Consider the following 57671-nt stretch of genomic DNA (forward strand, 5'->3'; position numbering starts at 1 on the left):
TGAGTAACCGGTACAGCAATGATAATGAAATCAGCGTCCCTTACTCCCTCTTCCAATGAAGAAGTTGCTTCATCCACCACTTTCAGCGACTTTGCCAGTTTCAGCTGTTCCTCGTTCACATCGAACCCAATGATGGTGGTCTGGGGATATTCCGCTTTGATGGCAAGTGCAAGTGATCCGCCAATTAAACCTAAGCCGATGACAAAAACGCTCTTTTCCAATTTGGGCACCTCAAATCTTAAACACCATATGTTTTGATTTTTTCACATAGATGAAAAATAGGAAAGGAGGGTGTCCCAAAACCATGAAAAGACCGTTGGCTTCAGAACACCCCATGAATGAATCTTCATGAAGAATGCAATAAAAACACAAATCTCCACGCCCATTCCTTTTATCCCACTCTAACGGGCAGTAAGACTCCACTTCAAGCTGCGCTGAGCAGGAGATAAAACTGCCCATAAGAGCCCGATTTGTTCAACTAACTCTCGATTCGTTGGGAATAAATCCTCCAAGGAGGATAAAGATTCCCGATTGAGTTTCGCTTTATTGGATATACTGCTCAAGCAATGAAATAATTTTTTCATTTTGTTGTTTTGATCCTACTGTAATGCGTACAGAAGTCGGGAAGCCAAGCGCATTTCCAGAGCGTACGATAACGCCTCTTTCTAATAAATATTGAAACACTTCATCTCCCGGACGGTTAAAATCGATTAAAATAAAATTGGTTTCAGAAGGATAATAACTCAATTGATGCTGCTGGCAAAATTCATAAAACTGCTGCAACCCTTCATTGTTCAGCTGCTTGCAGCTTTTAATAAACTCTTGATCTCCTAAAGCCGCATAGGCAGCTGCTTGTGCAATTCTATTTGTATTAAACGGCTCTCTTGCAGGTTCGATTTGCTGTAAAAACTCTTCATTGGCAATGCCGTATCCGACACGCAGCGAAGCTAAGCCGTACGCTTTTGAGAACGTTCTTAAAATCATTAAGTTTGGATACTTCTCCAACAATGGGACACTTTCCGGAAAATCAGGAGCACTCACATACTCATAATACGCCTCATCTAACACGACAAGAACAGAGGTTGGGACTTTATCTAAAAACGATATTAATGTGTCTTCATTGACATATGTACCAGTCGGATTATTCGGGGTACATACCCACACGACACGAGTGTTCTCATCTATTGCTCCCAACATCCCTTGTAAGTCATGATCGCCATCGATAAGCGGCACCTCACGAATTTCCGCTCCTTCAATAATTGCATTATGGCGATATTGCGAAAATGTAGGAGTTGCCATTACCGTGTTTGTGTCAGGAGATAATAGAGCACGACAAATAACTTGAATGACCTCGTCCGATCCATTTCCGAAAATCAGTTGCTTCTCGTTTACCTGAAGATGTTTGGCTAGTTTTTCGCGCAAAACAGCAGCATAGCCGTCCGGATATAATGCCATATTTTCCAATTCCGCTTCGATTGCAGCCTTCACGTTCGGTGAGCAACCATATGGGTTTTCGTTCGATGCCAATTTAATGACTTCACGCAAGCCATACTCTTTCTTGACTTCTTCGATTGGCTTCCCCGGCTTATACGGAGATAATGTGAGTAACTGTTCTTTTACCTTCAACTATCTTACACCTCGCATGTGATAATAGGCGAAATGATAGAAGTTACGTATTCCTGAAAATCTTGGAGCGACCGTTCCCTCGTTTCCTCCTCGAGAAGGGACGTTTCTAAACTAGCAATCTTATGAACAATCGCGCTTCCGATGACAATACCGTCACATTCACCTTTGAGCAGCTCTACTTGATTCGCCGCCGAAATGCCGAATCCAACGGCTATCGGAATGTTCGTTGAAGATTTTACCTCTTGAAGAAAAGTGGAAATCCCTTCAGGCAGCTCCGATCTCATACCTGTGACTCCCAAAGATGACACGCAATACAAAAACCCTTCTGCACTTTTTGCAATTTTGTGAATGCGATCTTTAGACGTCGGAGCCACCATTGATACATATACAACATTATGTTCTTTTGCGAGCCTGCGGACTTCTTCACTTTCTTCATACGGCAAGTCGGGAATAAGCACTCCATCCATCTCATTTTCTTGCAGTAAAGTGAAAAAGTGTTCTAATCCTAATTGTAACACAGGATTAAAATAGGTAAAGAGGATGACCGGAATTTGCAGTCCTTTTTTTCTCATCCTCGGCACAAGCTCCATCGCTTTCTTAATGGACATTCCATTGCTTAATGCTCGTTTGGATGCTTCTTGAATGACGGGGCCGTCCGCAAGCGGGTCCGAGTACGGCACCCCCAATTCCAATATGGAAGCTCCCGCTTTTTGCAATGTGACCGCTAAATCGACCGTTACATCAGGATGCGGATCACCCGCTGTAATAAACGGAATAAATAAGTTATTTTTCTGCGGTAAGCGCTTCTGAAACGTTGTTGTCATTTTTCGTCTCCCCCTCAAGTAATGAAATTAAGGAATGTACATCTTTATCACCGCGGCCGGATAAGCACACTAAAATGGATTGCCCATTCGTTAAAGTCGGGGCCAATTGAAATGCCTTCGCAAGAGCATGAGCCGACTCAATCGCCGGAATGATGCCTTCTTCTTTTGTGAGAAACTGAAGTGCCTCGATTGCTTCTTCGTCTGTCACACTCTCATAGCTCACCCGGTCGATGCTTGATAAATATGAGTGTTCAGGACCAATTCCCGGATAATCCAGTCCGGCAGAAATCGAATACGGTTCGGTAATTTGGCCGTTTTCATCCTGAAGCAAATAAGTCAGCGTGCCATGAATGACCCCTTTTGTCCCTTGCGCCATTTTAGCTGCGTGCAAATTCGTATTCAGCCCCTTCCCCCCGGCTTCGACCCCGATCAATTTCACATCTTCTTGAATGAAATCATAAAACATACCAATTGCGTTGCTCCCGCCGCCGACACAAGCCACAACAACTGACGGCAGTGTTCCTTCCACTTTTAAAAATTGCTGTTTTGCCTCTTCCCCAATCACTTTTTGAAAATTACGCACCATTTTCGGATACGGATGAGGACCGATAGCGGATCCAATCAAATAGAAATGGTCTTCACAATGCTGTACCCAGTAGCGGATCGCTTCGTTTGTGGCATCCTTCAGTGTCTTCGTTCCCGAATAAACAGGAATGACTTCAGCCCCTAAAAGTTTCATGCGAAACACATTCAGTGCCTGGCGTTCAATGTCTTCAGCTCCCATGAACACTTTGCACTCCATGCCGAACTTAGCGGCGACTGTAGCCGTTGCAACCCCATGCTGTCCCGCACCCGTCTCTGCGATCAGCTTTGTCTTGCCCATACGTTTGGCCAGCAGCGCCTGGCCAATCGCGTTGTTGATTTTATGAGCCCCCGTATGGTTTAAATCTTCACGCTTCAAATAGATTTTTGCGCCCCCCAATTTTTTGGTTACATTTCCGGCGTATGTCAGTGCAGTCGGTCTGCCTGAATATTCCTTCAGCAGGTGGATGTATTCATTCAAAAACTCCGGGTCAGCCATCGCTTTATCCAACGCTGTTTCTACTTCTTCTAACGGGTACATGAGTGTTTCCGGTACATACTTTCCTCCAAACTCTCCAAATCTCCCGAATTCATCTGGAACTTGATATGTCATGAGGTATCTCCCTTTCTATTTTTTGTATTTTTTCGCCATCTTTCCGCCCATTTGTTTCGATTCCGCTTGATACATCTATTCCGTCTATGCCATAAGAAGATAACTGCACCATATTGTCAGCATCAATTCCTCCCGCTATGATGCAAGGGATTCCTGCCGTTTTAGCAAATCTTTGGTAAACAGGGACAAATCCCCAATTGAATGCCTGTCCTGTTCCGCCGAATTGTCCCTTTACTTTACTGTCAATCAAAAAGGCATCGACCACATCAGCGTATTCCTGCATTTTCTCAATCGTTTGATCAGAATGAGGGATGGCCTTCCAAACTTCAGCCGCCCCTTGCGTTTTCAATCCCCGGACGTCTTCTATCGTTTCAGCACCATGAAGCTGAATGACATCAAGAGGCACCTGTAAGGCTGTGTTCCACACTTGCTCCATCGATTCATTGACAAATACTCCAACAAGCTTTTTTTGGCCCTTGCCGAATTTCGTCACCCATCGCCTTACCTCTTCTGGTTCTACATATCGCTTGCTTTCTTTTGCGAAAATGAAACCGATATGAGTAGCTTTGCTCGTTAACACGAGCTGATAGTCCTCTTCACATGTCATACCGCAATATTTAAGAATCTGCATAAGTGCTCTCTCCAAACAACTCAAATACAGCTTCGACTTGATTTTCTTTTCTCATGAGCGATTCGCCTACAAGAATCGCTCCAGCCCCTGCTTCTTTCACTCTCACAATATCGCGGTGATGATTGATTCCGCTCTCGCTCACGAGCAAGCTGCCGCTTGGAATGGACTTGGCAATGTCGATTGTTTGCTGAATGGTTGTCTGAAACGTATGCAAATCCCGGTTGTTCACTCCAACGATGTTCGGCTGGAATAAGCGCAAAATCCCCTCAAGTGTTTTGGTACTATGAACTTCAACTAAACAATCCATCCCCTTTTCTTGCGCTTCTTCATAAAATTCTTGAAGCTGTGTGGGCTCCAAAGCTTCTCCGATCAAAAGAATGGCATCGGCGCCGATTCTCACGCTTTCTTCTATTTGACGTGAATCAATAATAAAATCTTTGCGCAATACAGGACGTTCAATATTCTTTTTGATTAGGGTTAGGTAGTCAGTGCTGCCTTGGAAATATTGTTCATCCGTCAGAACAGAAATGGCATCGGCCCCTGCCTTGTCGTACTGTGAGGCAACTTGGAGCGGATGAAAGTTTGGCTGGATTACTCCTTTTGAAGGAGAAGCCTTTTTGACCTCGGCAATAAGAGCCACTTCCCGACGAGGTGCAGCAAGCGCTTTATAGAAAGATTTTTTAGGTACGTTTTGTATCTCTGGAAGAACTAGTTTTTTTACTTCCTCTTTTTTCGTTTCAATAATTTGTTTAAGCATGTTGAACCACCTCATCATTCCGTAATGCTAAAAGCTGACGATACGCTGTCCCGCTGTCAAGCGAGTAACGGGCCAAATGAACGCCTTGCAGCAAAGAATCCGCTTTTCCGGCTACGTAAAGCGCCGCTGCCGCATTCAACAACACGGCATTTGTCGCACTTTTATTTCCTTTGTTTTGCAATACATCTATAATCATTTCAGCGCTTTCCTCCGCATTTTGGACGACCATATGCGCCATATCGCCTCTTCTTAAATTGAAATCTTCTGGCTTGATGACATATTGAGATATTTTCCCGTTTTTTACCTCCACAACATCGGTCTCAGCAGTGGCACTTATCTCATCCAAACCATCTCTTCCCACCACCAGCATGACATGCCGGGCCTCCAGCTTTACTAACGTTTCCGCCAGCTTCTTGGCCAAAGGCAAAGAGTACACCCCTATTACCTGTCTTTTGCAGCGAGCCGGATTGGCGAGAGGGCCAAGGGCATTAAACACGGTACGGAATCCAAGTTCTTTGCGGGGCTGTGCCGCGTGCTTCATTGCCGGGTGATACATCGGCGCAAATAAAAACGTCATCCCTGTCTGTTCAAGAGAGCGGATGGCCTGTTCTTCTGTTGCTTGGATCGGAATCCCAAGACGTTCCAATACATCTGCGCTCCCGCTTTTGGATGAAACGGCGCGATTGCCATGCTTCGTGATTTTCACCCCGAGGGAAGAAGCCACGATGGCACTTGCAGTTGAAATATTGAATGTTGAGGCGCCATCCCCTCCTGTCCCGCATGTATCTACAACATCATCTGTGTTTACGTTAATCGGAATCATTTTCTTTCTCATCCCGCGGACAAATCCTGTAATCTCTTCTACTGTTTCACCCCGGTATGTCAGCAATGTAAGCAAGCTGGCGATTTGTACAGGCGTTGTTTCCCCCTCCATAATTTCATCCATGAGCTTCTCCGCTTCATAAGCCGTTAGCGTTTCACCTTTCACACATTTTTTAAGCAAATCTTGAAACATAAAGATCCCCCTTCTCTTCGTACAATTGATTAGCAAGTTGAATTGTCCGGATTAAAGCGCTGGCTTTATTGCGGGTTTCTTTCCACTCAAGCTCAGGGATGGAATCAGCGACAATACCGGCTCCTGCTTGAACATAGGCACGCTCATCCTTCAACATAATCGTACGGATGGCAATGCATGAATCGATGTTTCCGTCGAAATCCAAATAAGCCACCGTTCCTGCATATACATTTCTTGCTGTCGGCTCAAGCTCGCTCAAAATTTGCATCGCGCGTATTTTAGGAGCACCGGAAACTGTACCGGCAGGAAATGCTGAAAACAGCGCATCAACAGGGTGAACATTTTCCGCTAAACGGCCTGTGACTTTGGAGATGAGATGCATCACATGAGAGAATGTGACAAGCTCCATTAAAACAGGTGTCTGTACCGAACCATATTGGGCAACTCTTCCAATATCGTTTCTTGCCAGGTCCACAAGCATATAATGCTCCGCTTGTTCCTTTTGGTCATGCAGCAAATCTTGTTGGAGTTTTTGTTCTTCTTCTTTTGTTCTCCCTCGCCGTCTTGTCCCGGCAATCGGATGAATTTCAAGGTGCCCGTTTTCGATTTGGATCAACCTTTCAGGTGAACTCCCGACTAACTCCGCTCCCTCCACTTTAATGTAAAACAAATAAGGAGAAGGATTGACAAGGCGCAATACACGATAAATTTGAAAACCGGATACATTTACCGGCATCTCGAACCGTTGCGATAACACGGCCTGAAAAATGTCGCCGCTCCGAATGTATTCTTTGATTGTGTCAACATCCTGTAAAAACTTTTCTTTTTCATATGTCGATTGAACGGCTGTAAAATCTACTTCTCCTTGATTCGACTCAAACACCAGCGGTGCCGCTTTTACTGTTGAGTCACTTAGCTGTTTAATATAGTCATTCATTTTTCCGATGGCCTTTTCATAAATGGATCTTTTCTCTTGCTCCGTTTCCTGCCCGTTTAAACGCACATAATGAATCATTGTCAGCTCTTTTTGTTGATGATGATAGGCCAAAATTGTTTCGCAATAGACAAAGTAAAAACGTTTCATGGCAAGGTCGTTATTGGCTGGAAGAGAAATGTTCTCCACCATGGAAACTGCATCATACCCCATGTAACCGACTGCTCCCCCTTTAAACGGGAGAGGAATATCCACCTGCTTTAACTTTAAGATTTTTAACGATTCGTCAAAGATTTCTTTAAAACTTCCTTTTTCGCAAAAAGGCTGATGGTTGGCATCGCTTAAGCGAAACGTTCCCTTTTCCTCTTCCAAGTATAAGAAGGGATTCAAGCCGATAAAGGAATAATTGCCCCATGGGGAACTAGAATCATTGCTTTCGAGCAAATACACGGCTTCTTCCTGTAAGCGTTGAAACATCTCAACCGGCGTTAAGGCATCTAAATACATTTTTCTTGCAATGGGAATTGTTAAATGATGGAAAGAATCTTCTAAAAACGTGGAAACATTTTGTGACTGATTCATTTTACTCACTCCTCCATATCCATTAAGGACGGAGAATGAGAAAAGAATGAGGTTTTAGGTATAAATTGTCTTTATCAATTGAGGATATAAAAACAAAGACACAAAAACCCAAAGACAGTAATATGCCTTTGGGTAAATGGACAAATTAAAAAACAAACTCAGCTAACCTCTTCTCAACTCTCTCATTCTCATCTACCCTAAACTCAACTATATATCATTAAACTAAAAATTAATCTCAACTGTTTTCATTCTATTACGAATTTTCATCCCTTGTCAAGGAAAAATCTGGTCTTAGCGAAACAGCCTCTCTTAAATAAATATGTTTGACTTCCTTTTGAGGAATGTCTACATTAACCGTCATCATGACACGAATGCATTTAGGAAGTGAATCAGGCACAGGAATTTCTCGCATACACATTACCGGAACGTGCGCCCACCCCTCAATGGTGCGCAACGCTTTTGCCGGAAAGGCCGCATTTAGATCGTCTGTGACAGATAGAAGGACAGAAGCCACTTGCTCAGGCACAAGCTGGTTGGCCTCGATCATTTGAAGAACCAATTTCTCCGTTTCTGCTATTATTTCATCCCCATCATTTCTGTGTACGGTTGTCGCTCCTCGAATTCCTCGAATCAACGATTCAGCCTCCTTTTATTTCATCTTCCAATAAAGTGAGTAATAGCTCGTTCTCCACTTCATTTACAGTCGGCACACCTACTTGCTTTAGCAATACCATCCGAATTGAGCTTCCCTCATTTTTCTTATCTGCCTTCATTTTATCCAACAGGATGGCCGGTGATAAAGAAGCCGGTATGGACGTCTCATAGCCCAATTGCTCAAGCCATTGGCAAAAGCCTTGAAGGTCAAACTCCAGCTGATGAACTTTCCGGCTTAGCTTGAGAGCGAATACCATTCCAATGACAACCGCTTCTCCATGTGTCACTTTTCCGTATCCTAAAGCTGCTTCAATAGCATGGCCGAGTGTGTGGCCAAAGTTTAAAAATGCACGTATCCCTTTTTCCGCCTCATCTTCCGCTACGATGCCCGCTTTGACCAAAATCCCTTTTTCAATGACATAGGACAAATGCTCACCTTTTAAATCGGTCATACGATGTATATGTGTCGTCAGCCAATCATAGAAGTTATATTCACTGATCAGGGCATGCTTGATGACCTCAGCAAAACCTGAAAGCCATTCTTTTGGTGGAAGAGACTGCAGGAAATCCATATCATAAAACACCGCTTCAGGCTGATAAAAAGCCCCGATCATATTTTTCCCCAATTCATGGTTGATGGCCACTTTACCGCCGACCGCACTATCATGAGCCAGCAAAGTCGTGGGGACTTGAATAAACGGGATGCCTCTCATATAAGTGGCGGCAACAAAACCAGCCAAATCACCGACTACTCCCCCCCCGAAAGCAATAATAATGGAATGGCGGTCCAGTTGCTGTTCAAGGGCATATGTATGACATTGATAAAACTGTTCAAACGATTTAGCTTGCTCTCCGCTCGGTATGACATATAAGCATGTCGGAAAAGCTTGCGATAAAACATCCATCATTTTTGATCCATAATGACGATGTACCGCTTCATCTGTAATGACCATTACTTTGGTTACATTCGGCTTGATGTCCAACACTATGCGTGGCAGTTCCCCCAACATGGAGGCACCAAGGAATAGTGGATATGTTTTAGAAGACGTATGGATATTGATCGTTTTCATTAAAATTCCCTCGCATATGCACGCATCTTCTCAACATTGTCGGCAATCAAGTCTAGACGATCCTGCCCGAATTGTTCAACGATCGCATTGGCCACTTCCCATGCCACGACCGCTTCGGCGACAACGCTTGCGGCCGGAACAGCGCAGCTGTCTGAACGCTCGATACTCGCTTCAAACTCTTCTTTTGTTTCAATATCCACGCTCTTTAATGGCTTGTATAGAGTCGGAATCGGCTTCATGACACCTCGCACGACAATCGGCATTCCATTTGTCATTCCGCCTTCAAAGCCGCCCAAGTTGTTCGTTTTCCTTGTATATCCTTCTTGTTCATTCCATAAAATCTCATCATGCACCTGGCTTCCCGGCAATCTTGCCGCTTCAAAGCCAATTCCAAATTCTACACCTTTGAAAGCATTGATGCTAATCATCGCAGCTGCGATTTTAGCATCCAATTTGCGATCATATTGCACATAACTGCCAACTCCAACGGGCATACCTTCTACGATCACTTCTACGACTCCGCCAATGGAATCACCGTTTTGCTTGGCATCATCAATCGCTTGCATCATTTTCGGTTCTGCTTCTTTATCAAAGCATCTGACAGGTGACTCTTCTGTAACAGCTGCCAATTGCTCAAGTGATTCATATATTGGAGAAGCCGCTTCAATTCCGCCAATTTCCAAAACGTGACCGACCACTTTAATTCCGAGCTGCTCTAACAACTTTTTCGCTACCGCTCCAGCCGCTACCCTTACTGTCGTTTCGCGTGCCGAGGAACGCTCTAGCACGTTGCGCATATCACGATGACCGTATTTGATGGCCCCGTTTAAATCGGCATGCCCCGGTCTTGGGCGAGAAATCTTGCGTTTTACTTCTTCCATCTCGTCTGCCGCAATCGGTTCAATCCCCATAATTTTGGTCCAATGTTTCCAGTCGTTGTTTTCCACTACAAGTGTGATAGGAGAGCCTAACGTATAACCATGGCGAACACCACTCAAAATTTGGACTTTATCTTTTTCAATTTGCATTCGTCTGCCGCGTCCGTGCCCTTTTTGCCTTCTCGCTAAATCTTCATTGATATCTTCCGCAGTTAAAGGCAGTCCTGCCGGAATTCCTTCTAAAATGGTTGTGAGTTGAGGGCCGTGTGATTCCCCTGCCGTTAAGTATCTCATTTGTTATCCTCCGTTCATTATGCACTCGATAAAATCTGAATGTTTTTACTTTTATGTATGAATATAGCACATTTTTTTTCTTCATGGTACTTTCTTTTCAGCATCCTGAACAAAAATATAAAGAAAACTCGCCAATTGACGAGCTATAAAGGTGAAGACAGGGGCGTAGTTGCGCTTATACTTCACACTTCAAATGGGCTGCTTCCTCGCATCGGCTTCAGTGTTGACCCTTTATCCTTTCTGAACGTACAAAAAGAACCCACCCTGTCGATGAATTCTTTTATACTTTTCCCCTATTATATTCACAATGTGATTTTTTTCTCAAGTATCACATTTTCCGATAAAAAAAGGGATCCTCTGTTTCGAGTCCATATGTTGAAGGATTAAAGATTTGTTCCGTGCTCCCAATAAAGAAAATTCCTGTTTTCGTTAATGCTTTACTAAACTTTTGATAGAGTAAATGTTTTGCTTCTTCCGTAAAGTATATCAAAACATTTCGGCACACAATAAGATCAAAATTCTGATCAAACGGATCTGAAAGAAGATTATGTTTTCTAAATGTCACCGTGCGTTTAATCTCGTCGGACACTTTATAAAACATGCCTTCTTTCGTAAAATATTTTTCTTTTATATACGGTGGAACTTCCTGCATCGCTCTTTCATTATAAAATCCGATCTTTGCTCTTTGAATGACATTGTCATCAATATCTGTTGCTAATATATGTATTTGGGACAGAGGATAAAAAGAAGATAGAATCATGGCCAGCGTATACGGTTCTTCTCCCGTTGAACATGCTGCACTCCACACTTTCAACTTTCGTTTATCACGAACCATATTGGGTAAAATCTTTTTTTCAAGCACTTCCCATCGCTTTGCATTTCGATAAAATTCCGACACATTGATTGTCATTCGATCCAAAAACTCAGCAAACAAGTCCGTGTCCCGATTCATAGCATCGAAAAATGAAGAAAATGACTGATATCCTTTTTTTTCGTAAAGGGATATCAACCTCCTTTTCATCTGTGCTTCTTTGTAGAGCGATAAATCTATTCCTGTTTTTCGCTTTATTTTTCCAACGAAGTCTTGATAATCATTCGACATTGTCCATACTCCCCGCACATGATAAAATCCAAAATTAAGGTTTATTAGTATATCGCCCGCCTAATACAAAAGTTTAGCCTGTTTCTATAAAAAATCTGCCCCGGCAAAATCCGGGGCAGATTTTTTAATAAATGCAGCTATTAACTGCTTTTTCGTAGCTTACAAGCTCTTCCTCTTTAAAGAAAAGACCGATTTCACGCGCGGCACTTTCAGGAGCATCCGATCCGTGAATAATATTTTTATCTACGACTAAACCATAGTCTCCACGAATAGTACCTGGTAATGCTTCTTTCGGATTTGTTTTTCCCATCATTTGACGTGCTGTTGCAATGACATCGTCTCCTTGCCATACCATTGCAAACACAGGACCTGAAGTGATGAAGCTAACAAGATTATCGAAAAACGGCTTTTCTTTATGCTCGCCGTAATGCTGCTGGGCTAACTCTGGTGAAATTTGCATTAATTTAGCCCCGACTAATTGAAAGCCCTTTCTTTCGAAACGGGAAACGATTTCCCCGATAATATTTCGTTGAACTCCATCTGGTTTGACCATAAGAAATGTTCTTTCCATTTAATTCTCCACCCCCGAAGTATGTATATTGGAAGCGTAATCACATCCAACAAAAATATTAACATTCTTTTTGTATTTTGACAACGTCCCGTCCTTAAAATTTACGGTTTCCAATAAATTCGGCAATTTTGTGTAGTGTACTCTTCGCTTTATTGGATGGGAGTTCTTCCAACAGGACTAACGCTTTTTGCAAATAGCGTTGGCTCATCTTAAATGATTGCTGAATGGAACCGGAAGATTTTATATGTGAAATCACTTCGTCGATATGATATTCAGGGTGATCGGATTCGAACAATTGCTCAATTTTTTTGCGCATTTCAGGATCCTGAATGGCATATAAAACAGGTAGTGTAATATTTCCTTGCAGCAAATCGCTTCCAGCCGGTTTGCCGAGTTGTTCAGCAGACGCAGTAAAATCAAGAATGTCATCCGTAATTTGAAAGGCCATTCCCACATTATAGCCAAACCAGAATAAACGCTTATGTACCGCTTCAGGTGCCCCCGCAGCAATTGCTCCTAATTGACAGCTGGCGGCAATCAAAAGTGCCGTTTTTCGTTTAATACGACGTAAATAAGTGCGAAGGTTCTGATTTAAATCATATTTATCTTTAATTTGTTCAATTTCACCCAAGCATACTTCTACAATGGTTTTAGACAAAATCTCATGTGCCCTCACATCTTGAATATTGGCCATTAATTCTAAAGAACGCGCGAAAACATAATCGCCTGTATACATTGCGATACGATTATCCCATTTTGCCTTAATGGTCGGCTTCCCTCTTCTTGTGTCCGCATCATCTATGACATCGTCATGAACGAGCGAGGCCATATGAATTAGCTCGAGCGCAATAGCTACATTTTTAATAATCTCGATATCATAATGGCCAAACTTTCCCGATAACAACACAAACACAGGACGAATTCGCTTTCCCCCTGCTTGTAAATAGTGAAGAGAAGTTTCACTGATCAATGCATAATCGGTTTGGATTGCCTGCTCCAACTCTTTCTCAATGAGCGCAATATCTGAATTTAAAAAGCCGTACATCATTTTCAATTTCATTACATTCACCTTGTTATTTATATTCGCTCTCCGCTATTGGCACCAATGACTGCCAATTAAATATAACTCCATCAGCAAAGGGTTTTCTTGATCTCCCGCTAGTGACCCGTTGAACCGATTAGGCTCTAATGGGCGGGATAAAAAGATGAAAGGTCGCAATAAGAAACATGACCTTTCATAACAAATAAACTATGTTGAATTTTGAGAAAACATGCGAAATAGGGATTTTGAATTAGACAACGTTAGGCTCCCTACAACCTAGAAATAATTGGTTATTTATATCCTAAATGCATCGCCGCTACCCCGCCGGTATATGATTTTACTTCTATTTGTTTAAAGCCTGCTTGACGGAACATATCAGCTAACTCTTTTCTTCCTGGGAAATCACGAGCTGACTCTTGAAGCCATGAATATTCACCATAGCTTTTGGCCAGCAATCTTCCAAGCAGCGGCATGAAATATTTAAAATATAACAAATAAAGCTGGCGATAACCGATTAAAGTAGGCTGTGAAGTCTCAAGACAAACGACCTTACCGCCCGGCTTCACCACTCGGTACATTTCACGCAATACTTGCATGTAATCAGGAACATTTCGCAACCCAAATCCGATTGTTACATAATCAAATGAATTATCTTCAAAAGGCAACTCCATGGCATTCCCATGCACCAGCTTTACATTTGATAACTTGTGCGCCTCTACTTTTTGATGACCAATCTTCAGCATATTTTGACTAAAATCAAGCCCAGTCACATGACCGTCTTTCCCGACCGCATCAGCAAGAGCGATCGTCCAATCCGCCGTACCACAGCAAACATCAAGGGCTTTTGCCCCTTTTTGAACGTTCATTCGCTTCATGGTATCTTTTCTCCACGCTACGTGACGCTGAAAACTGATCACCGAATTCATTTTATCGTAGTTTTCGTAAATTTTCTCAAAAACTCCATGAACTCGTTCTTCTTTTGATTGCTGCATCATTTTTCCTTCTTCCACAACTATTTTTTTCAGTGGTTTGACGTACTCATTATTAATTGATTTAGATTCATTTTTAATTGTTCATTAAAATGAAGGGAGCTATTCAAATCATCAATGATTTTTCTCGATTTGCTAATATAATGCTCTACGATCTCCAGTATATCTTGATGGTCGTCTTTATGTATAGACAAATAGCTTCTTAACCAATCGAATAATCTAGAGGTCCCATGATTTATATAAACCATCTTCTCATGAATGAGTCTTTTGATAAATAGGGCATGAGCCAATAGCCGCTTCCACTCTTCATTGTGAAAATAAGAACAGACGCTTTGAATCAAGGCTGTTTCAATGGTGAATAGGCTGTTCATCATATCGTCAACAGATTGAAACTCCTGCTTATAGTATTTCATCTTCTCTACATTGATCATCTTAATAGCAGATGCAGTCTCACTCATAAATTGAAGAAAACCGTTTTTGGAAAGATAATTATAGTATAGACTACTGTAGTGAACACCAGCTAATACCGTCAGCTGCCTCTCTTGCAGAAGATGTTGGTCATTCATTACAGGTTCAGTGGAGACTAAATCATGGGTATCAAGTGCAATTTGAACGAGCATGACCGAAATGACATAAACTTTCAATTGCTCCTCTTTCACTGAAGCTTGTTGCATGAAGGAACATAAGTATAGTAATTTGTCTTCATCTATGATTGGATGATGAATAAACTTTTTTACATATGGATGATTTAATTCACTTTGCAGCCGCTCTTTAATCTCAGCTACGATATCAATGATGTTTTGCACAATCATCACCCTTGTCTCCCTTTCATCTTACAATGCACCCATTTGCTGCAAACAAATAGACAATGTCAATTATAACATAACTGCCTTTTAAAAAAACTATTATTTTCTCTATTCTAGCCTTGCCTTTTAAAATTTTATACTTTTTCCAAATCATTCATTTTGGAACAGGGAAGGGTGTTAATTTGAAAGGGCAAAAAAGGTTTTGTTCGAACTTTTGACATTTTCATCCCAACGGGACCGCTCACATCCAACAAAGGCATCAGCTAGGACAGCGAATCACATGACAATCTTTCCGCTGTCCCCGCCACTTTATTTTTTAGATTCTGATTCCACTTCTCCATGAGAAGTTTGAATGAGCGCTTTTCCTCTTACTTTAATGGCAGAAGTATGCTCCGTGAATTGCGCAATCATTACTTCACCTTTGTCCAATTTCTCGGAATGATGAAATCTTGTATCAGATCCTCTGGTTAAACCAATAACGTTCACGCCATCTTCTACAGCTTTGATTACAATAAAATCACTCGATTGGTTTGATGACATTACGATGCCCCCCTATTATGATTTGATGAAAGAAAGTACTTCAGCACGCGCTGCTGCATCTGTCTCTAGCACGCCTCTTACAGCAGACGTAACCGTCATAGCGCCAGGCTTTTTCACGCCGCGCATCGTCATGCACATGTGTTCGGCTTCCACGACAACCATTACACCATGCGGTTCTAACGTTTCGACAATGGAATCAGCAATTGTTGAAGTGATGCGCTCTTGAAGCTGTGGTCTGCGGGCAACAGCTTCTACTGCACGAGCAAGTTTGCTTAATCCTGTCACTTTTCCGCCTTTTGGAATATAGGCAACATGAGCTTTTCCGTAAAACGGCACTAAATGATGCTCACACATGGAGTAAAAAGGGATGTCTTTTACAAGGACAAGCTCTTCGTGATCTTCGCCAAATACCGTTTTGAAATGCTCTTTTGGGTCTTCATTTAACCCAGCAAACACTTCTTCATACATTTTGGCAACACGTTTTGGTGTATCTAATAATCCTTCGCGATTTGGGTCTTCACCGATTGCTTCCAGGATCAATCTTACCGCCTGTTCGATTTGTTCTTTATTCACAGATGACATAGTAGCGTCCCCCAGTTCATAACCTTATGTTAAATAACTCAAAGAAATTCTAGCATAAGCCGTATATAAAGGCAAAAAAGAAAGGCCGCTGAATGCGCGACCTTTCTCCTCTCTTTTTAATAATTGGTTTTAACCAATTTATTCTATGTAGAGATTATTTTACAGCGTCTTTTAATGCTTTACCTGGTTTGAAAGCAGGAACTTTGCTTGCTGGGATTTCAATTTCATCACCAGTTTGTGGATTACGTCCTTTGCGAGCAGCACGTTCGCGTACTTCGAAGTTACCAAAACCGATAAGCTGCACCTTATCACCATCTTTTAAAGCATCTAAAATTGTATCAAAAACAGCATCAACTGCTTTTGTAGCGTCCTTTTTAGAAAGTTCACTTGCTTCAGCAACTGCATTGATTAAGTCTGTTTTGTTCATGCCATTCACCTCCTCCCAAAGAGAAATCGTATTATAATAGCTAGAAACCTTTTTGTAAAGGGAATCTAGTAATTCTTCGTATTTTCATTTCTTCACAAATTATGTCATTCTTATACATTAAAACAAGCGTTTTTTGTTAATATGCCTTATCATAAACGATTCTGAACGAGAATTCAACGGTTTTCCGGGGAAAACCTATCCAGATATGGAAAAACTATTAATATCAATGAATTTCTGATAAAAGATTAACATAACCATAAGCCCATATCAAGTTAAATCTATGTGAAAATGCCCTTTTTACGCTCTTTTTTCCCTTTTCTTTCACTTCATCGACTTTACATTTTCAAAAACCGAATGTTATAATCTGTAAAATTCCTAGTGAAACTGACAAACTAACCATGTATAAAAGATCTCGGCATTACTATTACGCTAAAAAAAGACCCCTTATAAAAGGAGTCTTCCTATAAAATGATGGCGATTAATCCGCCGGATCCTTCATTGATGATGCGCTCTAATGTTTCCTTCAACTTATAGCGCGCATTTTCCGGCATAAGAGATAATTTCCCCTGTATCCCCTCCCTTACAATGGAGCTCAACGAACGTCCAAAGATATCTGAGTTCCAAATGGACAGCGGATCATCTTCAAAATCTTGCATTAAATAACGGACAAGCTCCTCACTTTGTTTTTCTGTTCCGATAATTGGCGCAAATTCGGATTCGACATCCACTTTAATCATATGAATAGAAGGAGCAACCGCTTTGAGACGAACACCAAATCGAGAACCTTGGCGAATGATTTCCGGTTCTTCCAAGCTCATGTCAGCAAGGGAAGGAGCAGCTACACCATATCCCGTCTGCTTCACCATCCTAAGCGCATCGGATACCTGGTCGTATTCCGCCTTTGCATGTGCAAAGTCCTGCATAAGCTGAAGCAAATGATCGCGTCCCCGGATTTCCACACCAACTACTTCTTTTAAAATTCGATCGTATAGATCATCTGGTGCATAAAGGTCAATTTCCGCTACTCCCTGCCCCATAATCATGCCCGCTAACCTGGCACTATCAATAAACTCATATTCCCCGAATTGTTCTACCACACGGTCGACATCACGCAAACGCTTAATATCTTTCACTGTTTCCTGAACAGCTTCTTGGTAGCTTTCTCTCAACCAATGCTGATCTTTTAATACCATTACCCAGCTTGGTAGATTGACATTCACTTCAAGTACAGGGAATTCAAATAACGCTTCTCTTAAAACATTATACACATCGCTTTCGCGCATGCTTTCCACACTCATCGCAAGCACTGGGATATCATACTTTTCCACTAGCTCCGCACGTAATTTTTCCGTTTCCGGATTATGGGGGTGCACAGAGTTTACGATCATAATAAACGGCTTACCCACTTCTTTTAACTCGGCAATGACCCTTTCTTCTGCCTCTACATAGTCCTGGCGTGGAATTTCTCCGATGGATCCATCTGTCGTGATGACCACGCCGATGGTAGAGTGCTCTTGGATGACCTTTCTTGTACCGATTTCAGCTGCTTCATGAAACGGTATTGGCTCTTCGTACCAAGGTGTATTGATCATTCTTGGTCCATTTTCATCTTCATATCCTTTCGCTCCCGGAACCGTATAACCTACACAGTCGACCAAACGGATATTAACTTGCAGTCCATCTTCGACTTGAACGTTCACCGCTTGGTTTGGAACAAATTTCGGTTCCGTCGTCATAATGGTTCGTCCTGCTGCACTTTGCGGCAATTCATCTTGGGTTCTTGTACGGTCTGCCTCATTTTCAATATTCGGTAATACCACAAGTTCCACAAACTTTTTTATAAAGGTAGATTTTCCTGTTCGTACGGCACCTACCACACCTAAATATATGTCTCCTCCAGTTCGTTCTGCAATATCTTTAAAAATATCGACTTTTTCCACGAGATTCCCTCCGATCTAAGAGTTCATGGGATTATAGTATCCATTGCCATGATAGATTAGGACACTATATGTGTATGACGTTGTCCTATTAAAATATGACTTCTGGAATAAATTTTAATGATTTATGGTTTTGGCCCTTAAATTGCATAATAAAAACCCCTTCTCTCTGATTGTATTTCAGCGCGAAGGGGTTCATGACTTATTTTTTAAAGAAAACCAGCCCGTTAGCCAGTCTGTAAAAACCAAGTCAGGGGCACAATCGCCCTTATATTTTTGACTTAAAACTGGCAGCTTCATCGGCCCGGCACTTCGTTTTTAGTTTATACTTTCTTAATGTACTAAAAAGACAGGTTCATTCTTTTTTGAATCAATCGTATATGGAAGCGAGTATGCCGGAACAAAATCCGAATCTTGCACGAGTAAAGGAAGAATATCCTCCCCTGGCTTATACGTACGTTTGTATTTTTGCAGACGATCATATAAATCCATTGAATAATCAACAAATACTTCTCCCTTATGATTAATCACAAGAGGCAAGTTTTTCCCGCTGAATGGGCTTATAACATATGGTTCCTCTTCATACCCGATTTTTTTGTAATCGATCGTAAAGATGCCTTTGGCGATCATCTCTTTAAACGGGGGATACTTGTAAGCTTTCATTCTTATTTTGATATCGCGAATTTGTTCCGCTATTCTTAAATCAATTAACTTAACGGTTGGATTCGTTTCTACGTCCACCAACACATATGAAAAGACTCCTCCATTTTCAAAAGCTGTTCCCGGAGGTTCTTGCATATATTTCGGGACTAGCTTATTGAAATCAATTGGATACTTTTGATAGATAGGCGTATTCATATCGCGCGTTTTGATTGGCAATAGTCCCTCGCTGTCTGTACGATATTGATTAACTGCCGTTTGTACAGCTGCCAGTTGATCTTTGTAAGCCACCTGATTTTTTACCAGTTTTTCGTTAGGATACAAGCAGCCTGATAATAGAACGATCATCAAGGAACTGACAAGCAGCATGAACGATTTTTTCATATTTTTGACTCCTACCTTATGCAAATTACTGTTGAACAGGTCCGCTGAATACAACGAAAATAATAATAATTCCAGCAACAATCATACACGAATAAGCAATAAGAGCGGTTAAAAACTTAAAGAAGCCTTTTAATTTAAAACGGCTCAAATAAATAAAGATAACTGCAAGAAACATCAATCCCATAGACCCAAAAGAAATCCACATTTTCATTAATGCCGGCGACATGTTCTCAACTCCTTTTCCGACACTCATTATAACATAGGAAAGTTATTTGTAAGCGCTAAAATTATCTGAATCTACATAAATAAACGGACATGAACAAAAAGCATTCATGCCCAATTATTTCAACCTATCTACGATGTTAGAACAGAAGGATCGCGAATAGCATAAGACAGAAGAACTCGCGTTGAAAGATGAAGTTGGATTTATATAAAAAGACAATTCATAGTTTACTACATTATGACCACGAAAAAACTGAAGCAAAGGGGGCTTCTTTGCTTCAGCATCAACTAAACATCCCATACACCAACAGTTCGACTCATGTTGTCGTACATTGTATCGTATGCACTTCTTCTCCTTTTTGTATCACCAATTCACCAAATTCTTTCCTATCTGTCCTTTTTTCTAACCATGATAAAAAAAGAAAGACAAGCAGTCGAGAACTGCCTGCCCCCTGTTAACACATACGGTCTCCCAAAATATCCACCAAATCTTCCATTTCATACGTTTTTCCACGTGACATCAGTTTATCGACCGCATCCTTTGGATGAATGCCATTAAACAAAACATCGTATAAAGCAGAGGTAATCGGCATTTTCACCTGCAGCTTTTGGGCAAGTTGATAGGCAGCCTTTGTGGTTCCTACTCCTTCTACTACCATTCCCATGTTTGCCAAAACTTCATCCAGTTTATGACCCTTTCCAAGTAAATGGCCGGCCCGCCAATTTCGCGAGTGAACACTTGTGCATGTTACAACTAAATCACCAATTCCCGTTAAACCAGAAAACGTTAATGGATTGGCCCCCATCGCGCTCCCCACTCGGGCCATCTCGGCCAAGCCTCTTGTAATCAAAGCAGCTTTCGCGTTATCACCATATCCTAATCCGTCCGTAATACCGGCAGCCAATGCGATAATATTTTTCAAAGCCCCGCCTATTTCTACTCCTACAAGGTCCGGATTAGTATAGACGCGAAAATATTGTTGGTTGATAAACAAATCTTGGACCTTTTCTGCCGCCTTCATATTCCGGGACGAAACCGTCACCGTTGTCGGTTGACGACGGCTTACTTCTTCTGCATGACTAGGTCCTGATAAAACGACCACATCTTTCAATACGGAAGAAGATATTTCTTCTTCGATCATTTCGGAAATACGCATAAGAGTGTCCGGCTCAATTCCTTTGCTAACGTGAACGATGGTATAAGGGTGTTTGCCTACTTTACTGATTTGATGACATACTTCACGAACAGCCTTCGTGGGAACGGCAAGTACGATGATTTCCACACCTTCAATTGCCTCCTCCAGTAATCCATATCCTTTGATGCCGTCCGGGAGTTGGACATCTGGTAAATATTTCGAGTTTGTATGTCGTTCATTTATTTCTTGAACCACTTCATTTCGGTGGCCCCAAATTCGCACATCATGGCCGTTATCCGCCAATACAAATGCCAGGGCGGTTCCCCAACTGCCGGCACCGAGCACAGCTATACGTTCCATCTTGTCTCACATCCCTATTCTTATTTTCGAGGTCGAGCAAAAATCTTGATTGGTGTCCCCTCAAATCCGAATGCATCACGGAGTCTATTTTCCAAGAAACGTTCGTATGAGAAGTGCAATAATTCTGGATCATTAACGAACACAACAAATGTCGGCGGCTTAACTGCCACTTGAGTTGCATAATAAATTTTCAAACGGTTGCCCTTATGAGTTGGTGTCGGATTCATCGCTACAGCATCCATAATTACATCGTTAATGACGTTCGTCGGCACACGCATTGCATGGTTTTCACTTGCCATATTGATCATTGGCAGCAAGGTGTGAATGCGTTTTTTTGTTTTAGCCGACAAAAACACAACCGGTGCATAATCAAGGAACAAGAAATGGTCACGAATGCTTTGCTCGAAGTCTTTCATTGTTTTTTCATCTTTTTCAATAGCATCCCATTTGTTTACGACAATCACTACCGCTTTTCCCGCTTCATGAGCATACCCTGCAATGCGCTTATCTTGTTCGATAATCCCTTCTTCTGCGTTTAATACGACAAGGACGACATCAGAGCGCTCAATCGCTTTTAAAGCACGCAGTACACTATATTTTTCGGTACTCTCATACACTTTCCCTTTTTTTCGCATACCCGCCGTGTCGATGATAACATAATCTTGTCCATCTTTTGTAAAGGTGGAATCAATGGCATCCCTTGTCGTACCGGCAATATCACTGACAATAACACGTTCTTCGCCTAACATCGCGTTTACAAGCGATGATTTTCCAACGTTCGGGCGTCCAATTAAACAAAATCTAATGGTCTCTTCATCATATTCATCGTCTTCTTGCTTAGGAAAGTGAGCAGCGGCCGCATCCAGCATATCTCCAATCCCAAGACCATGGGAACCTGAAACTGGAATTGGTTCTCCGAAACCTAATGCATAAAAGTCATAAATCATATCCCGCATTTCTGGATTATCAATTTTATTTACCGCTAATACGACCGGTTTTTTAGAACGGTATAAGATTTTGGCTACTTCCTCATCAGCAGATGTTACACCTTCTCTTCCGCTGACAAGAAAAATAATGACATCCGCTTCATCAATGGCAATTTCCGCCTGCTGGCGTATTTGCTCCAAAAATGGCTCATCACCAATATCGATTCCACCCGTATCAATAATGTTAAAATCGTGTGTTAACCATTCGCCTGAACTGTAAATGCGGTCACGGGTAACACCAGGCAAGTCCTCAACTATGGAAACTCTTTCTCCAACAATACGATTGAAGATTGTAGATTTTCCAACATTCGGTCGACCTACAATCGCTATAACAGGTTTTGGCATAATAACCGTCTCTCCTTTTTATCTAACCGTTTTATGTAAACCATATTCCCATTCTTCATCCATCGACTGTCTACCAGCTCCGGCACACGGGATGTGCCGGGAAAACCATTCTCGCAGAGCAGCAGCATTGCTTACAGGATATAAGTATCTTTAGCCATAACTCGGATATTACTTCATTAGTCTCCGATACTTATGCTTGAGTTAATCGGGTTCTTACGGGCGGGATAAATAAAAACCCTTCTTTCTAATAAAAAGAGAGGGTCCATTAACCTTACCATCTTATCAAAAAACATGATTGGTAACAATGTCTTTCTCTGGGAAAGATCATCAGCAAGCGATCTTTGAGCCGTTTTATCGGTTGGACAATTCATATTTTTACTTTCTGCATTTTACACCCTCATTTTACTTGCCTTATTTTTTGCATATTTCAATAAATAAGAATCAAAATAAAGGGCAAGCTGAACAAATAACGCCCATACCAAAATCAGCATACATGAAATGGCTACAATATCAAGGAAAGCCAAAGAGCCAATCGTATAGTACATGTGGGAGTCATGTAAAATATAGGAAAATAAGAAATCTCCATAACAAATTCCAATGATTAAACAAACAATACGCTCCTGAACAGATTTAACGAGCATGCAAATAAGATAAAGCATGAGAAAACCCATTGCCCACCTTCGATCAATGAAGATCCATACAGGATCAAATAGCTCGAATAAACAAAAACCAGCATACGCCATCATCGTAATAAAACTCGCCAGCAGCAAATATCCTGAAAACAGCTGTTTATACAGAGCAATATAAACAGAACTAAACAAAAGAAAACAAAAAAAAGTACCGCTGAATGTATAAGACCCGATATGTAAACTAGTTGTCGAAAACATGATACAAACCAATAATGCAGATGCGTAGAAACTGCGCATGGATTGTTTGCTCATCAAAAAAGTCGAGGCTATCCACCCCATCCAGGCAAACCAATAAAAAAAGATTCCTTCCATATTTTTACCTCCTATTACCTTCATTATGTATCAAACGCATATAAAATAGTCTTTCTTCTGCATAAATCTACATTTAATGCGTGAACCTATAAGGTGAAGCCAGGTATAAAAAAGGAGGGTTTGAAATGGGGAAAGACCGTCAGGAGAAAAAATTGAAAAAATCGGGACGAGTGGAGTCTGATCGTGATCATGGACTTCATTACCCGGGAGCTACAAGACTTCAAAGTCCGGAGGATGCGCGGGAAATTAAGCGCTAGACTCAAAACAGAGGGCGATTCAAAGGCATGTTTTTATACCTTTGAGTCGCCCTCTTGTAAGTGAACCGTCATAGCAAGCCTCTCAAAATGAAATTTTTGATGACGGTCCAGGTAATCTGTTAACAAATCAATAATTAGTTTAGATACGTACCATTTCTCCTGCTGTACCTTGTCGTATCAATACCTCTCTCATGCAGCCAGTGATGCGTTTCCCCCCGAATGACAACAGGCACACATTTTAAATCTTCCATGTTTTTTGCTCCAAGCGCGGCCATGATCACCGTCAATTCCTCATGGATCATTCTTATCTCCTCAATGAGCGCTTCTTGGTCTTTTTTCATTAAAACCGACAATAATCGCCCAGCCATCGCTACTGCAGAAGCCCCTAAAGCAATAGATTTGGCAACATCCATTGATGTTTGGATGCCGCCCGAGCCAATCACATATAAATCTGAATGACGGGTGCACACCTCTCCAAGCGATGCAGCGGTCGTGATTCCCCACTCATTGAAAAAGGAAAGCTGACTTTGTCTTCGCTCATTTTCGATCATAGAAAAATTGGTACCTCCATATCCACCTGCATCGACTATAGAGACCCCTACATTTTTTAATTGCATCACCGTTTCATGGCTCATACCGAATCCCACTTCTTTGACAATGACAGGAACAGGCAAGCGCCGAACGATTTGCTCGATATGTTTTAATGCTCCTGTAAAGTCACGATCTCCTTCCGGCATGACCAATTCCTGAATGACATTTAAATGGATTTGCATGGCGTCAGCTTCCAGCATGTCAACTGCTTGCTCTGCCTGCTCAACCGTTGCTTCGCTTCCTAGATTGGCAAATACGATACCTTTCGGATTTTCTTTCCTCACCACTTTATAAGAGGAGGCTTCCAGCGGATCTCTAAGAGCCGCCATTTGTGAACCTACCGCCATAGCAATTTGACATTCATTGGCTGCCTGTGCTAGTAAACGGTTAATTTTTTCTGTCTTCTGACCGCCGCCGCCCGTCATTGCATTGATAAAAATCGGCGAACTTAATGTAAGCTCGCCGATTTTTGTTTGCAAATCAACATCATTCACCGCACAATTCGGAAGACTATTATGAACAAATATAATGTCGTCGAATCCGTGTAAACGATGTTGACCTGTTTGGATGGCGTGATGGATGTGATCAATTTTACGTTGTGCTCTACTCACGAATCATCACCATTATTTTAATTTTTTTAATTTGTCACCAATCATTTCGCCAAGTTGAAATCCGCCGGAATCCTCTTGCTTTTGATACTCGCTGTAATCTACTTCAGGTTCTTGTTCTTCAAGTTCACGCATACTCAATGACATGCGCTGTTCTGCCTCATTCACATCTAATACTTTTACTTTAACCTTATCCCCTTCTGCTAATACTTCATGAGGAGTTCCAATATGTTTATTGGCAATGTGGGAGATATGAACAAGACCTTCAACGCCCGGTGCTACCTCAACGAATGCACCGAAAGACACAAGACGTTTTACTGTACCTTCTACAATATCTCCTTTTTTCACTGTAGAAGAAATATTAGACCAGGGACCTTCAAGCGTATCTTTGATTGAAAGTGAAACACGGCTGTTTTCTTTGTCTACAGATAACACTTTCACTTTTACCTGTTGACCTTCTTCTACAACGTCTGAAGGTTTGTTTACATGTGAATAAGATAATTGAGAAATATGGACTAATCCATCTACTCCCCCGATATCTACAAATACACCGAAATCCGTTAAGCGCTGAACGGTACCGTCAAGCACTTGACCAGCCTCTAAAGATTCGAGAACCTGCTGTTTTTTGTTCGCCGCTTCTTCTTCCACAACAGCACGATGCGATAAGATAACGCGATTCTTTTCACGATCAAGTTCTACCACTTTGACAGTTAACGTTTTTCCTTTATAATCTGTAAAATCTTCTACATAATGAGCTTCTACAAGTGATGCTGGAATGAAACCGCGCACCCCAATATCTACTACAAGACCACCTTTTACGATATCCTTTACTTCGGCTTCAAATACTGTGCCAGAGTCAAGCTTTCGCTCTAATTCTTCCCATGCTTTTTCTGCATCTACGGCACGCTTTGATAAAATAAGTGCTTCATCTTCTACTTTAATTACTTTCGCCTCTACTTGCGCGCCCTCTTCGATTACATCGCTTGCTTTTTCGATATGTAAACTAGATAGTTCACTGATTGGCAAAATACCGTCTAATTTACTTCCTTGTAACTCTACAAGCACCTGTTTTTCTTCTACTTTTGTCACGACGCCGCTCACAACATCTCCTACTTGCAGCGTCTTTACTTCCACTTGATTCATATCTTCTACCATTGTCTGATCCTCCTTCTTTAGCCCCTACAATATGTATATATAAAGCATGAATTCATGCCCTTTGCTACTGGCTCTTTGTATCCATCCAAGGAGTGAATGTAAAAAACTTCTTTTTATTAACTTCTAATAAATAACCCCTTGTTGTCAAGTGAAAAAGTGTGAAACTATTGATATTTTTTTATTAATTCCGCAATTTGATTCATAATAATGGCTGTCGCTTCTTCCGCTGATACTTTTTCTTGTCGGTATTTTTCCATATCCAGCGGCTTTCCATATACAACCTTTAATTTACCAAATGGCTTATATGGACCAATGACGGCACAAGGCACCACAACAGCATTGGATCGGAGAGCAAAAAAACCTGCTCCTGCCATTCCCTTCCCAAGTTTTCCATCTTTGCTTCTTGTCCCCTCCGGAAAGAGACCGAGCACTTCTCCTTCTTTTAAAACAGCAAGTGCCTTCCGAAGAGCATCCCGGTCGCTCATTCCGCGTTTAACGGGAAATGCCTTTAAATGCGGCAAGATATGTTTGATAATAGGCGCCGAAAATAATTCTTCTTTTGCCATGAACGCAACCGGTCTTGGAAACATCATACCCACAATAGGTGGATCCAGATTGCTGATATGGTTGGAGCAAAGAAGCACTGCCCCTTCTTTTGGCACATTTTCACGACCATGTACTTCCACACGATAAAGCGGCCCAAGGATAGCCCGGCACAAATTTTTTCCAACATTATAGAGATCAGCCATTTTAATTAAACCCTCTCATCTACTAATGAAATGATTTTATCCACCACTTGCTCAATGGTCAGCGAAGTTGTATCAATTTCTACAGCATCATCGGCTTTTTTTAACGGTGCAATTTCACGCTCGGAATCAAGTTTGTCTCTTGCAGCAATTTCTTGTTTTAGCGTTTCCAGATCGGAATCGAAACCCTTTGCAAGGTTTTCTTCATGACGACGTTTCGCTCTCTCATCCACGGAAGCTCGCAAAAATACTTTTACTTCTGCATCAGGCAGCACATGTGTACCGATATCCCGCCCATCCATCACAACTCCTCCGTTCACGGCAAAACGGCGCTGTCGGGCTACCATTTCTTTTCTTACGGTTCTATGCTTAGCTGCAACGGATACAGAATTGGTGACTTCACTGGAACGGATAGCCTCCGTCACATCCTTTCCATCCACCAACACAAGCTGCCCTTTTTCTGAAGGGCGCAGCTCGATATTAGTCTTTTGAAGAAGCTGCAATAAAGCCTCTTCATTTTGTAAATCTATGTGGTTTTTTTTTGCTTTATACGTCAGGGCACGATACATCGCTCCTGTATCTACATAAATATAAGAAAGTTTTTCCGCAATGATTTTGGCAACGGTGCTTTTTCCCGCAGCCGCCGGTCCATCAATGGCAATAGAAATTGGCTTGTTCATAAATCCTCCTTGTAATATATGACAATCAAAAAAATTTAGCATTGACGAAAAAAAGAGCAGGTTTCATCCTGCCTCTTTCCTCCTAAAAATATAGTTAACTTTATTTTAGCATACGTCTTTTTACTGGTCGAATGTTTCAATGATTTTACTGAAATTATTTTTTGTAACGCCCTCATATTGAATAATCTTAGAAAAATAGGAGCCATAGTCACTGTATAAAAGCACAATCTGTGCAATGAGCAAAAAGATAAACTGGATAATCGCTAATTTTATTAAAATTCTTTCAATACTCTTCATAAAACCTCACCCTTCATTTACTAAACAGTATGCTTATAAAAAGTGGGTTTTATTCTATAGCTTGGCTAAAGAGCCATGTGAACTTTTACTATTTTGAACTCATTCACGCGGCATCTCCATTTCATATGAACAAATCCAAAATTAGCGTAAATTCTCCACATAACTCAACTCATTGGAAAATAACTCCTACAATAACCCTTTTCGTTTTAATTCAAATTGCTGTTCAAAAACAAAGCGAATGATTCTGTCTTGATCACGCTCATCCATGTCTAAAAACTGCAAAGATAGTTTTCCTAATTTATTCTCACTCTTTTGATCCAATCTAACGACCCTCGCCTGCAACTGAAGATAATTCATTTCATTGGAATGCATAGGAAGCGTCAGCCATACATTCACTTTAACATTTGAAGGTATATGGACAGGGTGATTCACAATAGCAGCAATTCCCCCCGCACTTATATCTTCCGTAACCGTGACAAAGGGCTCAAAGTTGTACTCTAAAGGGTGAATGGCAATACTTATAGAAGCTGGAACCCTTACATACTGGCGCCTTTGTATACGTATGACTCTCTTATCGCCGGGATATCGCAAGGCAAGGACCGGAAACGTTTTTTTGGCCCGTCCGATAACCTCTGATTGGAACGAATATATGACATTGTCTTTTCCAATAAACGAAACTTTTAATTGAGTGCCATCCAACATAAACGTTGTTTTTCCTGTTTCTTCATTAACCGGGTAACTGATAAACAATCGATCGTCTTCCCTCTCAACCACTTTACTATTAAACTTATCATCTATATCTTCCGCAAAAGGCTCAAGTCTTAACAGCAACCCCTCTTTGATCATTTTGTTCCCTCTTCCCTTTAACCTTCTATGTAGATTTATCAAAATTGAACATTGTCTAATCTTTTATTACTAGACCTTTTTTCTTAATCACTATTTTATCGTAATTTCTTCAAGAAAAAAAGGCTCGGTTCATAAACATGAAAATGAAAGATGTTGAACCATAAGCCCTAAAAATCCGCTATGTTTTTAAATTGAAGTGAAGCATTAAGGAAATCGAGGATGACAATTATTTATTTTTCTGGGATGAACCGTCACTGAAACCGTTGATTTTCTTGGATTTTGATGACAGTTCATCACGTTATACCTGGTCGTATACTTGCTCTGCATTTTGCAGCTTTTCTACTTTTTCTTCGTAGCCATTTTGGGCATTGATGAAAATGCGGTACGTATCATTACCGATAACCCCTAAAAATTCATAACATAATACTTCTTCTTTTAAATCGTTTGTAATGATGGCCAGTCGGTCTTCCATGATTTTTACCTTGCGATTGATTTTATTTTTTGCTTGGTCTTTGGAAAGAATCGGTTTTGGTATCTTCCGCATCTTGTGGGCCATGAGAAAATCGCGGGCAGAAAATCCAATGACTTTACCATCCTCAAGCGATATTTTCATTCTGACGGAATCGGGGTAAATACGGACTCCATCTTGTGTACCCACAAACGTAAACACCCCAGTGTTGTCGTATTGAGTACTCTCATACAGTTCCAAGCTCTCAAACCGATGTTTTTTAAGGAATTTCTTTGCATTCAACATTGCTTCATTTAAACTGATGTTTTGCTTTTTGATTTCTTTATTTTGGATAACCCAGATTGGATAACCGCCCTTTTCGGTCACATCCATGTATGTTTTTTGCTTGGTCTTTGGATCTGTGATGGTTAAACTGTAAAATCCATAATCAGACCCATCTCCACTTTTAGTCACCCGAATGTTTTCATTTCCTTTTAGGCTTAAGAATGACTTTGCTACCTCTTTGGCAACTTGTTCATTGACTTTTCTTCCCTTTAACTGCGAGAAATCACGGTCCTGTTTTTCAGCACTTGTAAAGCTTGGGCCGAAATCGGTTTCTGCATAGCCTTCTACATTTTTCTCTACTGTTTTAAAACCGTCGATAATCGTGTTATCCGCTTGTTTTTCACCTGTAGCAAGCGCCAGCTCTACATCCATCCAGCGCAAATTGTTTTGGATAACCAAATGCTGTACTTTTCTCAATTCATTTTGAATATCACCAGATGTTTTGTAAAGTGCCTTTAATGTATTATACTCCTGGTCATTCAACGGCTCTTTGCTTAAATCACGAATTGCCGTACGATAACTGAAATTTCCGATATTAGACAAAAACTCTTCTGTTTTATTAAATGGAAGCAGCGTTAAAGGCAGCTGCCCTACGTTAGTGTGAGCTTCTGAAGTGAGTCTCCAAACTTCAGCAAGAGCAGGTGACAACTGGTCACGCGAATTCATGGCAAGTGTCGTACCAATCTTATCGTTCAATAAATCCACTTCGTATGTTAAATCATGAAACGCTCGCTGATAGTTATTTTCCGCATGCTGTAGCACTGCATTTTTTTCTTGATGCTCTTGATAACCCCAGTATCCCAATCCTGCCCCTGCGACTACTAGGACAGCGATTAATATTGTTCGCAACATTCTTCTTCACCCCTCTTTATTTACAGAAAATATGCTTCCCAATTTGTTTAATTTGCGGTCTTGACCAAATCCATGCGCTCGTCGCGGTGTTTGGATTAAAATAATACAAAGCATTTCCCGTTGGATCCCAGCCGTTTAATGCATCCAATACGGCTTTTTTCGATGTTTCATTTGGAGTAAGCCAAATCTGTCCGTCAGCTACCGCCGTAAAGGCTCCCGGTTCAAAAATCACTCCTGCTGCTGTGTTAGGAAACGAAGGGCTGTTTATGCGGTTGATAATAACAGCAGCTACCGCCACTTGTCCTATATATGGTTCTCCGCGTGACTCCCCGTGAACCGCATTAGCCATAATTTTCAAATCGTTTTGCGAAAAACCGTTTGGCACATTTACTGAGGTTGGCTTTTGAGGTATTCTGGCTGCACGGTTGTTTCCTCTGGCCGTTGGTTTTTTAGCAGGGGCTGCAGGGGCCCCGCCTCTTGCTGGTTGTTGTGCGGTTCCTTGTTTTTTGCTTTCCTTGGCTTGCTGATTTAGCGGAGTGCCGCCATAATGAGTGAACTTATTTCCTTTATTAATCTGCCTTTTTACAAATCCTTCATTGTATTTTGTCTTAGCGACAAGCTTTCTTTTCATTTCTGCTCCTACTAGCCCGTCGATGTCCATGCCAAATTCATATTGGAAATTTCGGACTGCCCAGTAAGTACTCCAACCGAATACACCGTCGATCGGACCATTGTAAAACCCAATGTATTGAAGCCGAGATTGCAATTCGATAACATCGTCCCCTACTGCTCCATGTTGAATGACTTGATTTGTAAAAGCATGGGCACAATGTCTTTCGCCGTGAACTGAAAAGAAAAGTGCTATACTTGCAGCAAAGCTGCATACTGCATAGAGAAATTTTTTGCTTTTAAACCATCGCATATAAGTACCCCCTATATCACGCATAAGTTATGATAAGAGTATTTTTTGTAAAGAATGTTATTTTATACAACGAGGTTGGATTAATAGAGGAAAAACTCCTTTTAACCCAACCTCATGCAATGAACCTTTCCTTTAAACAGCATAAAATCAATGATTTGGATAAACATCAAACAACAAGTATTAATCATCTGAAGACCAAAATAAAAAATCGCCGTTCCCCCTGCTTTTTAATAGGGAAACAACGATTTTTCCGCTTTCTAAATCGATAGTTTTTTCGCTTGTTTTACTTTCCGCAAACCCAGCCACCATAAGTACACCATAAATGGAATGATTAAAAACGTCCAGTTATCAATTGTCATTAAAATGTAATCATACATACCATGCAAGAGCACAGGAACAGCCAAAGAATATCCAATCCATTTCTTTTTTTGGTTATTGCTCGAAAACTTTCCTTTTCCTAAATAATACCCCATAATGACGCCAAACAATGCATGGCTCGAAACAGGAAGCACAGCTCTGCCAAAGGCGGTATGAAGACCATTTGCGAACAGGTAGAAAATATTTTCGACCGTTGCAAATCCAAGCGATACAGCTGCTCCGTATACAATTCCATCGTAATGCTCATCAAACTCAACATGTGAATAAATGGTAAAAAACAAAATAAACCATTTAAAAAACTCTTCCAATAAGCCCGTTGCCAAAAACGCCTGTACAAACGGAGACATGAGTACATGCTCTTCTGTTAATACATATTGAATAAACATAATCGGAAGCACTAGCATGGCACCGAAAATGAATGTTTTCAAGACTATAGAAATTGGCTCTGTTTCATATTCATCTTTTAGATAAAAGTAACTCAACAGCGCAAGACTGGGGGCAATTCCCGCAGAAATGATTGCCAACATAATCGCGCCTCATTTCCTCTTTTTTTCTAATCGTATCAGTTATTGCTATATAAATCCACATAAATCATTTGACGTGGATAAAAAACATCCACGCAAATGATTTACGCATAAGCGGCTGCCAATCGACATTAAGGGTTCTTGTCAGCCGCTTATACGAGAACCTTTGTAAGCTTGTTCAAGATGAAAAAACAGAAAGACGCAAATAGAAGAAGGACCGGTAACAAAGGTTTAAAAATTAAGTTGGATTTATAGAGAAGAATCGTTTCTATGAACTTATAAATAGTTTAAAAGGAATGGGACATGACCCAAAAAACCGATCATGTCCCATTCCTTATATATAAAGGTTGATTAAACGGCCTGGCAGCCCTCGGGCAAACCCTTATACAAAAATCTCTTTAATATCGCAAATATCAGATGATAAAGCAACAGCCAACTTTATTCTTGCCTTTTTTGAATCATAGTCGCTTCCCAGTATTACACCTTTATTATAAAGGTCATAAGCACTTCCTTTATAATCATATGTAGTATAAACTGCACCTTCCTCAGCGCTTGTAGTAATGACTACTTTAATGCCATCTTCTAATGCCTTTTCAATTTCATCCATCATTTTAGGAGCAACTTGCCCCCGACCGACTCCTTCGAGAACAATCCCCCTCACTCCACTTTCACGAGCTGCTTTAATAAATTTACCATCAGCTTCAACATAACATTTAATTATATCCACCGAAGGCAGGGATTTTACTAATTCGTAATGTTCCCTTCTTATCGGTTTTTGATAAACATATACCTCATCATTATCAATGATACCTAAATAACCAAAACCGAAAGCGTTAAAACCCTGAATATTAGAAGCGTGTTCTTTTTTTACATACTTTGCAGGAAAAATCCTCTCGTTAAATACAACAACAGTTCCCGCGCCCCTTAATTTTTTTGCACAAGCTGTATAAATCGCATGCCTTATATTGATGTAAACGTCACTCCCCAAATCCCCTGGAGAACGTTGTGAGCCCGTAATAACCACTGTTCGTTCATCTTCTATAGTTAAATCTAAAAAATAAGCCGTTTCCTCTAGTGTATCAGTGCCATGAGTAACAACTATACCATCGATACTTTCATCTTGAAAATAGTGGTCAATCTTATCCTTTAATTTAACTAAATCCTCAAAAGTCAAATGAATACTTGGCTTTTGAAATGCCGATTCAACAATTACTTCAATGTCCTCAGGCAAATTACACATTGATGCCAATTCTTCTCCAGATATTGCTCCAGATGCAAGACGCCCTGACTCTTTATTGGGTTTACTTGCAATAGTTCCCCCGGTTGTTAATAAGACTACTTTGCGCATTCTTCTCACCCATCTATACTTATAGTGATTAATTAATCTTACTCATATATCTGCCATTATAACAAAAAAAAGCTGATGAAGTCATCAGCTCATTAAAAATTAGGGAACAGACCATTCTCTTCCCTAAAAGATTTTTATCCCGCATTAACGGGCAGTAAGACCTCCACTGATGGAAGTTTCCTTTATAATATGGAGGAGCGTTTTTTTACCTCTGTCCTGTTCACAAGTTTGAATCATTCATCAATTGCTGAATTCGATTTGCGATCATCCCACCGTGAAAGCGGCCGTTTTCAATAAAAATCTCGTTTGCATTGTTGCCGGCTGCGATAACCCCCGCAATAAAAATTCCGTCTACATTCGTTTCCATCGTCTCCGGATTATATAAAGGTCTTCCTGTTTCTTCGTCAATTCCGATACCCATTTTAATAAGAAACTGGTGATCTGGATGATAGCCTGTCATCGCAAAGACAAAATCATTTTGAATCGTTCTCTCCTTGCCGTCTTTTATATATGTCACAGCATTTTCTGTAATTTCTTTGAGAACCGCACCAAACTCCATTATAATGACGCCATGTCGTACAAGCGCTTCAAATTCAGGCAAAATCCATGGTTTGACGCTTGGCGAATATTCATTGCCTCGATATAACACAGTAACACGTGCACTTGCTTTAACAAGCTCAAGTGCTGCATCCACACTTGAATTTTTCCCGCCGATTACGACTACATCTTTGTCAAAATATGGATGTGCCTCTTTAAAGTAATGGGAAACTTTAGGCAAATCTTCCCCCGGTACATTCATATAATTCGGGTTATCATAATACCCGGTTGCAATAATGACATAGCCTGCTCTATATGTGTCCTTTGATGTTTGCACCACAAATATTCCGTCTTCTTGTTTTTCTACACTATTTACTCTTTCAAACGCTTGAATGCGAAGATTTTTCCTTTTCACCACTTCACGATAATACGACAATGCCTGATTGCGTACCGGCTTACGATTTTCTGTTATAAAAGCAACATCCCCGATTTCTAATTTTTCACTAGAACTAAAAAACGTTTGGTGAGTCGGATAATGATAAATGGCGTTGACGATATTTCCTTTTTCGATAACCAGCGCATCAATTCCTATATCCTGCAAAGCGATGGCAGCCGCTAATCCGCACGGCCCTCCGCCCACAATAACAACTTGTTCTTCCTTCACTTATTATGTCACTCCTTTAAAACGCACAACACACTTTCTTTATTAGTGTAACACTCACTTTATATATTATATCGAAAGAAGGAGAACATGTAAGTTACTTTGCTTGAAGTGAAGATAAGAAAAGCGGAGAAAGTCCGCTTAAACCGAGTGCAACTTATACTTTCATATACATTGAAAAAAGGGATGTTTCAAGGCTTTCCCCTTCAAACATCCCTTTTTTGACTCTTATATTAAATCCACCCTCTGAATCTGGACGCTTCGGCCATTTTGCGTACCCCTACCATGTAAGCGGCTAAACGCATATCCACTTTACGTGTTTGAGCGGTCTCATAAATATTCGTAAAAGATTTAACCATTACTTTTTCCAGCTTCTCTTCTACTTCTTCCTCAGTCCAATAGTAACCCTGATTGTTTTGTACCCACTCAAAGTAAGATACGGTTACACCGCCTGCACTTGCCAGAACATCAGGCACAAGCAAAATGCCGCGTTCTGTTAAAATTCGCGTGGCTTCTAGCGTTGTTGGACCATTTGCAGCTTCCACAACAATGCTTGCGTGAATATGGTGAGCATTTTCTTCCGTAATCTGATTTTCGATGGCAGCAGGTACTAAAATGTCACAATCCAGTTCCAGTAATTCTTTGTTAGTGATCGTGTTGTTAAATAATTTAGTGACTGTACCGAAGCTGTCGCGGCGATCTAATAAATAGTCGATATCCAAACCGGCCGGATCATAAAGTGCACCATATGCGTCGGAAATACCAATTACCTTCGCTCCTGCATCATGCATAAATTTCGCTAAAAAACTACCTGCGTTTCCAAAGCCTTGAATAACGACACGAGCTCCTTTCAATTCGATCCCGCGTCGTTTTGCAGCTTCACGAATGCATATTGTCACGCCTTTCGCCGTTGCTGTTTCCCGGCCGTGTGAACCGCCTAATACAAGCGGTTTACCTGTAATAAATCCTGGTGAGTTGAACTCATCGATTCGGCTGTATTCATCCATCATCCAGGCCATAATTTGCGAATTTGTAAATACGTCCGGAGCCGGAATATCTTTCGTTGGTCCTACGATTTGGCTAATAGCTCTTACATACCCGCGGCTTAAACGCTCTAACTCGCCAAACGACATATTACGCGGATCACATATGATTCCACCTTTACCGCCGCCGTATGGTAAATCTACAATTCCACATTTTAAACTCATCCATATTGAAAGCGCTTTAACTTCACGTTCAGTTACATGAGGGTGAAAGCGAATTCCGCCTTTTGTTGGTCCTACAGCATCATTATGCTGAGCGCGATAACCAGTAAAGATCTTAACAGACCCATCATCCATGCGAACAGGTATTTTAACTGTCATCATGCGAATCGGCTCTTTTAGCAACTCATAAACTTCCTCAGGATAGCCTAGTTTTTCTAAAGCTCTATGTATAACAGTTTGTGTTGATTTTAAAACATCGTGTTTTTCTTCTTCTTGTATGTTCTGCTGATTTTGAGTATTGTCGGCTACCATCTGTGAACCTCCTAGAATCGTTCAAATTATATGTTGAATGGTGCTTCTTTCATGACATAGTATACACCTTTCCATAATTTATGCAAAGAAAAAAATTAAGTTTTCTTATTTTCCAATATGCTTTTGTAAACGCTTCCAATATTATAAAAAAAATCGTAAATATACAAGAAAAGCACAGAAAGCCCGCTTAAACCGATAGGGCATTGGAACTTCTGAGAAGGAGTCGCTTTTTGACTCCGCAGGAAGAAGGGAAATGACCGTACGGTTTGGCTTTCGGAACTGGAAAACTCCAACGCGCAATCCAACTTTTTTTATAAGTTAAAAAATTAACATGGGCCAAACCCTTTCACACATATGCTTTCATTTCTTCTTATAAGTTTTAAGGCGTATTTATTTATATTTTCTTATTAGCAAAAAATATAAGGCCAGCCGAAAAATCAATCTTCGTTTCTCGGCCGGCTTTATTTATTAGCTGATTTAATATCAGGATTGTTCTTTAACAAAGCCATTTTATAAAGAAAATGTTTGTTTAATATACAGTAAAGCATCATAATCAATTAAAATTTTGCCATACTCATGAACGCGATATTTGGTAATGGTTGAAGGGCTTCCATATTCCGCTAGTATCGCAATCAAATCTTCCGTATTTCCAAAAGCATACGTATCAAAATCCATTAATAAGTAGAAGCGATCATTAAAGGAATACACTGTGCCTCCGTCCACGTTTAGCGGGGAGAGTCTATGAGCTAATTGAATGAGATCCTCAAAGGAATGAAACTCAAAGAAAACGTCTGTGCTTTCATCTAATGTAACCTGCATTTCAATAAAATCATCCATGTATTCTTCGTCAAATTCCTCAACAGCCTCATTCTTAGTGGTTAATATCACAACCATTCCTTGTGCTTGCAAGGAGAACACTTCAACAGATAAAGAGTGAGTCGGCTCAAATCCAAGTTCATCGGATGCTTGTTCAATCATCTCTCGAAAAAGTTGCTGAACTTTGAATGAGTTTCTCCACAAATCTTCTTTCGTCAATCCTCGTTCTGTTAAATCATCGAACGTTAAAAAGATTTTGATTTTGTTATAATTTAAACGTTCAAGCCTCATTTTTCACCCTCCCTGCTTACACCAATCAGCGCTGACCTAGACAATGTAGTATATGAAAAAAATGCAATAAGGTTCTTCTATTTTATTACGAGTTTACCTGTTTATTTTTGAAAAGACAACTATCCGTTTTCAAGCTCCGCTAATTTACTATTTAGCCATTCGTTCCATTTTTCCTTCGTATCCCCGAGCAAAAATGGTTCCATCGCTTCTTTCTCTTTTGCTGGTACATATGAAAAAGCCGCACCTCCCAGGCCGATTTTTACCGACGGGTGCAACTGTGCTACATGTTGAGCGATTTTTACCGTTTTTTCCACGTTTTCCCGCATAGAACAAGACATAAATAGAAACCCTGGGTTCACTTCTTCTACAATCAACTGAATATCCCCCTCTGCGATACTTGTCCCTAAGTAGATTACTTCAAAGCCTTTTCTTCTCAAAAATAAAGTGAAAATGAGAAGGCCGCCTTCATGATGTTCATTAGGTCCACATACTGCAATAGCTTTTGGAAGCAATTCGTTTGATGGCAGCGAATGCATAATTATACTAATGCGCGTTCGTAAAAGTTGACTGGTATAGTGTTCATGTGCCGTTGTGATTTTTCCTTTTTCCCATAGATCACCGATAGTTACAAGCAATGATCCTAAAATATCAATCACCACTTTTTCGACAGAATACAAGCTGAATGCCTGATTCATCAGCTCCTGAGCCTTACCTTCTTGAAACGTTAGTAATAAGCGCAGCAGTTCATCCCTTATTTTCTTCGGAGAATCGGCATTATCTTCCTTTATATCGCCCTGGATGCCTGTTGTTTCACTTTCAAGCAATGCGACTGCCTGGCTGATTGTAAAGCCTTGGTCTACTTTTTCCACTAACCATTTTAGCACTTTTAAGTCTTGTTCTGTATATAAGCGATGCCCCGATTCATTTCGAACAGGGCTCAGTATTTGATAACGTCTTTCCCAGGCCCTAAGGGTCCCGGGCTGAATGCCCACCAAATTAGAGATTGCTTTAATATTGTATTTGCCTTCTTTAGAAGCCATGTGTAACCTCCAACTGCACCATATTGTTCATTATATGAATTATAGGACAATACCATTTTTATGTAAAATTTGTATATGTTTTGTTAAAAGATTGAAGGCCAAATTTGCGACGAAACGTCAAAAGGACCCAAGGCTAAAACCGTAACGCCCTGTTGCAATGCCTTCGCTTGTACGTCCCGAGCTTCATTGGGAGTTATTTCTCGCCTGTTATGACGATCACATGTGCTTCGGCTGGCACACCAAGACGGAAAGGGACCCCTGTTGTACCGTAACCATTGCTTACAAATAAGGTAGTATGTTCTAATGATTTGATTCCACCCTTTTCATAAGGTCCGAACCCAAATAGGCGAATTTGCCCTCCATGTGTATGACCGCTTAGCATCAATGCGATGCCGTCTTCTTTCTTCACCTTTTTATGTACGGATGGATTATGGGAGATGAGGATTTTAAAGCTTCCTGGCTGACTGTCTGCCAGAGCCAAATGAAGATGTGCCCGGTTTTTTGAGACATCGTCCACACCGAGAAGTTCGAGCATTTCTCCTTCTTCTGACTCAAATAAAGCAGATGTATTATCCAATATTTTTACGTTTTCCTCTAATAAAAGGGCATCCAATTGATGAAAATCGACCTCATAATCGTTGTTGCCCCAAACAAAATAAAGGGGACCCAGCTTTTTCAGCGTTCGCAAATTTTCCCGCACTCTTTCAAAAGGTACCCCTTTTTCTATTATATCCCCGCCCATAACCACAAAATCAACTTTCCGTTTTACTTGCTCTAAAAGCTTTTTGGAAACATGGCGGCGGTGAATATCTGAAATAAAAAAAATACGAACTTCCCCAAAGGTAGAAGGAAACTCTTTAAATGCTAAATGATGCTCTACTACTTTGTTGCGTTTCGCTTGCGCAAACATATAAAATATAAGCCCTATCAAGAAAAAAAACAATAAAACAAAAAATTCCATACTGCCTCCTAATAATGTGTATCAACAACCTGGTTCCTTCTTAAATCTACTGAAATCATACCATAAACGATAGAAAAACATAATATGAGGATGGTTTGCCACTGCCCTGCCTGCCATAAAAACCAAAAACTGCAGGCGGCCCCGTAGCAAATAACCGCCTCTCCCCAGCGCACCTGCCTCCCTTTCATAAACGAGTACGTTTCTTCTACTACGGACTTTATCAATATAGAGTGAGATAGAAAAGCGAGAAAAAAGGCGACCATCGCGACAAAATAATGAAGCGGATCCATAACCAAAGCAAGGATGATGTGTGCCAGGGAGATTGGTTTAGGTACAGGAAGCCATTGTATAAACAAATAACTGCTTGCCGTAGCCACTGCTAGTAACATCAGTTTTCTTAGCATGATAAAAAACCCCTTTCTTTATAAAGTTTTATGAAAAGAAAGGGGATTTCATGTATTTTGTTATCATTTACTTATTTTCATAATACAGATTCACGTCAAATTCCTTTTTCATCATGCTGAAGACATGCTTCCGCTCTCCCCACTTTTCGTCCCCTCTCCATAAATCAGAGCTTTTTTGGATGATTTCACAGCGGAGATCATGAAACTCCTTTTCAACCTTCTCGCTTTTTTTTCGAACTTGCAGCAAATAATAGTATAGAGAAAAAACAATCAATATCATGAATAAATGATAAAAGCTTGAAAGTACAAATGAAATCACTGAACGATAAGTAATGAGTGACAGTTGTTGAAAAGAGAAAAATAAATAGATGCATATAAGACCTAAACAACCGAGCAATAACCATCGAATTCGTCTTTCTTTTTCATTCACCTTATCGAATTTCCGTTTTTTATCGACAACACTTTGCAGCATCTGTTTCGCCACTTCATCCGTTAAGTGGTTTAACTGTTTGATTTGATCATCCATACCCCTCACCTCCGTACTTACAGTACAGCATATGAGGTTGTCTCATAATTTATTAAAATTAATTCGAAGATCCACTTTCTTTAATTGGGATACTTAACACTTGTCCTTGCCTAAGTTTTCCGTTTTCCAATTTATTCCATTTGCGGATGAGCTTTGTCCCTTTCACATCATTATAATACTTCATGGCGATACTAAATAACGTTTCATTGCCTTGAACAGTATGTTTAATAATTTTGTATGAAGATTTTTGCTCCTCTCCACCCTCTGTTTTCTCCTCTTGCTGTTCTTTAGGAAAAACAGTTTCGCTTTGCCTTGCCTGCTCCTTTAAAGGAGCCGATTGATTTTGTTTGATTTCAGGAGCCGGTTTTTCCTTTTCTTTTTGGGGTATGACGGTTACATCAGATGGTTCCGCAAAATCAACGACCTCATACCCGGTTTCATCCTCTTCTTGCGAAAAAGATAACAACACAGCCTGGTTTGCAGCATAATTCTTATAAACAAAGTAGGCAACGATGGGCAAAGAAATGAAGAAGATAGATAATACAGTAATAAGAGGATATTTCAGTTTAAACTTGCTCTTCTTCTTTTTTTCACGGCGAACTTTACTTCTTGGCGGGAGCGTCTGTCCCGCTTCTTCTCTCCGTTCTTTTTCGGAGTTTCTTTGATATTGCTCTCTTTCAGGCCGATCCACCCGATGTTCCACCATCATCACCTCTGATGTTTTGATTCTGTTTGGTTTGACGTTTAATATTTAATGCTAATAAAAAATCGATAAGAAAGTGGGTCACGATTGTGACGCATAAATTGTGCGTCCACCAGAAAAGAATACCAAGAAAAAAACTTAAGATCATTACGGAAACGAGTAAAAACAGCTTTGATAAATAGCGCAAATGTACCAGCGCAAAAATCAGGCTGGCCCAAAATAATCCGAAATGGGCTTGAAGCACTCCCCGGAATAGAATTTCTTCTGTAAGAGAGATGAGCAGACATAAGATAAACAGATGAAACGTAGAACGATATTGAAAAATCCGTTCATTAATGCCTCCATCATCATACCAGTCCTTTGGAAGAATCTTCATGAGAAACAAATCGATGATGACAACCAATATACCGCTTATTCCTCCGATAACGAACAATTCAAATACATCCCATTGCCAAATCGCCAAAAAAGAGGAAAAATGATCGTATTGCCATATTCCGATGACAATAGCGATAAAAAGCAACAGGGCTTGGGTGATGTATAAATTTAATAGCAGCTCTCGATCAGTCAAGTTTTTTATCATATCTTTTCGATTGTTAAACATACGTACTTATTCACTTTGACGAAGAAGTGAAGCAAGCTCCTCCTTCCATCCTTTAAACTCCCATTGATTTTGTTTTTGTTCGTTTCTGGTTGTTTCATAATGAAGAAACTCTATCCCACATCGATCACAGCAATTCGCCGGTTTTCTCTGGAGCTGCTGACCAAAATAATGCAAAAGAAACTCTCGACGGCAATCCGTATTGACAACCATTTGTTTTACTGCCCGAAATTTTGCATACTTGTGATCCATTCTTTCAGCCACTACCCTGGCAATGACCCATGTTAATTTCTCAACATTAAAATCTGTTTTGACAATACGATGGTGAATCACGCCGTTTTTCTCTAAATGATAACGGATAAAACGCCAATGCACCTCATGGATATGAGCTATTTGTAAAAGATGCTGCTCCAGCAAAGATAAATCTACTCTTTCATACGATGAGCGCTGAAAAGTTTTAATATATAATAATACTTCCTTAATTACATCCGGATGAGGAAGTTCCATTTCCATGAGGGAATAAGCCAATTCATCGTCTTTCTCACTGTGCAGCAAAACTGCAAGACTGTCACTCCCATCACGGCCTGCCCGTCCAATCTCTTGTAAGTAAGCTTCCATTTGTATAGGTAAATGAAAATGAATGACGAAGCGGATGTTGGGCTTATTAATCCCCATTCCAAATGCACTTGTACAGCAAATAACATTTAATTGATTTTGAAGAAACTGGTGCTGGATCAGCATGCGCTGGTCTTGTTCCATTCCCCCGTGGTAAAATGCGACATTCTTTATGCCGTGATCCTTTAAAAACAACGCCAGCGTTTCTGTCCACATCCTGCTGGAACAATAAACGATTCCGGGTGATTTTAATTTTCGCACGTATTGCAACAACAGTTCCTTTTTATGTTCGAAATCTTCTGCACGCTGTACCTGTAAAGCAATGTTAGGACGGTCCACCGAGTAGATGAGCCTTTTGACATCCGCAAGCTTTAATTGGGTCATAATATCATCAATGACAGCTGGTGTAGCTGTAGCTGTAAGAGCCAGACAAGTCGGCCGTCCCAAGGATTCCGACACATCCCCCAGTTGTAAATAATCCAAGCGAAAATCATGTCCCCATTGTGAAATACAATGAGCTTCATCTACGACAAATAACCCGATGTTCACCTTTTTTAGCGCTTCAATAATAAAAGGATTTTGCAAAATTTCCGGTGATACATAAATGAATCGATAAGTAGATAACCGCTCTAGTGCTTGCTGTTTTTCGCTTTTAGATAAGAAGCTATTCAATGCGATAACCCGTTTTTCCCCTTTTGCCTTTAATTGCTGTACTTGGTCTTCCATAAGCGAAAGAAGAGGAGAGACGATTAGGACGGGCTGCTGTAAGATATAAGCGGGCAGTTGATAACATAAAGATTTCCCCGTTCCCGTGGGCAAAACTGCAATCACATGTTCTCCGTCCAAAACCGTCTCTATCACTTCACGCTGACCTAAGCGAAACTGACTATGACCAAATCTCTGTTTTAACACTTCATCGATGTTCAACCTATCACCGCTTTTCCAAATATTACTCATCTTTTTCTTTCATTATACTTCCAAAGACATGGAATGAGTAGAATTGAAAATGAACCGCCATGAAAAATTGGCGAAATCCAATGGTTCCTTGACGTTTCATTTTGGTTTAAAACTTGATTGCCGTCTTTTTCAGCACTTATAGTACCTCCCTAGCCAAAATACCTTGCCAATACCATTCTAATTTGAAAATACGTTGCCTCTTCACGAAGTGCTTCTTTAATATCTTTTAATTTATTTGTTTGTGCCTGTTCAATCACTGTCATAATCTTTTTCTGCAACTGATCCGATACATATGGCGCAATTGAAAAATCTGGAACAAATAGAGCAAGTTCAACGAGGTGATCTTCAATGGTACTTTGTTTTAATCGACGAATAGCTGTGATATCCTCTATCGTTTTCCCTTGCTTTAATAACTCAAGGGTTTTCATGGTCGAGATGGTAAGCGGAACGGATGAGGCGGCTTCCGGAATGAGTGAAGCAAGAATCGGAAAAGCCTTTTCATCTTCCATTATTTTTTGCAAACAAAAATGCAGTACACTCACTTGTAAATAATGAACCCGATGTTCATCCATTCCATATAAGTCGGCTATTTGCTTTTTTGTAAGACCAGCTCTTTTAAAACCTGAAAACTGGAGAACGAAAAGATCAGCTTCTGTTGAATGGCGTCTCTCCAGGCAAACGGATAACTCATAAAACAGTTGCCTTGCTAAATCCGATCTGGACAGTCTTTGTCGTTTCAGAAAACCTTTTGTCCAATTTAGCACCTTCATATCATGGGTAACAGGCAAAAAGTACGTTTCATGATACACTAAGTGAGAAAGGGTTTGAATCAAGAGTGTAAGCCGTGATAAAAACAATAAACTTACATTCATATAACGCCATCCGTCTAAATAGGGAGATAGCGGAAATCGATCCAGCTGTTCCTGTAAATATCCTTGTCCCTCTTGTGTCAGTATCCATTTTGCCTGCTCTCTTTCTACTATGTACCCTTTACCTTCTAACCGTTTGACATATTGAGCAAAAGTTTCTTTTTTTAAATAAGGAAAGCTTTGAAATAATTGAGAAATTCGATATAATTTCCCGTCCTGGATGGTTTGGGCTGACTTTTTCCCTGTCAACAAATGGTAGATTCCAAATACCGTCCTTTCCCCTTTAAACTCATTCAAACAATATAAGATAATAGTGGACAAAAAATTCAATTGACTTCTCACCCTTTCCTCTTTATTGTACCAAAAGAACCACTTCACATGTTTTTCCATGTTTACTTCTTTTCATTTACGGGCATCAATATACGGGAAAGTCCTTGTCTGATAAGTATTCTCAATGACTTTACTATTGAAAAGTTATCAAAACAGTTTTAAAATAAAAACGAAGATTAAAATAAGCAAACCTCAAAAGAGGTAGAAATTAGCATTATACGTGAGAGATTATAGGAGGTCTTGTTATGCCAAAGTATACAATTGTTGACAAAGAAACTTGCATTGCATGCGGTGCGTGTGGAGCAGCTGCACCAGACATTTACGATTACGACGATGAAGGCATCGCATTTGTAACATTAGATGACAACCAGGGAATCATTGAAGTTCCTGATGTATTATTAGATGACATGATGGATGCAGCAGAAGGCTGTCCTACCGACTCTATTAAAGTTGCTGATGAGCCATTTGAAGGCGACGCAACTAAATTCGAATAATTCTTCAATTTAAAAGCGACTCCTATAGAAGAGTCGCTTTTTTATATTAGTATGCTGTTTGTTCATCAAACCATCTCTCGAAAAGAGGATAGGTTCAAAAAACATGCCCGAAGATAGACCATATGCTATTGTCATGGTCCATTATAACTTATCTCGAATTAAAAGTAAATAACGAACCTCTCACTTCTTTGAGCGCTATAAAGGCAAAACAGAAATCAGCACTCGGAAACACCTGCAAGCTACCGCTAAATGAATTGAAGAGTGTAAAGAACTCCAAGAACAAAATGGTAAGTATCAAATGAAAAAATTGTCCTTTTATAAGAAGAGATTTCTTTATTTGAGAATATTATAAATTATAATTTACTTTACTAAACTGCCTCCGCGCCTTAAAATCCGAGTATAACAATCGGTAAAACTGAACATTCTTAAAAAAACGAGATATAATGTTCGTGAAAATAAGATTTCTTTTATTGGTAACGGTTACATTATGAACATTTGCCAAAACCAATTGACGGAATTTTTATATTATGTTAAATTATCAAATATTTAAGTCCATAAAGGGAGAGATTACGATGTATCGCATTCTTGTCGCTGATGCTATCAGCAGTGAGGGCTTGGCTCCATTACTAAAGGCGGAGAATATTGAGGTAATACAGAAAAAAGTAGGGGAAGTAGAAGATTCGTTACATATTTATGACGCTCTTCTTGTCCGAAGCGCAACACAAGTCACAGAGGAATTATTAACTAAAATGACTAACTTAAAAATTGTTGGGCGCGCGGGTGTTGGCGTTGACAACATTGATGCTGATGCAGCTACAAAACGTGGAATCGTCGTCATTAACGCACCAAACGGTAACACCATTTCTACAGCGGAACATACTTTTGCCATGATGGCAAGCTTAGTTCGTCATATTCCACAAGCAAATATCTCTGTTAAATCAAGAGAATGGAATCGCTCTGCTTTTGTCGGGACAGAGCTATACAACAAGCAACTTGGAATCATAGGATTTGGCCGTATCGGCTCAGAAATTGCGAAACGGGCAAAAGCGTTTGGAATGAAGGTCTGTGTTTTTGACCCATTCTTAACCGCAACAAGAGCGGAAAAACTAGGCGTTAACTCAGTATCGCTAGATTCATTATTAGCGGCAGCAGATATCATCACCGTCCACACTCCTCTTACAAAAGAAACAAAAGGGCTACTAAATCGTGAAACACTTGCCAAAACAAAGAAAGGTGTTTATTTATTGAACTGTGCGAGAGGCGGCATCATTGATGAAGAAGCACTCATTCATTATTTAGAAATCGGGCATGTAAAAGGAGCGGCACTTGATGTATTTGAAGTAGAACCTCCTATTGACAATAAATTGCTTGATTTTGCCCAAGTGATTACAACTCCTCATCTTGGCGCATCTACAAAAGAAGCACAGCTTAACGTTGCGGAAGATGTGGCTTTTGAAGTGCTGCAATTTCTTGAAGGAAAGCCTGTCAGCTCTTCTATTAATTTGCCTGCCATATCAAAAGAAGTATTTGAAAAGATATACCCATACACAACATTAACAAAACAAATGGGGTCTATTATTTCACAATGTATGAGAGAACCGGTTCAAGAAATTTCCGTAACGTATGCCGGAACAGTCGCTGATTTAGAAACCAACTATATCACAAGAGGCGTATTAGCCGGGTTTTTAAAACCTCGTGTTGATCACCCGGTTAACGAAGTCAATGCCTCTATGGTTGCCAAACAACAAGGGATTACTTTTGGAGAAAAAGTATCTGATGACACACAAGGTTACTCCAATATTGTTCAAGTAACGGTTAAAGGAGATCATAACTCATTTACGATTACGGGAACCTATATTCAAGACTATGGTCCTCGGATTGTTAACATTCAAGCATTTGATATCGACTTTGCGCCGGAAGGACACTTAGTGTATATTCAGCACACCGATAAGCCGGGTGTAATCGGGAATGTAGGTAAAGTGCTCGGTGATCACAATGTCAATATCGCGACGATGCAAGTAGGACGTAAACAAAAGGGCGGAGAGGCAATCATGATGCTCTCCTTTGATAAACAACTGGATGACAATATACTTGCAACTCTACAAAGTGTCAGTGAAATCGTATCTATTCATAAAATTGAGCTATAATAAAAAAGAGGCTGTCCCATAAGTCTCTAATCCATGACAAAAGTTGGCCTTTAAAAGGACCCGTCACGGAATCTTCTGGTTTTGCTGGATTTTCATGACAGGTCCTTTCAGGAGGATGATTCAAAAGGTATGTCTTTTTATACCTTTTGAATCATCCTCTTCTTTTTAAGAATTGGACTGTACGGTAGCGGCATAAATAACTATTGTTTGTCCAATATAAATCGAATCTGATTTTAAAGTGTTCCATTTTTTGATTTGTCCGATAGTGGTGTTATATTTATTGGCCAATTCCCAAAGCGTGTCCCCTTGTTGAACGGTCTCTTCTATTTTATGATTCGATTCTACCTCTGTTGTTTGTTTAAACACCTCTTTACTTGTATAGCGGTCATCTAAATATGCATACAAACGCTTTTGGTCTAATACTAAAAGGGGATTTAAAGCATTTGATTTCTCGTTATTCCAAGAACCTTTATGTACTTCAAAATGCAAATGGGCTCCCGATGATCTACCTGTGTTCCCTACTTCTCCAATTTTTTGACGGGCTTGTACCACATTGCCCTCAAAAACAAACCGTTTATGCAAATGTGCATAAACAGTTTCGTAACCATTTTCCTGCTGGACAAAGATGACATGTCCATATGTATCGGAAAAATAAGAACGGGAAACAATCCCCTTACTTACGGACATGACATCTGTTCCAACCGGGGCGGCGATATCGATTCCGTGATGCTGCGCATCACGAGAACCGAACACATCCGAAATTTTTCCTTCAACCGGCCATTGCCAGCTCCCATTTTCTTCCGCTTTTGCCATTTTCCCGCCCACAAACAGAAGGCCAATACATAGTGCCATAATGACCACGACTAAAATGCGCCTAACAAAATCAAGCATTCTGATCCTCCTATGTATATTTTGTACATACATATACTTTACGCATTTCCATTATTTTATAGACCTAAAAAATGAAAAAGAGGATAACTCAAAATCATCCCTTTTGAGTTATCCTCCTGAAAGGGCCCGTCAAGAAAATCCAGCAATAGCAAGAGATTTTATGACGGGTCCCTTTCAGTAAAAATCGATTCTTGTAATATACTCGAAGCTTATGAGACAGCTTCTGTTCTGCCGTTGAAAGCTGACTTTCGGTTGCCTCAATAGCCTTCTGTTACCTCTCTTCATTCTTTGGAGTAATAACATTTGGAGCTGCCGGAACTGTGTAGCGTTCCTGTAAACGGATGTCACCAACTTTATCGATGGTGCCCCCCTCGAATTTGATGGACTTATAGCCAAAGTCGCGGGCGGTGAGCATGATGGCATGCAGCATATAAACATATTGCTCCTCGTTCCGCAGTTTCGTATCATTGGAAAATCTTATTATTAGATGGGTTTCATCACTCTTAATCTTTTCAATTTTCACATCATCTGGAATAGAAGCATGGAGCTTATCTAATTCATCATCTTTCTTCATGGCTTCCATCGCTTCACCAAACGTTTTGTATGATTCATGTGTTGGAGCTAACAACTTCGGATGGTCTTTGTCCAGTTGATAAATTAAATAGGCTTTTCGTAAGATGGGATGTATCGGAAGTGTCTTCAATTCACCTGTGTTCCCTAACCTAATCCCTTTACGGCCATCTGTCTCAAACTCTACTTCATCATATGGAAGCCAGCGAAAAGTTTCTTCAAGTGAATCTATAAACATCGTCTCCGCGGTCGATCCGATTCCATAAGGATGATTTGCTTCCACCGTTACTTTTACTAAATGTTGGCTTTCCATAAGGTTTAGATCCTGAATGATATTTTTGGACAAACCAAGCTTCTCTTCATCCAATTCACCAGCCTTCTTCTTTATGGATTGAACAATCGCGTCGCCCTCATCCTTGACCATATAAGTAAGAGGAACCACAAACTGAATACTTTGATCAGGCGCAGCAACCGTAATGTAGTTTTTCCCTTCCGGTTTTAAAAGAGAAGGCTTCACCATAATTCCTTGCCCGTTTTGCTTTTGAACTTCAACGGCAGGTTGCCCTCCTTTTTCCATTCCAGCCTGATTTTGAGCGGAAGATGGCTCTAGCTTCTCCTCTGGCGGAAAAAGCGGAAGAGCCAATACTACTAAAAGCAACGCAACAGCTGCTGATGCTAAGCCTGACAAAATCCACATCCTTTGCGGCTTTCTTTCCATCTTTTTTTGGATGCTTTGATAAACCTCTTGTAAAGACCGGTCATCATTCGGCTTTGGCATGCGGGTCAGTAATTCCTCAATTTGTTTTTCGTTCCACTGTCCCATCTTCACACTTGCTCCCTCCCCTTGATGAAAGCACCATCATTTTTTTCCTTAACACCTGAAGCGCACGATGCTGAGTCGTTTTCACTTTGCTCTCTGTCCATCCAAGCACTTGTGCAGTTTCGGAAATGGATAGTGATTGCATATATCGTAGAATGATAACAGATCGTTGATCTACTGTACACTTTTCCAGACATTGATACATCATTTGAATTTCCTCATTTTTCACAGCCAACTCTTCTGGTAAAGGCGTGTTGTCCACTAAGGAGTTTTTATTCCAATCAAAAACATCCAACACTTTTTGCTTCCAGCTTTTTTGCTTTCGAAAGTGATCAATAGCAACATTTCTGGCAATCGAAAATAACCACGTTTTCTCATGGCTTTTGCCTTCAAACCGCTCGTACGATTTTAAAACACGAATGTAGACCTCTTGTACGAGATCTTCAGCCATTTCACGGCTGCGAACCATATACATTAAAAATTGAAAGAGATCTTGATGATATTTTTCGTAAAGCTGTTGAAAGACCGCGTTCACCGTTCTTCCCTCCCGCTCTCATTATTTTAGTCGTTTTCTCTCTTTAAAAAGTTACAAGTCATTTTCTATATCTCCGGATAAATAAGATGGAAAATATTGGCGCACCTGCAAGAGCCGTGATAACCCCTATCGGCAATTCACGCGGTGTGATAATAGTCCTGGCGATCAAATCGGCCAGCACTAAAAATGCACCTCCGTTTAATAATGATAACGGCAACAGATGACGGTAATTAGAACCGATATACAGACGGGTGACATGCGGGATAACCAGCCCTACAAATCCAATTGTTCCTGAAACGGCAACAGCCCCCCCTGTTAATAAAGAAGAAGCAAATAAAAGGAGGATTTTGGATCTCCCCACATTCACCCCGAGTGATTGGGCGACTTCATCGCCAAACGTTAGCGCATTTAAGTCTCTTAAACATAATAACATGATTAATAAACCGGTCGTGAAGAAAGGAAGAAACAACTGGATATATGCCCAGCCGCGCATGGATACACTCCCTAATAACCACGTCATAATTTGGCGCAACTCTTCCCCGGATAAAGCAATGAGCAGGGAAATAACCGCACTCAAAAAAGAACTCAAGATAATGCCTATTAAAATGATCGACTCAATTGTTAGTCTTTTTAGTAAGACTGTGGAGGTGAAAATAATAAAGGCCAATGCCAGCAGAGCGGTCATGACACTAACCAAAGGCAATGTATACCCTTTTAGCAAAGGAAGCTGAAGATGAAAAAATAAAACGGCCACCGCTCCTAACGAGGCTCCTGATGAAACCCCCAGTGTATAAGGATCAGCCAGTGGATTTTTCAGTAGTCCCTGCAATGCTGCCCCTGAGACAGCAAGAGCCGCTCCAATCAAAAAGCTTAAAATCACGCGGGGAAGACGAATGGATGTAATAAGGGGCGTCATTTGTTCCTGCTGCTCAATAGGAATGGGCAGCTGGAACAAAAAACCCGCCAAAATTTTACCGATCATCGAAATGGGGATATGAATAGAGCCAATGCTAATTCCCATTAATGCCGTAATGATCACAAAACCTATACTGGACATATATACCATGAATAAACGATGAGTTTCTCTATTATTTTTCAAACTGCTTAACTCCTTTTATCCCTGTTATGTATTAAAAAAAGCGGGGCTGGCTCGTGCAGCTGGACAATCAAGAAAAGCGAAACGAGCCCGCTTAGCCCCATAGGGAATTGGAGCTTCTGAGAAGGAACCGCTTTTTGGTTCCGCAGGAAGAAGCGAAATTACCGTGGGGGCTGGCTCGTGCAGCTGGATAATTTCAACGTGCACCTTATACTTTCTTGTCGAGCAAAAAACGTAAGGGTGTTCAAAAAGTACCAGAAATCGTACTTTTTTGAACACCCTCTTCTAACGAAAAAACATGATATGAGCCACATTTTATCGTTTACACTTCTTACTCCCCGAAGAGGTGAAACTATGTAAAGGAAAGGCAGGTCTACTGACTTTTGCTTCTTCCTACTTTAAGCCCTTCCCGCACAGTCATACCATGCAGTGGTATTCGCTTATTTCGTCCACAATTACAGTTGCGGGGACAGTTCTGGATCTTCACCAGATTCCCTTTTAAGTTTTATAATAAAAACACCTTTACCCTTTATCCCGCTCTAATGGACGGTAAAACCCCACTTTTTAAATACGGGATAACCGCCCGTAAGAGCCCGGTTGGTTCAACTAATCATCAGAGCCATACCTCCTCCGATGGAAGTTTCACTTTATCATTCTTTTATTCTATTTTAGTTGGCAGGCTGATCGAGAATGTCGTTCCTTCTCCAAGCTTACTGTATACGGAAATAACTCCACCATGTGCTTCAACAATATTTTTTGCAATCGCGAGCCCTAAACCTGTGCCGGACTTTCCGCGCGTTCTTGCTTTATCCGCTTTATAAAAACGCTCAAACACAAATGGCAAATCCTCTTCTGGGATGCCAGCTCCGTTATCTTGCACCTTCAGCAGCAATTCCGTTTCATCATTTCCAACATGCAATACGACTTTTCCGCCTTCTTGCGTATGGCGAATCGCATTATCAATCAAGTTGGTCAGCACTTGCTCCATTCGATCAGGGTCAAAAGTGGCTCCGTCGTTTGATAAGGCCTTTTTTTCCAGAGTGACCGAAACACGCTTCTCTTTTGCCAAGCCTTGAAATTTTCTGACGATCCGTTCCGAGAACTCTGCAATGGACACATCGGCCACATTCAGTTGAATATGTCCTGCTTCCATTCGCGCTAAGTCGAGAAGCTCATTTACAAGACGGCCCATGCGGAGGGATTCGTCGTAAATGACTTGGGCAATTTCTTTCTTTTCTTCATCCGTACTTGCGATATCATCAACAATCGCTTCGCTGTAACCCTGAAGCATCGCAATCGGTGTACGCAGTTCATGGGAAACATTGGCAATGAAATCCTTGCGCATTTTGTCCAATCTTCTTTCTTCCGTCATATCCCTTACAACGGCAACTGCTCCACGAATTTTCGTTTGGTTATATAAAGGAGACATTAAAATAACCCAGCTATGCCCTTGAATCGTGATTTCAATACTTTGTTCCTCTTCTGTCGCCACGACCTTCTGAAACAAATAGTGCACTTTCGCAGGAAGTTCACTTTGCCCCTTATCGCCCTGTTCATGATCAGCCGCTTGCAAAAAGCGCTCGGCAGGAGGATTCGTAATCAAAATGGAACCATCCCGGCTTAACGTAATAACACCGTCGGCCATACTGCTTAAAATATTGGCTAAATGTTCTTTCTCCTGGCTTAAGGCATTGATATTATATTTCAATTGTCTTCCCATTTGGTTAAACGCGATGGCCAGTTCACCGATTTCATCATGTGTTAAAATCGGCACTTTCGTATCAAACTTTCCTTTTGCTACTTCAAAAGCAGCTTGCCTCATCTTGCGCAGCGGTGCCGTAATACGCGTCGATAAGAAAAACGCAAAAATCGTCGTCAAAATAATGGCGACACCGGCTGCGAGCAAAATGAACTTCGTTGTATGTTTGGAAGGTTCAGCGATCGACGAGAGCGATTCATATAAATAGATGGCTCCTTGCTCTCCATCAGCGGATAAAGGGACACCGACAATATAAATCAAATCATCACTATCTTTTTCGTCAGGATTTCCGAGGTATGTTTTTTTCTGAACATTTTTTCCCGTTTGGGCAACACTCTTTAACTTTTTATCTTGGTGAAGAAGCTTGGCGATATAACTCTTCTCATCTTCTTTCACATTTCTAAAATCGGGAGGTTGATTTTTGTTTCGCAAAATAACAAGACTTGAATCATCTACAAGTTCGCCGACAATAGACAAGCCCATTTGTTCAGCCTCTGTTCGTTCCATGATATGAGAGATTTTGACCGCTTTTCTCGTCAATTCTTTTTCCGCTTCATTTACATGATAATTCTCAAAAAACTCCAACAGCAAAATGGTCAGTGTGAATAAAACAAATGAAACGAGCAATAAAATGGTAAACCATAGTTTACCTACAACACTTCGCCAAAACATCATTCATTGCCAACCTCAAATTTATATCCGACACCCCATACGGTTACAATCATCTTGGCTGCTTCCGGTGACACACGATTTAACTTTTCACGCAACCGTTTTACATGTGTATCTACTGTACGTAAGTCCCCAAAGAAGTCATAATGCCATACTTCGCGAAGCAATTGCTCACGATCGTACACCTTATCAGGGGTTTTTGCTAAAAAGCATAGAAGCTCATATTCTTTTGGAGTTAAACTTACTTCCTGGCCGTCAGCCGTGACACGATGGGCATCATTATCTATCGTTAAATGCGGAAATACAATTAAATCTTTTGCGCTCGTTTCAGTTTGTATATATGTAGTAGGAGAGGATCTTCTTAATAAAGCTTTCACGCGCAATACAACTTCACGCGGACTGAAAGGTTTCACGATGTAATCATCTGTTCCTGCTTCAAACCCTTGTACACGGGTTGCTTCTTCCCCTTTAGCGGTCAGCATAATAATGGGGGTCGCTTTTTTCTCACGCAGCTCTTTGCATACTTCAATGCCGTCTTTTCCCGGCATCATAAGGTCAAGCAAAATCAAATCATAATGATTTGCTAAAGCTTTCTCCAATGCTTCCTCACCATCGGCTGCTTCTTCAATCACATAATTTTCCCGCTCTAAATACATTTTCAATAACCTTCTAATTCTTTCTTCATCATCCACAACCAGAATTTTCATTTCATTTTGCATAGTATCGTTCCTCCTTCTTCTAGTTTACAAAAAATGAATTTTGATATCTAGATTGATCAGTGATTTTTCCTGTATGTATCCCTGTTATTTTTTTGTAAAATCTCTTCAATATTAAGATTTCGCTGCAAAACATGAAGACTGTTGCCTTTATCGAGAAATGCTGCCCTTCCTTTTCTTCCAAAAGGACGCGATATAGAAACGGACCTTTCGCCATATCGCTGCTTTCCCAGCGAAATAAACGGAAAGGTCCATCTTTCTGACATTTTTCTATGCGTATGAATGTAAACCGGCAATAACCAAGTTAACAGCAACCAAGTTAAACATGATAATGGCAAAGCCCACTACTGCAAGCCATGCAGATTTTTCGCCGTGCCATCCCTTTGACAAACGCAAGTGTAAAAAGGCTGCATAAAATAACCATGTGATGAGTGCCCACACTTCCTTTGGATCCCATCCCCAGAATCTTGTCCAGGCCATTTGAGCCCAAATCATCGCGAAAATAAGAGCACCTAACGTAAAGACCGGAAATCCGATCGCAACAGACCGGTAGCCAATTTCATCAAGCAAATCCAGATTCGCGTTTTTGACAAACGGCTGAAGAGCAGCTCCAATTCGTTTTCTCAAGATGACACGTAATAATCCATATAATACGAGGCCGCTAAACAAGGACCAAATAACCGTGTTCAACTTTTTAGCGTTAATGATGGCCGGCATGTCTACAAGAGGTTCGAAGCGTCCTTCTGTTTTTAGTTCTCCCTTATGCAAACCCACTAATGCCGGCATCTGATAGGTTTCTTCTACTTGCTGGTTGTTTTTATCAATCCATTGAAATGCCGCCTCATAATCCATCATTTTAAATGAGGTTGTGACAAGAACGAAACCGACTACAGTAATTAAACAAAATAAAATAAATTCCAGCCAAAACGTCTTGCTGTTGGCTTTTGTTTGGTCAATCAATTTAATTAAATAAATTAATCCCGCTGCAAAGCTGATCGCAAGAATGGACTCCCCCGCCGCTGCAGTCGTTACATGAATATGCAGCCAATCACTTTGCAATGCCGGAATAAGCGGCGAAATCTCCCTTGGGAACATGCTTGCATAAGCAATGACTAAAATGGCAATCGGCAATGTAAATAGTCCTAGCATGCTTACTTTATAGATAGAGTAAATAATAATGAAGGCTCCTACCAGCATCATGCCGAAAAAGGTTGTAAATTCAAATAAGTTACTGACAGGGGCATGCCCTGCTGCAATCCATCTTGTAATAAAATAACCAAGCTGGGCCGCAAATCCAATGGCCGTCACTAAAAAGCCAAGCTTTGACCAGCGGCTTACATCGGAAGTACTGCGTTTATCCCGAATGGCTCCACCAAAAAAAAACGTCGCCACAAGGTATAAAATAAATGCTGTATATAACAAGTTGCTGCTTAAACTAGCCAGGTCCACTTTCCAGTTCCCCCTCTTAGCTTACTTTTTTCTCCTTATCCACCTGATCCTCAGGAGCCAAAATGTTTGTATCTTTTAATGCGAGGTTAATTTCATTTTTGAGCCCATACCAATTTTTGTTCGTATGGCCTGCAATCCAAAGTTCGTTCCCCATACGTTGAATCCAGATACGACGATGGTTCCAATACATTCCTTGGATGACGCCGATCATAAAAATGGCTCCGCCAATCCCCAAAATCCATAATGTCAAGTCTTTGCGTACGGTTAATCCGGCAACGTTTTTCGTCTCAATACCCGCAAACGCCATCTTATATTTGTTATCCCCCAGCGGTTCGAGGTTTTGACGAATGGCTACAAAACTGACCTCCCCTTTTGGACGGTCAGGAGCAAACATTTTAAACACGAACGCCGGGTTATTCGGAATACGGGTTTTGGTGTTAGGATTGCCGTCATCATCAAAATAAAAGTCAGGAAAATAGCTTAATAGTTCAACGCGATAGCCGTTTCCTAAATCATATTTTAGTTTTGGGTCATGTAAATCCAGTTTCACTACCCCGTATTCTTGTTTTGACTGTTTATCAATTAATTTTAAAGACATCGAGCTCAGTTCATTCAGCTTATAATCTGTTTGATATAAAGCATAGCGATCATGCTTTAACGGCTCATTGACACGAATAGGGTATTCTTTGATTTTCTTGAGTTCAGGTTTAGCGCCCGGAATTATTTCTCCTTTTCGTTCGTAAAGCGTAACGTCAGATTGATAGTTTTTGGCAATCATTCCGTTGCCGACACGGTTGATCGCATCCTCAAATACTTGTTTGTCTTTCGATTTGTCATATGTTTGGAAAATAAACCGGTCATTCTTCAAATAATAACGCCCTTCTGTACCAGGGATGACCTTTGTTTCCCCCTCACGAATCCACAGCACTTCATCGACATACATGCCGGGAACAAAGCGAAGCATGGCTCCAATCAAGAAAATGATGAGTCCTATATGATTGACGTAGGGCCCCCATCTGGAGAACCGGCCTTTTTCCGCCAAAATGTTACCGTTTTCTTCGCGGACCTCATATCGCCGCTGCTTCAATGCCTTTTTCAAGGTTTCATAGTCCTGTTCGGTCCAATTGGTATTGATGCCAAACAGGCGCTGCCTCTTTAAAAAATTAGAATGGCGTGTGACCCCCTGCTTTTTTAAAGCGCGATAAAGCGGGACAACACGATCCAAACTGCAAATGACAAGTGAAATACCAATAGAAGCTATTAAAATCATATACCACCATGAACCGTATAAATCATGGAATCCTAATTCATAGTACAACTTACCTGTCCATCCGTACTGGTCTTCATAATACTCAGCAGGCTTAACATTGGGAGGTATGTACATTTCTTGCGGGTAAATCGTTCCAAGAGCAGAAGCAACCAACGTCATAACAATCAGCCAAACACCGACTTTAACAGAAGAGAAAAAATTCCAAATTTTATCGATCATCGTTTTATCATATGTTTGTGATCGTCTGGCACTTCCCTCATAGCGCATGTCCAACAGTTTCTTTGAACTCTCGTCACCTACCGGTTTTCCGCATGATTCACAAAAAATCGTCCCATGCGGATTTACATGTCCACATTCACATTTTACATGTTCCATTGCTGAAAACTCCTTACGGTTTAATCATTTCCATGTATTCATTGATTTTCTTTTCGTCTAAACCACCAAGAAAAACATCTACCACTTTCCCATTTTTATCAATAAGGAAAGTCGTTGGCAACGGATCTACCCCGTAAGCGTTTAACACTTGGGAACCTTTATCAATCATGATTGGAAACGTCAAATTATAACGCTCTGCAAATTTTGTAACCGCTATATTCGTTTCATCTACGTTAACTGCTAGAATCTCTATTCCTTGATCCTTGTAAATCTGATACTGCCTTTGCATGGCAGGCATCTCTTTTTCACACGGTTTGCACCATGTCCCCCAAAAATTCAAGAATACTCCTTTTCCCCGGTAATCAGACAATTGATGAGTATTCCCCCCCAAGTCCGACAACACAAAGTCTGGTGCCGTATCTCCTACTGCTACTTTTTCTTTACTCGTAAAAAAATTTACATATAATGTATAACCTAAAGCAGCCACGAGCACAGCCAAAATAACCGT

At 40.6% G+C, this 57671-nt stretch carries 58 protein-coding genes and 1 riboswitch (2 of these 59 cut by a window edge); of the genes, 3 read left to right on the forward strand and 55 right to left on the reverse strand.

The features are described from left to right. The 25 genes from ACFOU2_RS04020 to ACFOU2_RS04140 form a co-directional block, all read right to left on the reverse strand. Window positions 1-221 carry the start of a prephenate dehydrogenase gene (locus ACFOU2_RS04020; RefSeq protein ID WP_377912431.1) on the reverse strand. 883 nt of this gene lie to the left of the window's left edge, so 221 of the gene's 1104 nt are visible here — the first part of the coding sequence; the start codon lies at window positions 219-221; the stop codon falls past the left edge of the window. A gap of 322 nt (window positions 222-543) precedes the next feature. Further along, the gene (gene hisC, locus ACFOU2_RS04025) at window positions 544-1626 is read right to left on the reverse strand and encodes a histidinol-phosphate transaminase (RefSeq protein WP_377912433.1); all 1083 of its coding nucleotides are present in this window, start codon (window positions 1624-1626) and stop codon (window positions 544-546) included. A 5-nt stretch (window positions 1627-1631) separates the two neighbouring features. Continuing rightward, entirely contained in the window at window positions 1632-2450 is an 819-nt protein-coding gene (trpA, locus tag ACFOU2_RS04030; protein ID WP_377912435.1) for a tryptophan synthase subunit alpha, read from the reverse strand. Beyond that, window positions 2410-3645 carry a tryptophan synthase subunit beta gene (gene trpB / locus ACFOU2_RS04035; protein WP_377912437.1) on the reverse strand — a complete coding sequence of 412 codons (1236 nt, stop codon included), beginning with the start codon at window positions 3643-3645 and terminating at the stop codon, window positions 2410-2412. The genes trpA and trpB overlap by 41 nt, the downstream gene beginning before the upstream one ends. Further along, window positions 3623-4276, reverse strand: a complete 654-nt coding sequence (locus ACFOU2_RS04040) for a phosphoribosylanthranilate isomerase (protein ID WP_377912439.1) — start codon at window positions 4274-4276, stop codon at window positions 3623-3625. The genes trpB and ACFOU2_RS04040 overlap by 23 nt, the downstream gene beginning before the upstream one ends. Continuing rightward, entirely contained in the window at window positions 4263-5033 is a 771-nt protein-coding gene (trpC, locus tag ACFOU2_RS04045; RefSeq protein ID WP_377912441.1) for an indole-3-glycerol phosphate synthase TrpC, read from the reverse strand. Before trpC ends, ACFOU2_RS04040 begins: the two co-directional genes overlap by 14 nt. Continuing rightward, entirely contained in the window at window positions 5026-6048 is a 1023-nt protein-coding gene (gene trpD, locus ACFOU2_RS04050) for an anthranilate phosphoribosyltransferase (protein ID WP_377912443.1), read from the reverse strand. The genes trpC and trpD overlap by 8 nt, the downstream gene beginning before the upstream one ends. Then, window positions 6029-7564, reverse strand: coding sequence for an anthranilate synthase component I (gene trpE / locus ACFOU2_RS04055; protein WP_377912445.1), 1536 nt, complete (start codon window positions 7562-7564; stop codon window positions 6029-6031). The genes trpD and trpE overlap by 20 nt, the downstream gene beginning before the upstream one ends. A 253-nt stretch (window positions 7565-7817) precedes the next feature. Beyond that, window positions 7818-8198, reverse strand: a complete 381-nt coding sequence (gene aroH / locus ACFOU2_RS04060; protein ID WP_377912447.1) for a chorismate mutase — start codon at window positions 8196-8198, stop codon at window positions 7818-7820. A 4-nt stretch (window positions 8199-8202) separates the two neighbouring features. Then, window positions 8203-9288: a 3-dehydroquinate synthase gene (gene aroB, locus ACFOU2_RS04065; RefSeq protein WP_377912449.1), complete on the reverse strand. Its 1086-nt coding sequence runs from the start codon at window positions 9286-9288 to the stop codon at window positions 8203-8205. Then, window positions 9288-10460: a chorismate synthase gene (aroC, locus tag ACFOU2_RS04070; protein ID WP_377912451.1), complete on the reverse strand. Its 1173-nt coding sequence runs from the start codon at window positions 10458-10460 to the stop codon at window positions 9288-9290. The genes aroB and aroC overlap by 1 nt, the downstream gene beginning before the upstream one ends. 328 nt (window positions 10461-10788) lie before the next feature. After that, window positions 10789-11562, reverse strand: a complete 774-nt coding sequence (locus ACFOU2_RS04075; protein WP_377912453.1) for a CheR family methyltransferase — start codon at window positions 11560-11562, stop codon at window positions 10789-10791. A 124-nt stretch (window positions 11563-11686) separates the two neighbouring features. Then, complete coding sequence (gene ndk, locus ACFOU2_RS04080) at window positions 11687-12133, reverse strand: nucleoside-diphosphate kinase (RefSeq protein WP_377912455.1); 447 nt, start codon at window positions 12131-12133, stop codon at window positions 11687-11689. 94 nt (window positions 12134-12227) lie between these two features. Next, entirely contained in the window at window positions 12228-13193 is a 966-nt protein-coding gene (hepT, locus tag ACFOU2_RS04085) for a heptaprenyl diphosphate synthase component II (protein WP_377912457.1), read from the reverse strand. A gap of 272 nt (window positions 13194-13465) precedes the next feature. Beyond that, on the reverse strand, window positions 13466-14167 hold the full coding sequence (locus tag ACFOU2_RS04090; RefSeq protein ID WP_377912459.1) for a demethylmenaquinone methyltransferase: 702 nt from the start codon (window positions 14165-14167) through the stop codon (window positions 13466-13468). A gap of 29 nt (window positions 14168-14196) precedes the next feature. Then, a complete protein-coding gene (locus ACFOU2_RS04095) occupies window positions 14197-14976 on the reverse strand; it encodes a heptaprenyl diphosphate synthase component 1 (protein WP_377912461.1) in 780 nt (259 codons plus the stop codon). 303 nt (window positions 14977-15279) lie between these two features. Next, window positions 15280-15510, reverse strand: a complete 231-nt coding sequence (gene mtrB / locus ACFOU2_RS04100) for a trp RNA-binding attenuation protein MtrB (protein WP_377912463.1) — start codon at window positions 15508-15510, stop codon at window positions 15280-15282. Window positions 15511-15525: 15 nt separating this feature from the next. Then, complete coding sequence (gene folE, locus ACFOU2_RS04105) at window positions 15526-16092, reverse strand: GTP cyclohydrolase I FolE (RefSeq protein WP_377912465.1); 567 nt, start codon at window positions 16090-16092, stop codon at window positions 15526-15528. A gap of 154 nt (window positions 16093-16246) precedes the next feature. Further along, window positions 16247-16519, reverse strand: a complete 273-nt coding sequence (locus ACFOU2_RS04110; RefSeq protein ID WP_034328581.1) for an HU family DNA-binding protein — start codon at window positions 16517-16519, stop codon at window positions 16247-16249. 461 nt (window positions 16520-16980) lie between these two features. Then, on the reverse strand, window positions 16981-18459 hold the full coding sequence (gene spoIVA / locus ACFOU2_RS04115; protein ID WP_377912467.1) for a stage IV sporulation protein A: 1479 nt from the start codon (window positions 18457-18459) through the stop codon (window positions 16981-16983). Window positions 18460-18789: 330 nt separating this feature from the next. Further along, window positions 18790-19500, reverse strand: a complete 711-nt coding sequence (locus ACFOU2_RS04120) for a hypothetical protein (RefSeq protein WP_377912469.1) — start codon at window positions 19498-19500, stop codon at window positions 18790-18792. 25 nt (window positions 19501-19525) lie between these two features. Beyond that, on the reverse strand, window positions 19526-19726 hold the full coding sequence (locus ACFOU2_RS04125; RefSeq protein WP_377912471.1) for a DUF2768 domain-containing protein: 201 nt from the start codon (window positions 19724-19726) through the stop codon (window positions 19526-19528). Between the two features lie 451 nt (window positions 19727-20177). Next, a complete protein-coding gene (locus ACFOU2_RS04130; RefSeq protein WP_377912473.1) occupies window positions 20178-21218 on the reverse strand; it encodes an NAD(P)H-dependent glycerol-3-phosphate dehydrogenase in 1041 nt (346 codons plus the stop codon). 20 nt (window positions 21219-21238) lie between these two features. Further along, window positions 21239-22549 (reverse strand): ribosome biogenesis GTPase Der, encoded by a 1311-nt coding sequence (gene der / locus ACFOU2_RS04135; RefSeq protein WP_377912475.1) that lies wholly within the window; start codon window positions 22547-22549, stop codon window positions 21239-21241. A gap of 389 nt (window positions 22550-22938) precedes the next feature. Beyond that, window positions 22939-23550, reverse strand: a complete 612-nt coding sequence (locus ACFOU2_RS04140) for a YphA family membrane protein (protein WP_377912477.1) — start codon at window positions 23548-23550, stop codon at window positions 22939-22941. A gap of 125 nt (window positions 23551-23675) precedes the next feature. Between ACFOU2_RS04140 and ACFOU2_RS04145 the strand changes: the two genes are divergently transcribed. Beyond that, window positions 23676-23807, forward strand: coding sequence for a YpzI family protein (locus tag ACFOU2_RS04145; protein WP_377912479.1), 132 nt, complete (start codon window positions 23676-23678; stop codon window positions 23805-23807). A 134-nt stretch (window positions 23808-23941) separates the two neighbouring features. Here ACFOU2_RS04145 and fni read toward each other — a convergent pair whose 3' ends face one another. The 21 genes from fni to ACFOU2_RS04250 form a co-directional block, all read right to left on the reverse strand. Continuing rightward, window positions 23942-25009, reverse strand: a complete 1068-nt coding sequence (gene fni, locus ACFOU2_RS04150) for a type 2 isopentenyl-diphosphate Delta-isomerase (RefSeq protein ID WP_377912481.1) — start codon at window positions 25007-25009, stop codon at window positions 23942-23944. 12 nt (window positions 25010-25021) lie between these two features. Continuing rightward, window positions 25022-26161: a 30S ribosomal protein S1 gene (gene rpsA / locus ACFOU2_RS04155; protein WP_377912483.1), complete on the reverse strand. Its 1140-nt coding sequence runs from the start codon at window positions 26159-26161 to the stop codon at window positions 25022-25024. Window positions 26162-26325: 164 nt separating this feature from the next. Next, the gene (locus tag ACFOU2_RS04160) at window positions 26326-26910 is read right to left on the reverse strand and encodes a lysophospholipid acyltransferase family protein (RefSeq protein WP_377912485.1); all 585 of its coding nucleotides are present in this window, start codon (window positions 26908-26910) and stop codon (window positions 26326-26328) included. A 5-nt stretch (window positions 26911-26915) separates the two neighbouring features. After that, entirely contained in the window at window positions 26916-27587 is a 672-nt protein-coding gene (gene cmk, locus ACFOU2_RS04165) for a (d)CMP kinase (RefSeq protein WP_377912487.1), read from the reverse strand. Between the two features lie 120 nt (window positions 27588-27707). Then, the gene (locus tag ACFOU2_RS04170) at window positions 27708-27884 is read right to left on the reverse strand and encodes a YpfB family protein (protein ID WP_377912489.1); all 177 of its coding nucleotides are present in this window, start codon (window positions 27882-27884) and stop codon (window positions 27708-27710) included. A gap of 186 nt (window positions 27885-28070) precedes the next feature. Continuing rightward, window positions 28071-28730 (reverse strand): flagellar brake protein, encoded by a 660-nt coding sequence (locus ACFOU2_RS04175; RefSeq protein WP_377912491.1) that lies wholly within the window; start codon window positions 28728-28730, stop codon window positions 28071-28073. A gap of 298 nt (window positions 28731-29028) precedes the next feature. Then, window positions 29029-30375, reverse strand: coding sequence for a germination protein YpeB (gene ypeB, locus ACFOU2_RS04180; RefSeq protein ID WP_377912493.1), 1347 nt, complete (start codon window positions 30373-30375; stop codon window positions 29029-29031). 16 nt (window positions 30376-30391) lie between these two features. Then, window positions 30392-31297: a spore cortex-lytic enzyme gene (gene sleB / locus ACFOU2_RS04185; RefSeq protein WP_377912495.1), complete on the reverse strand. Its 906-nt coding sequence runs from the start codon at window positions 31295-31297 to the stop codon at window positions 30392-30394. Between the two features lie 257 nt (window positions 31298-31554). Then, window positions 31555-32202 carry a glutamic-type intramembrane protease PrsW gene (prsW, locus tag ACFOU2_RS04190; protein ID WP_377912497.1) on the reverse strand — a complete coding sequence of 216 codons (648 nt, stop codon included), beginning with the start codon at window positions 32200-32202 and terminating at the stop codon, window positions 31555-31557. 379 nt (window positions 32203-32581) lie between these two features. Continuing rightward, window positions 32582-33547 (reverse strand): asparaginase, encoded by a 966-nt coding sequence (locus tag ACFOU2_RS04195; RefSeq protein ID WP_377912499.1) that lies wholly within the window; start codon window positions 33545-33547, stop codon window positions 32582-32584. Window positions 33548-33767: 220 nt separating this feature from the next. Then, window positions 33768-34748 carry a YpdA family putative bacillithiol disulfide reductase gene (locus ACFOU2_RS04200; protein WP_377912501.1) on the reverse strand — a complete coding sequence of 327 codons (981 nt, stop codon included), beginning with the start codon at window positions 34746-34748 and terminating at the stop codon, window positions 33768-33770. 230 nt (window positions 34749-34978) lie between these two features. After that, window positions 34979-36262 carry a Glu/Leu/Phe/Val family dehydrogenase gene (locus ACFOU2_RS04205; protein ID WP_377912503.1) on the reverse strand — a complete coding sequence of 428 codons (1284 nt, stop codon included), beginning with the start codon at window positions 36260-36262 and terminating at the stop codon, window positions 34979-34981. 510 nt (window positions 36263-36772) lie between these two features. Then, window positions 36773-37369, reverse strand: coding sequence for a genetic competence negative regulator (locus ACFOU2_RS04210; protein WP_377912505.1), 597 nt, complete (start codon window positions 37367-37369; stop codon window positions 36773-36775). Window positions 37370-37488: 119 nt separating this feature from the next. After that, window positions 37489-38409 carry a MerR family transcriptional regulator gene (locus tag ACFOU2_RS04215; RefSeq protein ID WP_377912507.1) on the reverse strand — a complete coding sequence of 307 codons (921 nt, stop codon included), beginning with the start codon at window positions 38407-38409 and terminating at the stop codon, window positions 37489-37491. A 193-nt stretch (window positions 38410-38602) separates the two neighbouring features. Further along, entirely contained in the window at window positions 38603-39370 is a 768-nt protein-coding gene (locus ACFOU2_RS04220) for a metallophosphoesterase (RefSeq protein ID WP_377912509.1), read from the reverse strand. Between the two features lie 8 nt (window positions 39371-39378). Beyond that, a complete protein-coding gene (locus ACFOU2_RS04225) occupies window positions 39379-39774 on the reverse strand; it encodes a hypothetical protein (protein WP_377912511.1) in 396 nt (131 codons plus the stop codon). A 67-nt stretch (window positions 39775-39841) separates the two neighbouring features. After that, a complete protein-coding gene (locus ACFOU2_RS04230; protein ID WP_377912513.1) occupies window positions 39842-40300 on the reverse strand; it encodes a DUF2663 family protein in 459 nt (152 codons plus the stop codon). 58 nt (window positions 40301-40358) lie between these two features. Beyond that, window positions 40359-40991, reverse strand: a complete 633-nt coding sequence (locus tag ACFOU2_RS04235; RefSeq protein ID WP_377912515.1) for a LysM peptidoglycan-binding domain-containing protein — start codon at window positions 40989-40991, stop codon at window positions 40359-40361. Then, window positions 40978-41604 (reverse strand): CPBP family intramembrane glutamic endopeptidase, encoded by a 627-nt coding sequence (locus tag ACFOU2_RS04240; protein ID WP_377912517.1) that lies wholly within the window; start codon window positions 41602-41604, stop codon window positions 40978-40980. The genes ACFOU2_RS04235 and ACFOU2_RS04240 overlap by 14 nt, the downstream gene beginning before the upstream one ends. Window positions 41605-41610: 6 nt before the next feature. Next, a complete protein-coding gene (locus ACFOU2_RS04245; protein WP_377912519.1) occupies window positions 41611-43173 on the reverse strand; it encodes a RecQ family ATP-dependent DNA helicase in 1563 nt (520 codons plus the stop codon). A 149-nt stretch (window positions 43174-43322) separates the two neighbouring features. Then, window positions 43323-44384, reverse strand: a complete 1062-nt coding sequence (locus ACFOU2_RS04250) for a helix-turn-helix domain-containing protein (RefSeq protein ID WP_377912521.1) — start codon at window positions 44382-44384, stop codon at window positions 43323-43325. Between the two features lie 233 nt (window positions 44385-44617). On the opposite strand from ACFOU2_RS04250, the gene ACFOU2_RS04255 reads away from it, so the two are divergent. Together ACFOU2_RS04255 and serA are read left to right on the forward strand one after the other, a co-directional pair. Then, window positions 44618-44866 carry a ferredoxin gene (locus tag ACFOU2_RS04255; protein ID WP_377912523.1) on the forward strand — a complete coding sequence of 83 codons (249 nt, stop codon included), beginning with the start codon at window positions 44618-44620 and terminating at the stop codon, window positions 44864-44866. Between the two features lie 572 nt (window positions 44867-45438). After that, window positions 45439-47013 (forward strand): phosphoglycerate dehydrogenase, encoded by a 1575-nt coding sequence (gene serA / locus ACFOU2_RS04260; RefSeq protein WP_377912525.1) that lies wholly within the window; start codon window positions 45439-45441, stop codon window positions 47011-47013. A 165-nt stretch (window positions 47014-47178) separates the two neighbouring features. Here serA and ACFOU2_RS04265 read toward each other — a convergent pair whose 3' ends face one another. From ACFOU2_RS04265 to resA, 9 genes are all read right to left on the reverse strand, one after another. Continuing rightward, window positions 47179-47904 carry a M23 family metallopeptidase gene (locus ACFOU2_RS04265; RefSeq protein ID WP_377912527.1) on the reverse strand — a complete coding sequence of 242 codons (726 nt, stop codon included), beginning with the start codon at window positions 47902-47904 and terminating at the stop codon, window positions 47179-47181. A 271-nt stretch (window positions 47905-48175) separates the two neighbouring features. Continuing rightward, a complete protein-coding gene (locus ACFOU2_RS04270; RefSeq protein WP_377912529.1) occupies window positions 48176-49303 on the reverse strand; it encodes a hypothetical protein in 1128 nt (375 codons plus the stop codon). Beyond that, entirely contained in the window at window positions 49269-49829 is a 561-nt protein-coding gene (gene sigX, locus ACFOU2_RS04275; RefSeq protein ID WP_377912531.1) for an RNA polymerase sigma factor SigX, read from the reverse strand. Before sigX ends, ACFOU2_RS04270 begins: the two co-directional genes overlap by 35 nt. 58 nt (window positions 49830-49887) lie before the next feature. Next, window positions 49888-50895 (reverse strand): FecCD family ABC transporter permease, encoded by a 1008-nt coding sequence (locus ACFOU2_RS04280; RefSeq protein ID WP_377913572.1) that lies wholly within the window; start codon window positions 50893-50895, stop codon window positions 49888-49890. Between the two features lie 379 nt (window positions 50896-51274). Further along, window positions 51275-51464: riboswitch (cobalamin riboswitch) on the reverse strand. Window positions 51465-51583: 119 nt separating this feature from the next. Continuing rightward, entirely contained in the window at window positions 51584-53359 is a 1776-nt protein-coding gene (locus tag ACFOU2_RS04285) for an ATP-binding protein (RefSeq protein ID WP_377912533.1), read from the reverse strand. Continuing rightward, window positions 53356-54072, reverse strand: coding sequence for a response regulator transcription factor (locus ACFOU2_RS04290; RefSeq protein WP_377912535.1), 717 nt, complete (start codon window positions 54070-54072; stop codon window positions 53356-53358). The genes ACFOU2_RS04285 and ACFOU2_RS04290 overlap by 4 nt, the downstream gene beginning before the upstream one ends. A gap of 267 nt (window positions 54073-54339) precedes the next feature. Then, window positions 54340-55512, reverse strand: a complete 1173-nt coding sequence (ccsB, locus tag ACFOU2_RS04295; protein ID WP_377913574.1) for a c-type cytochrome biogenesis protein CcsB — start codon at window positions 55510-55512, stop codon at window positions 54340-54342. 22 nt (window positions 55513-55534) lie between these two features. After that, complete coding sequence (locus tag ACFOU2_RS04300) at window positions 55535-57163, reverse strand: cytochrome c biogenesis protein ResB (protein ID WP_377912537.1); 1629 nt, start codon at window positions 57161-57163, stop codon at window positions 55535-55537. A gap of 13 nt (window positions 57164-57176) precedes the next feature. Beyond that, window positions 57177-57671, reverse strand: partial view of a thiol-disulfide oxidoreductase ResA gene (gene resA / locus ACFOU2_RS04305; protein WP_377912539.1) — the 3' portion only. It continues 27 nt past the right edge of the window; only the last 495 of its 522 coding nucleotides appear in the window; the start codon falls outside the window, past its right edge; its stop codon occupies window positions 57177-57179.

It is taken from the genome of Bacillus songklensis (genome assembly GCF_042649685.1).
Classification (GTDB): Bacteria; Bacillota; Bacilli; order Bacillales; family Bacillaceae_H; genus Bacillus_BA; species Bacillus_BA songklensis.

Excerpts from the sequence above, each read along its gene's own strand:
- ACFOU2_RS04125 (WP_377912471.1), bottom strand. The coding sequence starts at position 19,726 with ATGTCGCCGGCATTAATGAAAATGTGGATTTCTTTTGGGTCTATGGGA.
- ACFOU2_RS04290 (WP_377912535.1), bottom strand. The coding sequence starts at position 54,072 with ATGCAAAATGAAATGAAAATTCTGGTTGTGGATGATGAAGAAAGAATT.
- prsW (WP_377912497.1), bottom strand. The coding sequence starts at position 32,202 with ATGTTGGCAATCATTTCTGCGGGAATTGCCCCCAGTCTTGCGCTGTTG.
- ACFOU2_RS04040 (WP_377912439.1), bottom strand. The coding sequence starts at position 4,276 with ATGCAGATTCTTAAATATTGCGGTATGACATGTGAAGAGGACTATCAG.
- ACFOU2_RS04205 (WP_377912503.1), bottom strand. The coding sequence starts at position 36,262 with ATGGTAGCCGACAATACTCAAAATCAGCAGAACATACAAGAAGAAGAA.
- rpsA (WP_377912483.1), bottom strand. The coding sequence starts at position 26,161 with ATGGTAGAAGATATGAATCAAGTGGAAGTAAAGACGCTGCAAGTAGGA.
- aroB (WP_377912449.1), bottom strand. The coding sequence starts at position 9,288 with ATGAAAACGATCAATATCCATACGTCTTCTAAAACATATCCACTATTC.
- ACFOU2_RS04110 (WP_034328581.1), bottom strand. The coding sequence starts at position 16,519 with ATGAACAAAACAGACTTAATCAATGCAGTTGCTGAAGCAAGTGAACTT.
- ACFOU2_RS04230 (WP_377912513.1), bottom strand. The coding sequence starts at position 40,300 with ATGGATGATCAAATCAAACAGTTAAACCACTTAACGGATGAAGTGGCG.
- ACFOU2_RS04175 (WP_377912491.1), bottom strand. The coding sequence starts at position 28,730 with ATGATCAAAGAGGGGTTGCTGTTAAGACTTGAGCCTTTTGCGGAAGAT.
- trpA (WP_377912435.1), bottom strand. The coding sequence starts at position 2,450 with ATGACAACAACGTTTCAGAAGCGCTTACCGCAGAAAAATAACTTATTT.
- folE (WP_377912465.1), bottom strand. The coding sequence starts at position 16,092 with ATGTCATCTGTGAATAAAGAACAAATCGAACAGGCGGTAAGATTGATC.
- trpE (WP_377912445.1), bottom strand. The coding sequence starts at position 7,564 with ATGAATCAGTCACAAAATGTTTCCACGTTTTTAGAAGATTCTTTCCAT.
- ACFOU2_RS04090 (WP_377912459.1), bottom strand. The coding sequence starts at position 14,167 with ATGCAGCAATCAAAAGAAGAACGAGTTCATGGAGTTTTTGAGAAAATT.
- cmk (WP_377912487.1), bottom strand. The coding sequence starts at position 27,587 with ATGAACAAGCCAATTTCTATTGCCATTGATGGACCGGCGGCTGCGGGA.
- ACFOU2_RS04240 (WP_377912517.1), bottom strand. The coding sequence starts at position 41,604 with ATGTTTAACAATCGAAAAGATATGATAAAAAACTTGACTGATCGAGAG.
- trpD (WP_377912443.1), bottom strand. The coding sequence starts at position 6,048 with ATGTTTCAAGATTTGCTTAAAAAATGTGTGAAAGGTGAAACGCTAACG.
- der (WP_377912475.1), bottom strand. The coding sequence starts at position 22,549 with ATGCCAAAACCTGTTATAGCGATTGTAGGTCGACCGAATGTTGGAAAA.
- ACFOU2_RS04095 (WP_377912461.1), bottom strand. The coding sequence starts at position 14,976 with ATGATTGTGCAAAACATCATTGATATCGTAGCTGAGATTAAAGAGCGG.
- sleB (WP_377912495.1), bottom strand. The coding sequence starts at position 31,297 with ATGCGATGGTTTAAAAGCAAAAAATTTCTCTATGCAGTATGCAGCTTT.
- ACFOU2_RS04280 (WP_377913572.1), bottom strand. The coding sequence starts at position 50,895 with ATGGTATATATGTCCAGTATAGGTTTTGTGATCATTACGGCATTAATG.
- ACFOU2_RS04140 (WP_377912477.1), bottom strand. The coding sequence starts at position 23,550 with ATGGAAGGAATCTTTTTTTATTGGTTTGCCTGGATGGGGTGGATAGCC.
- aroC (WP_377912451.1), bottom strand. The coding sequence starts at position 10,460 with ATGAGATACTTAACGGCAGGGGAATCACACGGCCCTCAACTCACAACC.
- ACFOU2_RS04300 (WP_377912537.1), bottom strand. The coding sequence starts at position 57,163 with ATGGAACATGTAAAATGTGAATGTGGACATGTAAATCCGCATGGGACG.
- ndk (WP_377912455.1), bottom strand. The coding sequence starts at position 12,133 with ATGGAAAGAACATTTCTTATGGTCAAACCAGATGGAGTTCAACGAAAT.
- serA (WP_377912525.1), top strand. The coding sequence starts at position 45,439 with ATGTATCGCATTCTTGTCGCTGATGCTATCAGCAGTGAGGGCTTGGCT.
- ACFOU2_RS04145 (WP_377912479.1), top strand. The coding sequence starts at position 23,676 with ATGGGGAAAGACCGTCAGGAGAAAAAATTGAAAAAATCGGGACGAGTG.
- hepT (WP_377912457.1), bottom strand. The coding sequence starts at position 13,193 with ATGAAATTGAAAATGATGTACGGCTTTTTAAATTCAGATATTGCGCTC.
- ACFOU2_RS04160 (WP_377912485.1), bottom strand. The coding sequence starts at position 26,910 with ATGGCTGATCTCTATAATGTTGGAAAAAATTTGTGCCGGGCTATCCTT.
- ACFOU2_RS04245 (WP_377912519.1), bottom strand. The coding sequence starts at position 43,173 with ATGAGTAATATTTGGAAAAGCGGTGATAGGTTGAACATCGATGAAGTG.
- ACFOU2_RS04225 (WP_377912511.1), bottom strand. The coding sequence starts at position 39,774 with ATGCTAAGAAAACTGATGTTACTAGCAGTGGCTACGGCAAGCAGTTAT.
- ACFOU2_RS04285 (WP_377912533.1), bottom strand. The coding sequence starts at position 53,359 with ATGATGTTTTGGCGAAGTGTTGTAGGTAAACTATGGTTTACCATTTTA.
- ACFOU2_RS04075 (WP_377912453.1), bottom strand. The coding sequence starts at position 11,562 with ATGTCGAATGATTATCAAGACTTCGTTGGAAAAATAAAGCGAAAAACA.
- ACFOU2_RS04255 (WP_377912523.1), top strand. The coding sequence starts at position 44,618 with ATGCCAAAGTATACAATTGTTGACAAAGAAACTTGCATTGCATGCGGT.
- mtrB (WP_377912463.1), bottom strand. The coding sequence starts at position 15,510 with ATGTCATCAAACCAATCGAGTGATTTTATTGTAATCAAAGCTGTAGAA.
- ACFOU2_RS04220 (WP_377912509.1), bottom strand. The coding sequence starts at position 39,370 with ATGGAATTTTTTGTTTTATTGTTTTTTTTCTTGATAGGGCTTATATTT.
- ACFOU2_RS04120 (WP_377912469.1), bottom strand. The coding sequence starts at position 19,500 with ATGAAAAAATCGTTCATGCTGCTTGTCAGTTCCTTGATGATCGTTCTA.
- ACFOU2_RS04265 (WP_377912527.1), bottom strand. The coding sequence starts at position 47,904 with ATGCTTGATTTTGTTAGGCGCATTTTAGTCGTGGTCATTATGGCACTA.
- ACFOU2_RS04130 (WP_377912473.1), bottom strand. The coding sequence starts at position 21,218 with ATGGAACGTATAGCTGTGCTCGGTGCCGGCAGTTGGGGAACCGCCCTG.
- ACFOU2_RS04170 (WP_377912489.1), bottom strand. The coding sequence starts at position 27,884 with ATGAAGAGTATTGAAAGAATTTTAATAAAATTAGCGATTATCCAGTTT.
- ACFOU2_RS04215 (WP_377912507.1), bottom strand. The coding sequence starts at position 38,409 with ATGGCTTCTAAAGAAGGCAAATACAATATTAAAGCAATCTCTAATTTG.
- ACFOU2_RS04195 (WP_377912499.1), bottom strand. The coding sequence starts at position 33,547 with ATGCGCAAAGTAGTCTTATTAACAACCGGGGGAACTATTGCAAGTAAA.
- ACFOU2_RS04210 (WP_377912505.1), bottom strand. The coding sequence starts at position 37,369 with ATGAGGCTTGAACGTTTAAATTATAACAAAATCAAAATCTTTTTAACG.
- trpB (WP_377912437.1), bottom strand. The coding sequence starts at position 3,645 with ATGACATATCAAGTTCCAGATGAATTCGGGAGATTTGGAGAGTTTGGA.
- trpC (WP_377912441.1), bottom strand. The coding sequence starts at position 5,033 with ATGCTTAAACAAATTATTGAAACGAAAAAAGAGGAAGTAAAAAAACTA.
- ypeB (WP_377912493.1), bottom strand. The coding sequence starts at position 30,375 with ATGTTGCGAACAATATTAATCGCTGTCCTAGTAGTCGCAGGGGCAGGA.